The 57,671-nt window shown below is 49.3% G+C and carries 56 protein-coding genes and 2 pseudogenes (1 of these 58 only partly in view); 34 read left to right on the plus strand and 24 right to left on the minus strand.

Annotation, left to right across the window (positions count from 1 at the left end; translation table 11 throughout):
* From QNJ26_13085 to priA, 4 genes and pseudogenes are all read right to left on the minus strand, one after another.
* Positions 1–583, minus strand: partial view of an HAD-IA family hydrolase gene (locus QNJ26_13085; GenBank protein MDJ0986470.1) — the 5' portion only. Its footprint begins 35 nt before the window's first position; 583 of the gene's 618 nt are visible here — the first part of the coding sequence; it begins with the start codon at positions 581–583; its stop codon lies off the left edge, out of view.
* 6 nt (positions 584–589) lie between these two features.
* Positions 590–1,270, minus strand: a pseudogene (locus QNJ26_13090) (DUF1573 domain-containing protein).
* A gap of 30 nt (positions 1,271–1,300) precedes the next feature.
* Positions 1,301–1,546, minus strand: a pseudogene (locus QNJ26_13095) (OmpA family protein).
* A 648-nt stretch (positions 1,547–2,194) separates the two neighbouring features.
* Positions 2,195–4,636, minus strand: a complete 2,442-nt coding sequence (gene priA / locus QNJ26_13100) for a primosomal protein N' (protein MDJ0986471.1) — start codon at positions 4,634–4,636, stop codon at positions 2,195–2,197.
* A gap of 455 nt (positions 4,637–5,091) precedes the next feature.
* Between priA and QNJ26_13105 the strand changes: the two genes are divergently transcribed.
* From QNJ26_13105 to QNJ26_13160, 12 genes are all read left to right on the plus strand, one after another.
* Positions 5,092–5,391, plus strand: a complete 300-nt coding sequence (locus tag QNJ26_13105) for a hypothetical protein (GenBank protein ID MDJ0986472.1) — start codon at positions 5,092–5,094, stop codon at positions 5,389–5,391.
* 144 nt (positions 5,392–5,535) lie between these two features.
* Positions 5,536–6,162: a uracil phosphoribosyltransferase gene (gene upp, locus QNJ26_13110; protein ID MDJ0986473.1), complete on the plus strand. Its 627-nt coding sequence runs from the start codon at positions 5,536–5,538 to the stop codon at positions 6,160–6,162.
* Between the two features lie 61 nt (positions 6,163–6,223).
* On the plus strand, positions 6,224–7,480 hold the full coding sequence (locus QNJ26_13115) for a solute carrier family 23 protein (protein ID MDJ0986474.1): 1,257 nt from the start codon (positions 6,224–6,226) through the stop codon (positions 7,478–7,480).
* Between the two features lie 271 nt (positions 7,481–7,751).
* On the plus strand, positions 7,752–8,750 hold the full coding sequence (locus tag QNJ26_13120) for a hypothetical protein (protein MDJ0986475.1): 999 nt from the start codon (positions 7,752–7,754) through the stop codon (positions 8,748–8,750).
* The gene (locus QNJ26_13125; GenBank protein MDJ0986476.1) at positions 8,747–9,028 is read left to right on the plus strand and encodes a hypothetical protein; all 282 of its coding nucleotides are present in this window, start codon (positions 8,747–8,749) and stop codon (positions 9,026–9,028) included. Before QNJ26_13120 ends, QNJ26_13125 begins: the two co-directional genes overlap by 4 nt.
* Before the next feature lie 348 nt (positions 9,029–9,376).
* Positions 9,377–9,847 carry a hypothetical protein gene (locus tag QNJ26_13130; protein ID MDJ0986477.1) on the plus strand — a complete coding sequence of 157 codons (471 nt, stop codon included), beginning with the start codon at positions 9,377–9,379 and terminating at the stop codon, positions 9,845–9,847.
* 197 nt (positions 9,848–10,044) lie between these two features.
* Entirely contained in the window at positions 10,045–10,566 is a 522-nt protein-coding gene (locus QNJ26_13135) for a glutaredoxin domain-containing protein (GenBank protein ID MDJ0986478.1), read from the plus strand.
* Positions 10,567–10,882: 316 nt separating this feature from the next.
* Complete coding sequence (locus QNJ26_13140) at positions 10,883–11,446, plus strand: hypothetical protein (GenBank protein ID MDJ0986479.1); 564 nt, start codon at positions 10,883–10,885, stop codon at positions 11,444–11,446.
* A gap of 108 nt (positions 11,447–11,554) precedes the next feature.
* On the plus strand, positions 11,555–11,908 hold the full coding sequence (locus QNJ26_13145) for a Dabb family protein (protein MDJ0986480.1): 354 nt from the start codon (positions 11,555–11,557) through the stop codon (positions 11,906–11,908).
* 236 nt (positions 11,909–12,144) lie between these two features.
* A complete protein-coding gene (locus QNJ26_13150; protein MDJ0986481.1) occupies positions 12,145–12,672 on the plus strand; it encodes a hypothetical protein in 528 nt (175 codons plus the stop codon).
* 12 nt (positions 12,673–12,684) lie between these two features.
* Positions 12,685–13,701, plus strand: a complete 1,017-nt coding sequence (gene ansA, locus QNJ26_13155; GenBank protein ID MDJ0986482.1) for an asparaginase — start codon at positions 12,685–12,687, stop codon at positions 13,699–13,701.
* Positions 13,702–13,904: 203 nt separating this feature from the next.
* The gene (locus QNJ26_13160; GenBank protein ID MDJ0986483.1) at positions 13,905–14,198 is read left to right on the plus strand and encodes a hypothetical protein; all 294 of its coding nucleotides are present in this window, start codon (positions 13,905–13,907) and stop codon (positions 14,196–14,198) included.
* A gap of 224 nt (positions 14,199–14,422) precedes the next feature.
* On the opposite strand, the gene QNJ26_13165 is transcribed toward QNJ26_13160, so the two are convergent.
* Positions 14,423–16,423, minus strand: a complete 2,001-nt coding sequence (locus QNJ26_13165; protein ID MDJ0986484.1) for an FAD-dependent oxidoreductase — start codon at positions 16,421–16,423, stop codon at positions 14,423–14,425.
* Positions 16,424–16,687: 264 nt separating this feature from the next.
* Here QNJ26_13165 and fliN point away from each other — a divergent pair, with 264 nt between their 5' ends.
* Positions 16,688–17,197 carry a flagellar motor switch protein FliN gene (gene fliN / locus QNJ26_13170; GenBank protein ID MDJ0986485.1) on the plus strand — a complete coding sequence of 170 codons (510 nt, stop codon included), beginning with the start codon at positions 16,688–16,690 and terminating at the stop codon, positions 17,195–17,197.
* A gap of 221 nt (positions 17,198–17,418) precedes the next feature.
* Here the strand turns inward: fliN and QNJ26_13175 are convergent, their stop codons facing one another.
* Positions 17,419–17,913 carry a prolyl-tRNA synthetase associated domain-containing protein gene (locus QNJ26_13175; GenBank protein ID MDJ0986486.1) on the minus strand — a complete coding sequence of 165 codons (495 nt, stop codon included), beginning with the start codon at positions 17,911–17,913 and terminating at the stop codon, positions 17,419–17,421.
* 190 nt (positions 17,914–18,103) lie between these two features.
* On the opposite strand from QNJ26_13175, the gene QNJ26_13180 reads away from it, so the two are divergent.
* The 7 genes from QNJ26_13180 to QNJ26_13210 all read left to right on the plus strand — a co-directional run bounded on the left by QNJ26_13180 (position 18,104) and on the right by QNJ26_13210 (position 26,475).
* Positions 18,104–19,081: an ornithine cyclodeaminase family protein gene (locus QNJ26_13180; GenBank protein ID MDJ0986487.1), complete on the plus strand. Its 978-nt coding sequence runs from the start codon at positions 18,104–18,106 to the stop codon at positions 19,079–19,081.
* A 143-nt stretch (positions 19,082–19,224) separates the two neighbouring features.
* Positions 19,225–20,394, plus strand: coding sequence for an FAD-binding oxidoreductase (locus QNJ26_13185; GenBank protein MDJ0986488.1), 1,170 nt, complete (start codon positions 19,225–19,227; stop codon positions 20,392–20,394).
* Positions 20,395–20,697: 303 nt separating this feature from the next.
* Positions 20,698–21,912 carry a branched-chain amino acid ABC transporter substrate-binding protein gene (locus tag QNJ26_13190; GenBank protein ID MDJ0986489.1) on the plus strand — a complete coding sequence of 405 codons (1,215 nt, stop codon included), beginning with the start codon at positions 20,698–20,700 and terminating at the stop codon, positions 21,910–21,912.
* 212 nt (positions 21,913–22,124) lie between these two features.
* On the plus strand, positions 22,125–23,186 hold the full coding sequence (locus QNJ26_13195; GenBank protein MDJ0986490.1) for a branched-chain amino acid ABC transporter permease: 1,062 nt from the start codon (positions 22,125–22,127) through the stop codon (positions 23,184–23,186).
* Between the two features lie 54 nt (positions 23,187–23,240).
* A complete protein-coding gene (locus QNJ26_13200; GenBank protein MDJ0986491.1) occupies positions 23,241–24,944 on the plus strand; it encodes a hypothetical protein in 1,704 nt (567 codons plus the stop codon).
* A 9-nt stretch (positions 24,945–24,953) separates the two neighbouring features.
* The gene (locus QNJ26_13205) at positions 24,954–25,739 is read left to right on the plus strand and encodes an ABC transporter ATP-binding protein (protein ID MDJ0986492.1); all 786 of its coding nucleotides are present in this window, start codon (positions 24,954–24,956) and stop codon (positions 25,737–25,739) included.
* Positions 25,740–25,770: 31 nt separating this feature from the next.
* Positions 25,771–26,475: an ABC transporter ATP-binding protein gene (locus tag QNJ26_13210; protein ID MDJ0986493.1), complete on the plus strand. Its 705-nt coding sequence runs from the start codon at positions 25,771–25,773 to the stop codon at positions 26,473–26,475.
* A gap of 72 nt (positions 26,476–26,547) precedes the next feature.
* Here the strand turns inward: QNJ26_13210 and QNJ26_13215 are convergent, their stop codons facing one another.
* The 4 genes from QNJ26_13215 to QNJ26_13230 form a co-directional block, all read right to left on the minus strand.
* On the minus strand, positions 26,548–27,267 hold the full coding sequence (locus QNJ26_13215) for an ABC transporter ATP-binding protein (GenBank protein ID MDJ0986494.1): 720 nt from the start codon (positions 27,265–27,267) through the stop codon (positions 26,548–26,550).
* 23 nt (positions 27,268–27,290) lie between these two features.
* Positions 27,291–28,064, minus strand: coding sequence for an ABC transporter ATP-binding protein (locus tag QNJ26_13220; GenBank protein ID MDJ0986495.1), 774 nt, complete (start codon positions 28,062–28,064; stop codon positions 27,291–27,293).
* A 61-nt stretch (positions 28,065–28,125) separates the two neighbouring features.
* On the minus strand, positions 28,126–29,967 hold the full coding sequence (locus QNJ26_13225; GenBank protein MDJ0986496.1) for an ABC transporter permease: 1,842 nt from the start codon (positions 29,965–29,967) through the stop codon (positions 28,126–28,128).
* A 238-nt stretch (positions 29,968–30,205) separates the two neighbouring features.
* Entirely contained in the window at positions 30,206–31,438 is a 1,233-nt protein-coding gene (locus tag QNJ26_13230) for an ABC transporter substrate-binding protein (protein ID MDJ0986497.1), read from the minus strand.
* 193 nt (positions 31,439–31,631) lie between these two features.
* Between QNJ26_13230 and QNJ26_13235 the strand changes: the two genes are divergently transcribed.
* Entirely contained in the window at positions 31,632–32,486 is an 855-nt protein-coding gene (locus tag QNJ26_13235; protein MDJ0986498.1) for an NAD(+)/NADH kinase, read from the plus strand.
* 384 nt (positions 32,487–32,870) lie between these two features.
* Here QNJ26_13235 and ahcY read toward each other — a convergent pair whose 3' ends face one another.
* On the minus strand, positions 32,871–34,127 hold the full coding sequence (ahcY, locus tag QNJ26_13240) for an adenosylhomocysteinase (protein ID MDJ0986499.1): 1,257 nt from the start codon (positions 34,125–34,127) through the stop codon (positions 32,871–32,873).
* A gap of 122 nt (positions 34,128–34,249) precedes the next feature.
* A complete protein-coding gene (gene metK, locus QNJ26_13245) occupies positions 34,250–35,413 on the minus strand; it encodes a methionine adenosyltransferase (protein ID MDJ0986500.1) in 1,164 nt (387 codons plus the stop codon).
* A gap of 646 nt (positions 35,414–36,059) precedes the next feature.
* On the opposite strand from metK, the gene fdnG reads away from it, so the two are divergent.
* The 4 genes from fdnG (at position 36,060) to QNJ26_13265 (ending at position 43,105) form a co-directional block, all read left to right on the plus strand.
* Positions 36,060–39,125 (plus strand): formate dehydrogenase-N subunit alpha, encoded by a 3,066-nt coding sequence (fdnG, locus tag QNJ26_13250; GenBank protein MDJ0986501.1) that lies wholly within the window; start codon positions 36,060–36,062, stop codon positions 39,123–39,125.
* A gap of 14 nt (positions 39,126–39,139) precedes the next feature.
* Positions 39,140–39,859, plus strand: coding sequence for a formate dehydrogenase (locus QNJ26_13255; GenBank protein ID MDJ0986502.1), 720 nt, complete (start codon positions 39,140–39,142; stop codon positions 39,857–39,859).
* A gap of 237 nt (positions 39,860–40,096) precedes the next feature.
* Positions 40,097–40,978, plus strand: a complete 882-nt coding sequence (locus tag QNJ26_13260; protein ID MDJ0986503.1) for a formate dehydrogenase accessory protein FdhE — start codon at positions 40,097–40,099, stop codon at positions 40,976–40,978.
* 237 nt (positions 40,979–41,215) lie between these two features.
* A complete protein-coding gene (locus QNJ26_13265) occupies positions 41,216–43,105 on the plus strand; it encodes a cytochrome c biogenesis protein CcdA (GenBank protein MDJ0986504.1) in 1,890 nt (629 codons plus the stop codon).
* A 134-nt stretch (positions 43,106–43,239) separates the two neighbouring features.
* Here the strand turns inward: QNJ26_13265 and QNJ26_13270 are convergent, their stop codons facing one another.
* From QNJ26_13270 to QNJ26_13290, 5 genes are all read right to left on the minus strand, one after another.
* The gene (locus QNJ26_13270) at positions 43,240–43,722 is read right to left on the minus strand and encodes a TlpA disulfide reductase family protein (GenBank protein MDJ0986505.1); all 483 of its coding nucleotides are present in this window, start codon (positions 43,720–43,722) and stop codon (positions 43,240–43,242) included.
* A 23-nt stretch (positions 43,723–43,745) separates the two neighbouring features.
* Positions 43,746–44,345: a peroxiredoxin gene (locus tag QNJ26_13275; protein MDJ0986506.1), complete on the minus strand. Its 600-nt coding sequence runs from the start codon at positions 44,343–44,345 to the stop codon at positions 43,746–43,748.
* Positions 44,346–44,364: 19 nt separating this feature from the next.
* Positions 44,365–44,667, minus strand: a complete 303-nt coding sequence (locus QNJ26_13280) for a hypothetical protein (protein MDJ0986507.1) — start codon at positions 44,665–44,667, stop codon at positions 44,365–44,367.
* Between the two features lie 36 nt (positions 44,668–44,703).
* Positions 44,704–44,940, minus strand: a complete 237-nt coding sequence (locus QNJ26_13285; protein MDJ0986508.1) for a hypothetical protein — start codon at positions 44,938–44,940, stop codon at positions 44,704–44,706.
* Between the two features lie 130 nt (positions 44,941–45,070).
* Positions 45,071–45,679: a cytidylate kinase-like family protein gene (locus QNJ26_13290; GenBank protein ID MDJ0986509.1), complete on the minus strand. Its 609-nt coding sequence runs from the start codon at positions 45,677–45,679 to the stop codon at positions 45,071–45,073.
* Positions 45,680–45,912: 233 nt separating this feature from the next.
* On the opposite strand from QNJ26_13290, the gene QNJ26_13295 reads away from it, so the two are divergent.
* The 8 genes from QNJ26_13295 to QNJ26_13330 all read left to right on the plus strand — a co-directional run bounded on the left by QNJ26_13295 (position 45,913) and on the right by QNJ26_13330 (position 50,351).
* Complete coding sequence (locus QNJ26_13295) at positions 45,913–46,125, plus strand: AtpZ/AtpI family protein (GenBank protein ID MDJ0986510.1); 213 nt, start codon at positions 45,913–45,915, stop codon at positions 46,123–46,125.
* Positions 46,112–46,498, plus strand: coding sequence for an ATP synthase subunit I (locus QNJ26_13300; GenBank protein ID MDJ0986511.1), 387 nt, complete (start codon positions 46,112–46,114; stop codon positions 46,496–46,498). The genes QNJ26_13295 and QNJ26_13300 overlap by 14 nt, the downstream gene beginning before the upstream one ends.
* 11 nt (positions 46,499–46,509) lie before the next feature.
* A complete protein-coding gene (gene atpB, locus QNJ26_13305) occupies positions 46,510–47,184 on the plus strand; it encodes a F0F1 ATP synthase subunit A (GenBank protein MDJ0986512.1) in 675 nt (224 codons plus the stop codon).
* A gap of 3 nt (positions 47,185–47,187) precedes the next feature.
* Positions 47,188–48,162, plus strand: a complete 975-nt coding sequence (gene atpE, locus QNJ26_13310) for an ATP synthase F0 subunit C (protein ID MDJ0986513.1) — start codon at positions 47,188–47,190, stop codon at positions 48,160–48,162.
* Between the two features lie 127 nt (positions 48,163–48,289).
* Entirely contained in the window at positions 48,290–48,541 is a 252-nt protein-coding gene (gene atpE / locus QNJ26_13315) for an ATP synthase F0 subunit C (GenBank protein MDJ0986514.1), read from the plus strand.
* A 45-nt stretch (positions 48,542–48,586) separates the two neighbouring features.
* On the plus strand, positions 48,587–49,042 hold the full coding sequence (locus QNJ26_13320; GenBank protein ID MDJ0986515.1) for an ATP synthase F0 subunit B: 456 nt from the start codon (positions 48,587–48,589) through the stop codon (positions 49,040–49,042).
* Positions 49,039–49,626: an ATP synthase F0 subunit B gene (locus QNJ26_13325; protein MDJ0986516.1), complete on the plus strand. Its 588-nt coding sequence runs from the start codon at positions 49,039–49,041 to the stop codon at positions 49,624–49,626. Before QNJ26_13320 ends, QNJ26_13325 begins: the two co-directional genes overlap by 4 nt.
* Before the next feature lie 47 nt (positions 49,627–49,673).
* A complete protein-coding gene (locus QNJ26_13330; protein ID MDJ0986517.1) occupies positions 49,674–50,351 on the plus strand; it encodes a cytidylate kinase-like family protein in 678 nt (225 codons plus the stop codon).
* A gap of 20 nt (positions 50,352–50,371) precedes the next feature.
* Here the strand turns inward: QNJ26_13330 and mnhG are convergent, their stop codons facing one another.
* From mnhG to QNJ26_13365, 7 genes are all read right to left on the minus strand, one after another.
* A complete protein-coding gene (mnhG, locus tag QNJ26_13335) occupies positions 50,372–50,788 on the minus strand; it encodes a monovalent cation/H(+) antiporter subunit G (GenBank protein MDJ0986518.1) in 417 nt (138 codons plus the stop codon).
* Positions 50,785–51,060, minus strand: a complete 276-nt coding sequence (locus QNJ26_13340; protein MDJ0986519.1) for a monovalent cation/H+ antiporter complex subunit F — start codon at positions 51,058–51,060, stop codon at positions 50,785–50,787. Before QNJ26_13340 ends, mnhG begins: the two co-directional genes overlap by 4 nt.
* A complete protein-coding gene (locus QNJ26_13345; GenBank protein MDJ0986520.1) occupies positions 51,057–51,545 on the minus strand; it encodes a Na+/H+ antiporter subunit E in 489 nt (162 codons plus the stop codon). Before QNJ26_13345 ends, QNJ26_13340 begins: the two co-directional genes overlap by 4 nt.
* 1 nt (position 51,546) lies before the next feature.
* The gene (locus QNJ26_13350) at positions 51,547–53,058 is read right to left on the minus strand and encodes a Na+/H+ antiporter subunit D (protein ID MDJ0986521.1); all 1,512 of its coding nucleotides are present in this window, start codon (positions 53,056–53,058) and stop codon (positions 51,547–51,549) included.
* The gene (locus QNJ26_13355; protein ID MDJ0986522.1) at positions 53,055–53,402 is read right to left on the minus strand and encodes an NADH-quinone oxidoreductase subunit K; all 348 of its coding nucleotides are present in this window, start codon (positions 53,400–53,402) and stop codon (positions 53,055–53,057) included. Before QNJ26_13355 ends, QNJ26_13350 begins: the two co-directional genes overlap by 4 nt.
* Position 53,403: 1 nt before the next feature.
* Positions 53,404–53,820, minus strand: a complete 417-nt coding sequence (locus tag QNJ26_13360) for a Na+/H+ antiporter subunit B (protein ID MDJ0986523.1) — start codon at positions 53,818–53,820, stop codon at positions 53,404–53,406.
* Positions 53,821–53,998: 178 nt separating this feature from the next.
* Entirely contained in the window at positions 53,999–56,323 is a 2,325-nt protein-coding gene (locus QNJ26_13365; GenBank protein ID MDJ0986524.1) for a putative monovalent cation/H+ antiporter subunit A, read from the minus strand.
* A 404-nt stretch (positions 56,324–56,727) separates the two neighbouring features.
* On the opposite strand from QNJ26_13365, the gene QNJ26_13370 reads away from it, so the two are divergent.
* The gene (locus tag QNJ26_13370) at positions 56,728–57,405 is read left to right on the plus strand and encodes a GNAT family acetyltransferase (GenBank protein ID MDJ0986525.1); all 678 of its coding nucleotides are present in this window, start codon (positions 56,728–56,730) and stop codon (positions 57,403–57,405) included.
* The last annotated feature ends 266 nt before the right edge of the window (positions 57,406–57,671 follow it).

Raw genomic sequence — 57,671 nt, forward strand, 5'->3', positions numbered from 1 at the left:
TTTCTATATGATAAGGCGTCGTTAACGCTTCATTACGAAAAGCAACAAAAGGCACTTCTGCCGCACTGGCAGCTTCGGCATCCACCTGCGAATCACCAACGTATATGGCCTGATTCGAAGCAATGCCAAAATGGGATAATACTTTAAGCAGCATGTCCGGATGTGGCTTCGGACGCGGGATATCCACAGACGTGACCACTAGATCGAAGTATTCCACTAGTTTAAATTCAGCGAGCAGCCGGTCCATTGTATCGGTACGGTTGGTTGCAATGGCTGTTTTTATCTGAGGTCTTATCCTATTGAGCAGCGGGGTCAGGTGAGGCTCAATTTTCAGGTATTTAAGAAACTCGCCGTAATCCAACTGCTCACGATAGGCGTGTACCGCAGCGATGGCCTCCTGGCTGCCAAACAAGTGCACAATGGATTCATTTATCGTATGCTGGTGGACATAGGCAAACTGATCCGCTGTCAGTGTCGGTCTGCCAAAATGCTCCAAAAGATGATTGTAATAGGCCCAGTTGGCCGCTTCAGTATCGAAAAGAACACCGTCACAGTCAAATGCAACCACACGAATATTTTTCATTTGGATTTACTGGGTTTGCTCTTTTTTGTCGTCAGCCCGTTGCCGTAGATCACCATACACCCTGATGCTGAGTTTGGGTTGGATATTGCTGTCGGTTTCCAGAGTGATCATGTCGAAATAGCGCCCTTTTTGCGACCGTTTGTTTTCGATCAACAGCGCATAAACCGGCCCCTTTTCACCTTTTTCTTCAGACAGTTCGAATCGGATGTCTTTGCCGTCTTTGGCGCTGACCTTCACAATTTTGAACGGATATTTCTTTCTGGGGGTAATTGTCACTTTGCTTTTGATCTCATCTCCGGCAATGCCCCGCAATTTTACCCGCTTGGGCCGAATGGTGACAAATTTATCGACGTTTCCAGAAATGGTCAGCTTCAAGCGTGGATTTTGTTCATCATTTGTAAATAAGGTGGCGTGTTTTCGGATCGTATGGCCGCCCTTACTATGTGTATTTACCTTTAGTGTAACCTTGCCCTCACCGCCGGGAGGGATTTGCCTCGTATAAGAGGCCGCTGTGCACCCTCAGTCGGTTTTGACGCGCTTAATTTCAAGCGGTGCAGAGCCCTTGTTCTGAACGATAAATGCATGGGCAACTTCCTGGCCTTCAGCCACCGGTTCGAATTGGTGGGCAGGCGCCGGGACAACCGCCAGCGGCTGCTTCAAGGAAATCTGCAAAATCTCAACACGCTCTCGGGGTGCCGCATCTTCGGTTTTCAATTTTTGCACCGGCGGTTTTCTGTCGATAAAGGTTTTGGCTTTCAGGCGGTTTTTGGCAATGCCTTGCATTGAAAACCATTGCTGAACAGCCTGAATCCGTTTTTGGATAACCTCACGATTTTTGCGGAGGTCGCCTGGTTGGTGGGCGTAGCCTACAATACGCAGCCCCATGTCTGGAGCGGCCTCAAGCGCTGCCTGAATTTTCTTTAGATCCTTTTTGAATTTCGGATCGATCTCGGCGGAATCCATTTTAAAATAGAGGGTCGCCAAAACGACCGGTGTATCAACTGCTTTGGCGCTATACGCGAGTGTTCCAAAGCAAATGATCATTAGGATCAATATTAAGATTGCACCTGTCACTTTTTGCATCAGGCTAACTCCTTCCGTAACCTCAAAATTGACTGACTATAGAAATTTTATGTTGCCTGCTGATAGATGTCAAGAAGTCGGCAATTAAGCATCTGAAACGCTTTGTTTTTCTGCATCCATTAGAATCAATTTCCCGCTAAAAAGTCGACATTCAATTTCATCCGTCAGAACCCATAGCGGTTATATTTGATTTGCCACTCATACGTTACCCTTTAATTGTCATATACAGGTTAGCCGGTTGCCGCTTGACCTGTTGAATAGGCTAGATTCCATTTTTAACCGGCAAACGGGCTCAACGGGCCCAACGGGCGAACCAAATCGTTTTAAGGTTAAACCGGTCAAATAGCGCTTATGTTTCGTCCGAGTGTATTTTTTTAAATTGTTAAACCGTTTTAGAAGTGATTAGATTTTGTCTGATAGCAAGGCGCGAGTCGTCGAAATGACGGAGCGTACATTATAGTACGCGAGTAAATTTCGACGATGAGTAACACCGCTATCGGGCAAAATATGATTGCTTATAAAACGGTTTTAGAGGAGGGAGACCGGATCGACGTCCACGACCACCCTTACCCTACGATTGTTAAACATCCCCGGATGGTCAGCCATGAGCTGACCGATATATTGATGCAACGCTTTGGCGCGCGTAGCTTTTAAAAGAATTTGCCATCGATATCGGCGGGCAATTCTAGCCAACGAAGATTCAATCGGCCCCAAAATCTCAACGGTTTCATAAACAGAGGCCTTTGAGGTTTTCAGCAACAGGCAAACCTTTCCGAGGGCAGCGGCATGGTCACGGGTCAATTGATGGTCTTTACCAGAAATTTTAAGTTGGATTATTCTTGAAAACGGCGGATATTTCAATGTTTGGCGGAAATTGATTTCCTGTTTGTAAAAGGCCTTAAAATCCTGATTTTTAGCCGCCGATATACTGAAATGTTCTGGATTATAGGTTTGTAAAATAACCCGGCCCGGTGATGCGCCCCTGCCCGCTCGGCCGGCCACCTGTGCAATCAGCTGAAATGTTCGCTCACCGGCTCTAAAATCAGGAAAACTTAAGGATAAATCCGCACAGATAATTCCCACCAAAGTGATATTCGGAAAATCGTGACCCTTGGCCACCATTTGGGTGCCCACCAAGATATCGATGGACTGGTCGTTCAGACCTTTGAGCATTTTAAAAATGCTGCCTTTGCGGGTGGTCGTATCCCGATCCATACGCGCGATGCGGGCCTTTGGAAAAAGTGCTTGCACCGTCGTCTCAATTTTTTCCGTACCCAGTCCAATTTTTTTAATCTCCGATGATCTGCAACTGTCACAGCTGTTGGTTGCCGCACGAGAGTACCCACAGTAATGGCATCGAAGAGCGTTGGCCTTTTGGTGATAGGTCAGGGAAATATCACAATGTTTGCAGCGCAGCGCCTGACCGCAAGATTGGCAGAGCGCAAAACTGGCAAACCCGCGACGATTGATAAACAGCAAGACTTGTTCACCGCGATCAAGTGTTTCTTTCATTGAGCGCTGCAATTCAGATGTAATAAAACGGCGAATACCCCGAAATCCCATGCTTTCACGGAGATCCACAATTTTTATGGCCGGCAACGAACGCTGCTCGATCCGCTGTTTTAGATTGACTTCAATAAATTTTTTGGCCCGGGCATTGTGGTAAGATTGGATCGACGGTGTTGCCGACCCTAGCAATGCAATACAATCATTCTGCTTGGCTCTGACCACTGCAAGATCTCTGGCATTATAGCGCAGGTTACTTTCCTGTTTGTAGGAGGCATCATGCTCTTCATCTACAATAATCAGACCGACAGCCGGAAAAGGCGCAAAAATAGCCGATCGCGCGCCGATAGCAATCTGCGCTTTTCCCTGCTGGATCAGACTCCATTGATCTAAGCGTTCACCGGCAGATAGACCACTGTGAAGGACGGCGATGCGTTCTCCAAATCGGGCACGAAAACGACGCTCCATTTGGGTGATCAGAGCAATCTCAGGAACCAAGACCAAAACGGATTTCTGCTGTTTAAGGACGCTATTGGCAATTTGCATATAAACTTCTGTTTTGCCGCTGCCGGTGACACCTTGCAAAAGAAAGGTGGCAAAGCCGCTGCGCATGCTTTTGTTGACCTGTGCCACAACACTTTGCTGTTCGGAATTCAAGTCATGCGCTGTATCTGCACGTATGGGCTCCCCAAAAGGATCGCGATAGACACGTTTGTGTCGAATGATCAGATACCCATCTTTTTCAAGCAGCCTGACCAGGCGAGCTGCAGTGGGCACCTGTTTTTTGAGCTCCGGCATTGACAGCTCCCCTTGCTGATCGATGATCTCGATGACCTTTCGGCGGGCCTTTGAAAGCCGATCCGTAGATGCAATCGGCTTTCCAAGCGCGATATAGCGCTCGGTACGGGTGCGGGTCGGCGCCGGTCTCAATTCACGGGTTTTTGATACCCATCCGCAATGCAGTAGGGCCTGAATAAGCGCTCCGGGCACCCTTTCATCTAACTTATCGTTGAGGTGCTTGAGGCGGAAGGGTCCCGATAAAAGCAGCTTTAATACCGACCCTTTAAGGGCAGTGGCGGTGTTATTTTTTAACGCATCCTGACCCTGTGGCGTGATCGAAAGGGTCGCATAATCATAAAGGTTAAGACCACCGGGAAGCGCATTTTTGACAACATCACCGATGGGATGTTTGTAATAATCAGATATCCATTGAAAAAATGGAATCATCGCATCCGGAAAGAGTGGCTCCTGATCGAGCACATCCAATATGTCTTTGATATCGCTGGGCTTGCTTTCGGTTGCAGCGTCCAGAATGTAGCCGGTTACACGGCGTTGCCCGAATGGAACCAGAACGCGTTTACCAACAGCGATAAAAGCACTTAAAAAAGGCGGCACGCTGTATGTGAAGGTCTGGTAAACCGGTAAAGCAACCGCGACTTCGATGTTTGAATTATCGGCTGTCATGGTGTTATTATCAGCAACAGATTTTTCCCATATGGGCAACAATGGCCCGGCGGTCGGTGATTCGGCTGGCAGAATGCCACTCGATCATTAAAGCGACGCTAAAATTATCGGTAACGTCTCCCGGTTAATCAAATCTAAGGTTCAACCCTCCTATCAAACCGGAAAGATGGTCTAAAAATCATTTTGGGTGACAGCGCGTTACCACCGGCCCCAAAACGTATATCTTTATAATCTTTAATTTTTTTTAACAAATGCGTATACATATTAAAAAATTAATGTTAATATAGCCTTAAGTGAAATGGGATTCAACCCATTGCTTTTCCGAGTGCTGACCGCAATAAAATAGATCTTGACGGTCGGATACGCGACGTATATTTCTTAGATCGCACTGCATCGGCTCGGAAATTACTAATGAAATTCAAGTTCTGGACGATAGATAGGTTAAGGAGGCAGTTATGAACTTAACAAAGAAATGGGCAGTTATCGGTGTGATCGCGGCTTTGATCTGCTTGCCCTTTGCGACTTCAGCCCAGGCTCAGGATTATTTCGAAGCCAAAGAACCCGGCGGCGGCGCCATGATGTATGACACCATTGTTGTACGGCCCATCGGTATAGTAGCCACAGCGGTTGGATCGGTTTTTTGGCTGGTCTCGTTGCCGTTTTCGGCTGGCGGTGACAACACCGATATGGCGACTAAAAAGCTGATTAAAGAACCTGCCGCATATACCTTTAAGCGACCTTTAGGCGAATTTTAGCCCCCATTTAAATCTTCTTCTGTCTTGACACAGGGGTATTAATTGCATATACGAAGCTGCAATTAATGACTCACGATACAGCTGTATCTGTATTTCTCCTACCTGTCTTACCATGCTCTTAACCTATCGCAAAAGGAGGTCCCCGTGCCGGTACATGTCGTAGATCACCCTTTGGTCAAGCACAAATTAGCGTTCATGCGGGAAAATGATATTACCACCAAAGATTTCCGTGACCTTGCTTCAGAACTGGCCAATCTCTTGACTTATGAAGCCACTAAACATCTGGAAACAGAAAGCGTCACCATCCAGGGTTGGGCCGGTGAAGTTGAAGTTGAAAAAATTAAAGGCAAAAAAATCACCGTCGTACCGATTCTAAGGGCTGGCCTGGGTATGATGGACGGCGTCCTTAATCTGATACCCACGGCCAAAGTCAGCGTTGTCGGCCTTTACCGCAATGAAGAAACCCTTGAACCGATCCGGTATTATGTCAAGATGACAAGCCAGATGGAGGAGCGGATTGCATTGATTTTGGACCCCATGCTGGCAACCGGCGGTACGGTGATCGCCACGATTGATCTGATAAAAGAATCCGGCTGCAAAGATATCAAAGGGATTTTTATGGTCGCTGCGCCGGAAGGCATCGAACGGTTGCAAACGGCTCATCCCGATGTTGAAATTTGGGTTGCCGCCATAGATGAAAAACTAAACGATGTCGGATATATATTGCCCGGATTAGGCGATGCGGGCGATAAAATATTTGGTACCAAATAAACCCAGCTGACATCATTAATTCTGTCACCTTATCTTCAGCCATCAGAGGACCAGCGTAGGCATGGCCGTCAAGGATTGGATAACAGATTATAAATTAAGTTTTCCAGACAGTTTATTCAGTGTACAAATCCTGCTGGTCGCATTTGCTGGGTTGATCACCGTGCCCATCCTCACCGGTTTGGACCCTAGCGTCGCTTTGTTTACCGCTGGTGCTGCGACCCTCATATTTCATGGCTTCACCAAAAGGCAAATACCGGTTTTCTTGGCATCGTCCTTTACTTTCACAGCTCCCATTATGGTGGCGACCCAAAAATGGGGCCTGCCGGCGGCCCTCGGCGGACTGGTAGCAGCCGGCCTGGTTTATACGGGCATCGGTGGTTTGATTTACTGGAAAGGCCGCAGTGTCTTTCAGCGCCTATTTCCACCGATTGTGGTCGGACCCATTATAATGGTCATCGGGCTGATGCTGGCACCCGTAGCTGTTTCCATGGCACTGGGAAAGTCAAATCCTGCGCATCCGATACCGGACAAAATCGGCTTATTGATTGCTGCCATAACACTGGTGGTGACCATTATCATTTTTTTATTGGGCCGGGGCATACTGAAGCTTTTACCGATTGCAGGCGGACTTCTCGCCGGATATTTAGTCGCTATCCCGTTTGGAATTGTTGATTTTTCCGGGGTTAGCGGAGCGCCATGGCTTGCCGTTCCCTCTTTTGTTTTGCCTGAATTCAATCTTAGCGCTATTGGTTTCCTGATACCGGCAGTCATTGCGCCGATCTTGATCCATTTTAGCGATATCTGCACTATTGGTGAGGTGACAGACAAAGATTACCTCAAAGAACCTGGTATTCATTGTACCTTGCTGGGCAATGGCGTAGCCAGCACAATTGCGTCTTTTATCGGCGGACCACCGGTACGCATTTACCCCGAAATTACCGGTCTTGTGACTGTTTTCCAAAAAGGGCGACCCGCCATAATGATCTGGGCCGCTGTTCTGGCCATGCTTTTGGCTTTTTGCGGGAAATTGAGCGCCATTCTCCAAACCATACCAGATGCGGTTATTGGTGGCATTCTTATTTTATGTTTTGGCGCACTAATTGTAATGGGTATAAATTGCCTGCAGAAGGAACCATCACACTTAATGGAATTTAGAAATATACTGATGGTGCTGGTTATTGTCGTGTCTGGAATCGGTGGCATTACTTTTTCAGCCGGGGCATTTTCCCTTAAAGGTGTCGCCTTGGCAATTCTGATAGGGGTCATATTAAATCAGATCCTATCGTCTAAACAGGCAGATGAAAGCGACGATGCTTGATTTGTTTCGCTGATGGTTTTATAGCCGTCTGGTTTTTCTGCCGTACACCTCCGCAATTCTGCGCTGAACCACCTATCGTCTGTTTTCTGAATGATTTTAAAACCCTATATCGTAGTCCACGATGATCCCAAAGGGTGTTGATATATAGTTATATTGACATTGTTGTTTTTTAGCCTATACTTCTCTTCAGACTAAACTTCAAAGTGCTCAGGGAGAATTCAGCCCATCCGTCATAGACATATTCACGCATTTTTGCTGAAAGGAGGACATTATGGCAGATGAGATGTATCGAATCCGGAGCATTTTAAGTACCCACCGCCGACCGCTTTTGGAACGGTTAAATGTTGTGGCCACCGGTATCGGTTATAAAGTCAGTGGCGGCATCAAAACAGATCAGCTGTGTATTGTCTGCTCGGTAAAAGAAAAATTGCCCGCTGCCCGACTTTCCGCCCAAGAGATGGTTCCCGCAACCGTTGACGGTACCCCCACCGATGTCGTACAAAGCGGTGTGATCCGTGCACTGCAAGCACCAACCGATCGATTTCGTCCAGCACCCGGCGGTGTCAGTGTCGGGCACGTTGGAATCACCGCCGGGACGCTGGGCTGCTGGGTGAAAAAAAACGGCCAACCCGTTATGTTATCCAACAATCATGTGCTGGCCAACAGCAATGCAGCTGAAATCGGCGACGCCATCTTGCAACCCGGCCCGTTTGATGGCGGTAATTTCCCACAAGATCACATTGCAAATCTGACGCAGTTTGTTCCCATCACATTTCAAGGTGAACCCAGTGAGTGCCAATTTGCCAATGCAGTCATCTCTGTTTTTAATCTGGGTTGCCGAGTGATTAGCAGCAATACCCGCTATGAGGTGGTCAAAATACAAACGGAAGACAACCTGGTGGATGCTGCGATTGCTGCACCGCTGAATGTAGCAGATGTGAAAGATGACATCTTGAATACCGGACCTGTTGAAGGAACCGTCACCGGGGAACTGGGTATGGCCATCAAAAAGAGCGGACGCACCACAGGATTTACAACCGGCGAAATTCAACAGGTCGATGTCACCGCCAATGTTCAATACGGTGCCGGGCAAGTGGCCGTCTTCACTGATCAACTACTGGCCGGTGCAATGAGTCAGGGGGGCGATAGTGGTTCAGCGGTTCTGGACGACAACAACCGTTTGACCGGACTTTTATTCGCCGGCAGCGACACGACGACCATCATCAATCGCATTGAAAATGTATTTAACGCCTTGGGGGTGTCACTATGAGAACGGTTGCTTTGGCCATCCTGATCTTTCCCCTGTTGGCGATGGGAGATGATATGGGTATGTCACCATCCATTCAAGAGGTTAAAGAACAACATGAAGCACGATGGTTGAAATTACCGGGAGTGGTTTCAATCGGAATTGGGCTGGACCCAGGCGGCAATCAGGCTATCATCGTAGGGGTGGACGGATTACATCCGGACACCCCGGCTAAAATACCGGCTACCCTGGAGGGGTATCCCGTGGTGGTTCAAACCATCGGGTCGATCAAAGCACAGTGAACGCAAGTTGCATGACAAATTTAGGGATCAGGCATCATTTTCACGAATCGAAAAACTTGACAACTATCTTAAATTTTTATATTTTTTTATATATAAAAGTGAAAGATGCGATATCGGCGCCAATTGTCGCAGCAGAAAAATATCTGCTCACTGTTGGCCGGAAGCTGCAGTGCTAGCAGATAGGATCCATTACCCATCACTCCAGCACGCCAATCCAGCCTTTGTAGCTGCAGACTACTTCGGCTGGATCGGCGCCATCACTTCATGGCAGCCCGCATCGCTTAGATGGTAAAGAAGATTAAATTAGCGTATCTTGGTGTAAGCATTGACCAGGTATAGGAGCATATTTTGCCAAAATTGATTCGCCTGAGTCCGTCCCTAACTGATGCGATTCTGACGGTATTTAAATATGTTCACGTAACAACCGGAGTCGAGCCCTCTCAAACCGAAGTGTCCAGTGCCATTAAAAGCTATTTTATGCTGAATGAGATCGGCAACCAGATAAAATTTCAGCGTAAAAAACCGGTGTCCCAGCCGTCTGCAGATGCAGCGTCTAAGGATCCATTTTGGAAAATTAATCTGAAAACCGGCCCCGCAAAAAACAGTTTGATCAGGGTGGGTCTGTTCCACGAAAATATCAAAGAAGCCCTAATTGCGGTTCAACGCTTTGTAACCGATGCCGGTGCCGCGAAACCCAGCGAGACGGAAATTGCATTGAGCCTCAAAAGCTCTTTTATTCTCAGTGAAATAAAAAACCAAATCGATTGGCAGCGAAATGAACGCCGGAAGCCAAAAAATGTCGCATCTAAAGCAAAATAAAGCAGTTAAGTCGCAAGTGGCCTCTTTCCCGCCAGGTTTTACTCAACTCTTCCATCTATTTTGCCGATAAACCATTCAATATACCGGTATGGGCCAAATGCGGACTGTCATGTGGCTCAACGGCCCTTTTAAATCATAAATGGGCGCCGCTATCATGCGCCGAATGGGCCCACGCAACTTTTATTCGGGGTAAAAAAATGAAGATTCCAGGTATTTTGATAGTCTTTTTGCTGCTGATGTTGACCCTTGGTGTATCCTCAGCTGAAATTTACAAATGGGTTGATGAAAACGGTATTACCCATTATTCGGATTCCCCGACCCGTGATAATTCAGATGCGTTCGAGGTTAAAGATGATACCGTTCCATCTTCCAACCCGGCGCCTGCTGATCGCGGCCCGGCTCCAGTTAAAGCCACCAAGGACACTCTGGATCCCAGCATTTTTGATATATTGAAAAATTCTCCGGAAGAGGAAATCGCTGCCAAAGCGCCGACCGTTGAGATCTATGAAACCGATTGGTGCGGGTATTGTAATAAGGCCAAGCAATTTTTCCGCTCACGGGGAATCAAGTATAAAACTTATGACATCGACAGAAACCCGCGGGCCGCTCGTCGAATGATGACCATGACCAACCGGCGGGCAGTGCCTTTTGTTGTCATAAACGGCAAAGGAATTCAGGGTTATTCTGAACAAGCCTACCTGGCAGCACTCAAGAACTGAGATCCATCTCTAAAATTGGGCCACTGTGCTGTAGCCGTAATTAAGCACCATCCCCAAAACCTTAGCCGCATGGGTAACCCTAGCCAGTTCACCAGCCTCAAATAGATCACCCTCGGGAAGAAACCCTTTGGGTTCATTTTCTTTTCTGACGCTTATTTTTGTCTGAAATCAGCACGAAGAATTCGATTGCATCCCATAAAAATGAGCGATAGATTATCTCAAGTTGAAGCTGCGGTCTGTTAACAGATCTCCTGATTAAAGAAGTGTTATTCCTAAGCCACTCAGCAAGATCCGATCTTTTTGCGCCGGAACACAAATGCGTTGGCCAACACCATTTGAACGATATTCAGATCCCGCTCGGAAAAAAGCCCTGGTTGCGGCCTTGATTATAAGCGCCTTCCTTTTGATGGCAATGCGCATGCTAGATGGGCCTTTGAGGACACCAGTAGCCCCCCGAGGGATCGTATCCTTTGAACTGGCAAAAAATGTAGACGCATCTCGCCAGATACTGAACTCCTGGAATGGGCAGGCAAAAAAACATGCCGCCGGCAGCCTGGGGCTGGACTACCTTTTTTTAATCGTTTATGCCGCTTTTCTGTCATTGGCCTGCACCCAGGTGAGCAAAGCACTTGTGAAGCGTAGACTGCTGTTGGCCAATGCAGGCGCCATTTTGGCCTGGACGCAGTTTTTGGCTGCCATATGCGATGCCGTTGAAAATTCAGTATTGTTTGCCCTGTTGCTCAATTCAAAACAGCTATGGCTTCCCGCTGTAGCGCGCACATGCGCCATCATCAAATTTACGATCGTCGGCGCCGGGTTGATATATATCGCAAGCGGCATAATCATGATCGGAATCGATAAAATAGCCAGAAAAAAATAAACTCCGATGATATACAAATTTCTCTTTTGGATTTATCTGTTAGATGCGATATTGTGAATCATCCATGAAATCGATTCCGCTTAGGGAAAACCATAAGGAGAGGTCGATATGATTAATCATGTCGTTTTGATCAAGTTTAAAGCGGGGATCAAAGATGCTGACATTGATGCACTTGAAAAAATTTTAGATCAACTTCCTAACAAGATTGTTGAAATTCAAACATATGAATTTGGGCGCGATCTGCTGCAGACTGCAAGATCATATGACTTTGCGCTTGTGGCATTGTTCGCCAATCTGGAGGCTGTTCAACGCTACCAGGAGCACCCCGCCCATCTGAAAGCGTTGCAACAGATCACCCGCTTAAGCGAGAATATTTTAACAGTTGACTTTGAAGGCACGGATGCCGGTAAGATTAAAAAGGACGAGGAAGGTGCTATACTCAGCCGCCTCGGCCGGATTTAATCCGGCTTCAACCTCATTGTATTTTACGGCCAAGCAAGATGTCCTTAAGAAATTAAATATCTAAATTTTGCAGGTTGAGCCCGTAACCCGTTTGCCCGTTTGCCCGAAAAATAAAATCAGACATTTGTACAATTTCAGCGGGCTCAACCGGCGCAACGGGCACAACTGGCTTAACCAGATATACCGGACAGCTTGAAAAAACGAATGTTTATTTTGCAACCGTTTTCGGAAAAATGATGACGACCATACTGTCCAAACTCCGAGGCGGCGACCGCCGTTCCATTGGAAACGTCAATGCGGTGGTCGCGGCTGTCAAAGAAAAACCGGATCTGTTTAAAGATCTGGTCAACGGTCTGTTTAACTCAGATCCGATCGTACGGATGCGCGCGGCCGATTCAATGGAAAAGATATCTGCAGATGAGCCTCAAATATTACGGCCATTTAAAACAGAACTCATTGGACTTGCCCGTAAAACCCGTCAGCAGGAGCTGCGCTGGCATCTGGCTCAGATGATTAGCCGTTTAAATTTGTCATCAAAAGAAACACAGACTGTAACGGATATTTTATTTGATTATTTAACGGATGACAGTAAAATTGTCGTCACTTTTGCGATGCAGGCCCTAACAGATCTGGCCATAAACAAGGCGGCCGTTTCAAACCGCGTGCTGAACGCTATCGAAAAACTCACCCAAACCGGTAGCCCAGCCATTAAGGCCCGCGGGAGAAAATTATTGCCCAAATTGAAGAATCTTTTGTCTGTTTAAAACGAGGTGTATATGCGCAAAAAAGTCTATATTGCCTATACCGGCGGCACCATCGGCATGAAACGCACAGTGGACGGTTATGTGCCGACTTCCGGATACCTCGAGCGACTTATGCACAACCTGCCGGAACTCAAAAGTGATTTGCTGCCGGAATATGACATTGGCGAGTATGAACCGTTGCTGGATTCCTCCAATATGACACCTGAAGATTGGCTAAGGATCGCCAATGACATATCCAAGCGCCATAATGCGTATGATGGGTTTGTGGTTCTACACGGTACCGACACCATGGCTTATACCGCCTCCGCCTTACCCTTTATGTTGCAAGGGCTGCAAAAACCGGTGGTGATTACCGGCGCCCAAATCCCGCTGTGTAAAGTCCGCAATGATGCCCGGGAGAATCTGATTACGGCACTGCTGATCGCAGCCAATTTTAAAATCCCTGAAGTCTGCCTGTGTTTCGGCAACAAGCTGCTGCGCGGCAATCGGGCGGTAAAAATCGATTCGGATAGCCTGGATGCATTTGAATCACCGAATTTCCCGCCGCTAGGAACTGTCGGTATTGAAATCAAAATACGCTGGGACCTGGTCCTGCCGCCCCCGAAAACCCGTAAAACAATAAAAGTTGCCGCATTAAGTGAATCGCGCGTGGCCGGGCTGCGGTTGTTTCCGGGCATCTCCGTGGACATTGTTAAAAATTTCCTGCAGCCACCCATTCGAGGTTTAATCCTGGAAACCTACGGAAGCGGCAATGCACCTGAAAACAGGGAATTGATCGCGGCATTGAAATCGGCCAATGACCATGGCGTTATCATCGTCAACTGCACCCAGTGTATGAAAGGTACGGTCAATATGGAAGGCTATGCCACCGGTATTTCGCTGGCAAAAGCTGGTGTCATCAGTGGTTTTGACATGACCCCTGAGGCGGCATTGGCAAAACTGTCATTTTTGCTCAATCAGAAATTGTCGGTTGCAAAAATAAAAAAAATGATGCAAACCGATTTGTGTGGTGAATTAACGCGGCCCTAATGGGTGACTTGATTTTCTGGACCTGGATCTGGGCTAGGGAACTTTTTCAACATAAGTAATTCTATAGTCGGGTTTGCCGGTTGAGTCCGCCTCCGGCGGATTGAGCCCGTTAAAATTGGAATCGGTTCTATCCGGCTAACGGGCTAATCCGCCATAGGCGGACAAGCGGGTAACGGGCTCAACCCCTTCTTTTAGGAGTGGACATGCAGCAGATGAAAAATGAGGATCAATGGGTATGGGTGGTCGTTCAGGATCCAGGCGGCAATGAGCAGTTTTTGGGCCAGCACGACCCAGAAACAGACATTTCGTATATACCGGCTTTTCCCGAAAAAGAGGCTGCTCAACAGGGTTTGTTGAATCTTACGCGCGAGCCGAAATTAAAGTACGAAGTGCAGGCCATTATGCGTGAAGAATTATTAAAGGATGCTGTAGCCGGCGGTTTTATGGTCTTTTTACTGGGTGAAAACGGTGAGGTATTGGAAAAACTTGAACCCTAAACCAGCTTAGGTAAGTTAATACCAACAGATTTTATGAGCACGAAAAACACCATCAAATAATGCTGAGAAAAAGATAAAACTGAAAGCTATTTTCAAAATTGTAGATCACGCTCAAGGGCAAGGCGAAAACCGATTCAAAAGTGGAGTATACACGCTAGTATTCGAGCATTTTGAATCGGTTTTTAACACAGCCATTGAGCGTTAGATGCATTTTTAAAATAGCTTTAGATGTTGAGGGCTGCCAGAAATCCCCCATGAATCGCATCGTTTAGTTTTCCCAGCCGCAGACCATCACCCACCGCGGCAAAAGGGATCCCCAGTTTTTTGATATCAGCTGACAAGCCAGGAACAGATTGCACCCCTGACGCCAGAATGACATTGTCAAATTGACGCTCTTGCACTTGATCCCTTTTGACGAATTTCACAATTCCATGGCGGATGGATGTCACCTGAGCGCTAGTCTTAACCGCAATCCCATAACGCTTCAGATTATCAAACACAATCCAACGTGTTGATTTACCAATGTCCTGCCCGATCCTGGGCAACATTTCAAAAACAGTGACCTTTGAAGATCCCTGAAACATGAGTTCACGCAATCGTTTCGGGTCGATGGCATCATAGGTAAACAAAAAATGAAGCGTCTCCGGTGTCAGTGTGCCCTTGGCGGCGATGAACAGAGCTGTTTCCAGACCGACCGAACCACCACCAATAATGGCAACCGAATTTCCGAGTGACGGATTTTCTTTTAAAACCTGCCAGGCAGGATAAACACAGGGATCATCACATCCATCAATTTGTGGCCAAGTGGGTTCGGCACCTTCTGCCAGGATGATGTAATCCGGATTTTGCGCCTGAACAAAATTCGCATCCACCGCGGTGTTCAGATGCAAGGGAATCTGGTGCTTTTTGATCTGGGCCCGATAGTAGCGGATAAATTCCAAAATTTCCTGTTTATGCGGTGGTGCCCCGGCAATCCACAGCTGGCCGCCGATGTCTGAATCTCTTTCATAAATTTCGACCTGATGACCACGGCTGGCTGCGGTCACGGCCGCCTCCAAACCACTGGCACCCGCCCCCACGACCATGACTTTCTTGGAGCTATCACTGATGAAGATCTGACGTTCTCCCTCGAATCCGGCCCGCGCATTGCCGACGCAAAATACCGGTCGCCCGCTAAAGACTTCATCGGTGCAACCCTGAGAGCAACCCACACAGGGGCGGATTTCCTCCACTCTGCCTTCAGATGCTTTCTGGGGCCACTGCGGATCGGCTATCAACACCCGGCCCAAATTGACCATGTCGGCATAACCATCTCTGATGATCTGTTCAGCGCTGGCGGGATCCGAGATTCGATTGGAAGCGATGATTGGCACTGAAACTGCTTTTTTAATATTCAGGGATAAAAAGGCAAATGCCGCACGGGGCAGATGCATCGGCAGTTGCGGAATGCGCGATTCATGCCAACCCCCGGTTACATTGATGGCATCCACGCCCGCAGTTTCATACACCTTGGCAAACTCCGGCGTTTCTGTATCGGTGTTGCTGTCTTTCACGAAATCGTTTCCCGCCATGCGAATCGTCAACGGATATTCGGGTCCAAGACGTTTGCGTAGCAGCTCGATGAGCTCTCTGGGAAACCGCACCCGATTTTCAAAACTGCCGCCATAGTTATCGGTTCTCTGATTGGTTTTCTCAGAGAGAAATTGTGAAATCAGGTAACCGGCGGACGCCAGGATCTCGATACCGTCAAAACCGGCCTTCTTGGCCCTCAGCGCCGCCTGCGCAAAATTCTCATGGGTCTGAAGGATGTCTTCAATGGTCATTTCGCGCGGCGTCGTCTGGGAATAGCGTGAATACACCGCCGACGGCGCCATCGGTTGCTGGCCATCGATAAACATCGGATGGGAATAAGCACCGGCATGAAATAGCTGTACCCACGCGCAGGCACCGCCATCTTTTATAATGCGGGTTAGTTTTTTAAAATCCGCGATGGCATCATCATGGCTCAGCGATAAGGCAATCGCACCCGATCCGATAAAATCAATCCCAACCGGTCCAACGGTCACCATTCCGGCACCGCCACCAGCCCTTTCAGCAAAATAGTTGTAGTACCGGTCGTTGAGTTTGCCGTCTGTGGAATACAGCAACCCCAGCGATGGATAGGCGATTCGGTTTTTAATTTGCAAACTGTTAATTTGAATGGGGCTGAATAAAAATGTATACATGGATTTTTCCTCAATACTTACATTCGATATACTAAATACACTGCCAGGCGAAACTATTTTCTGATGGTATCTTTGCTTCATACCATTGCAACCCCGGAATTACAAACGGTTGCACGTGTTTCTGCTACCAGCGGTTGTGCCGGTGTACGGGAAAATATATTGAGGTTTTAGCCTGATTATACTAAAATAATTAGATAAAGCGTTTTTCGCATTCATAGATTGTCTGACGCACATCACATCAATACGAATCGAGGTCAAACCAGGATGACTGAAGATAAGATCAAAGAGGATGGCCAGCCTGCAGAGGAAAATGCAGCCGAACCCGCGAGTGGAGGAAATTTAGAAAATGATGGGTCCACTGAAACCGAAACGCCCCCCATCGAAGCAGAAGAAGATAGCACCGCCATCAGCACGTCTGAAGAATCTGCTGCTTTAGGAAATATGCAGCTAGATGATTTGTCTGACGCTGCAAATGCCGATCCGGCTGATGATGAAGAAACACAGGCGATTGAAGATTTTGATCTGAATTTGCTGTTGGACATCCCCTTGGAAATAACCGTAGAATTAGGCCGCAACCGCGTCCGAATTCAAAAGCTGCTCGAACTGGAACCGGGCTCAACCGTCACACTTTCCAAACTGGAGGGTGAACCGGTGGACATATTGGCCAACGACAAGTTGATCGCCAGAGGAGAAGTCGTTTTACAGAACAAAAAATACGGTATCCGTATCACCGAGATAACCAGCCGCATGAACCGCATCAAAAGCCTGCACTAAAATCCTTTTAAGCCTCCATTATCAAGTACAAAGAAGCGCAGCCTTATGGGTGCGTGGATGGCGATTTTACAGATTAAAAACCACGAAGAACACGAAGAGCACAAAGAGAAAATTTTTAGTTTCCCTTCGTGCCCTTCGTGGTGTAATAATTCAAAAGATTAGTCGTCTTTTATACACTTTTTCGTCGTCGTCCCCGTGAGCTAAAAATGCTATGATTCCACTTATTGTTTTTGCGAAGGCACACCCAGGGTCCGTACATCATGGCCGGTCGACGCTAAAAATCGCTTGAGGTTGTCGTTCGATATCACCAGGGTGGCGGTATTGATCAGGGGATGAAACTGGAATGCCTGCTGCTCCCACAAACTTTCATCGATGATCAATTCGACGCTGTGCTCGGGATCATTGACCAGAGCGAAAATCGTCACAGAGCCGGGATCGACGCCCAGAAATTTTTTGAGGCGGTCGGCGGAACCGAAGCTTAAACGGCTGGCGCCAATCAGGGCGTTCAGCGCCTTGATGTCCACCCGTTTATCAGCCGGTACAATCACCAGAAAATGACGTCGGCCTTTATGATCCCGCAAAAAAAGGTTTTTGGTCTTGGCCGCCGGCAGCGGTGGCACAAGTCTTTTAACATCGTCGACGGTATACACAGGCGGATGATCGTAACGTTCGTATTCAATTTGATGCTCATCCAGATATTGATAAAAGTCCACCATTGGTTTTGCCTCCATTTGAATTTTGAAATCATGCCCCCTGCAGAAAGTCAAGTCCTGAACCAAGAATTCGGAAGTGAATTCTGAGCTACACCCTATGCCCTGTGCCGAACGGGCTATAATTCCTTGACAGCCAAATCGTTCAGTCGATATACCAGAAGTCGATAGAAACCTTATTCCGATTGGGGGTAGCATGCCGAAAAACCAGTTGCTTTATCTATCAAAAGCAGATGTGGAAGCCGTCGGCGTAAGCATGGCCGAAATTATTGAATCATTAAAAACCACTTTTCGCGCCAAAGGTGAGGGTCGTACCGAAATGCCCCCCAAACCGGGCATTCATCCTGGTGGTGGCGATAATTTCATTCATGCCATGCCGGCCTACATTGCCGATTTAAAGTCGGCTGGAATCAAGTGGGTCGCCGGATTTCCGGAAAATCACTACAAGGGATTGCCCTACGTCACGGGTTTGCTGATTTTCAATGATGTTGAAACCGGTTTACCTTTGGCCGTAATGGACTGTATCTGGATTACGGCGATGCGCACCGGCGCAGCCACCGCCCTGGCTGCCAGCTATCTGGCACGCAGCGATTCGTCGGTGGTGGGCGTGCTGGGCTGCGGCGTGCAAGGCCGCAGCAATGTAGAGGCCTTAAACGTATTGTTTCCGATCAAAACCGTTCGGGCTTATGATGTCAATGATGACACGGTTCAATCATACGCCGAGGAGATTCAAGCGCGTTTTAATCTGGAGGTCGTGCCGGCTGCAACCCCCCAGGAGGCGGTCAGCGGCTGTGATATTGTGGTGACAGCCGGTCCGATTTTAAGAACACCCCATGCCACAATCCAGGCAGACTGGTTGGATGAGGGCGCTTTTGCCTCCCTCGTGGATTATGATTCCTACTGGGATCCGGCAGCCATAAATCAGGTCACTAAATTCTGTACCGACGACACCGCTCAATTGCGGCTGTATCAACAAATGGGCTATTTCAAAAATATTCCCGATATTTATGCAGACCTTGGTGAGCTGGCCAGCGGTCAAAAACCCGGGCGCCAAACCTCTGAGGAGCGCACCATGACCGCCAATCTGGGGCTGGCGCTCGATGACATGGCTGTTGCGCCGCTGCTCTATCAACGGGCAAAAAAGAAAAAAATTGGGACCTGGCTGCCGTTATGAGGTTCAAAGGTTCAGGGTTCTGCGTTCAGGGGTTTGACATATGCCGTCTGTCTTAAGTTATTCAACCTCTGAACCCTTGAACGTTGAACCTCAGAACCTGACGACAAAACACAACAACTTGCCTTAGATGAGGTTTAAAGCAAATGAAAAAAACACATGACGTTGTGATTATCGGAGGCGGCATCATCGGCAGCGCCACAGCCTATTACCTGATTAAAGCTGATCCATCACTTAAGATTGCGGTAGTAGAGCGCGATCCGACCTACGAACAAGCGTCAACCACCCTATCCATGGCCAATGTGCGCGTTCAGTTTACGCTAAAGGAAAACGTTCAGATCTCTCAGTATGCCATCGAGATGCTAAGTTCCTTTGAAGAGGATATGGCGGTGGACGGCGAGAAGCCGAAAATCTATTTTCGGCAGGAAGGCAATCTTTTTCTGGTAGCGGTCGATGGCGAAAAAGCTGCCCGGCGGGCCTTCGATATGCAAAAACAGCTTGGTTGCCGGGTAGAGTGGTGGGCACCGCAGCAAATCAGGGAACAGTATCCCCTTTATGACCCCCAGGCATTTGTTGGCGGGACCTTCGGTCCGGATGATGGCTATTTTGATTCCTACGGGGTGTTGATAGCGTATAAGGCCAAAGCACGATCATTGGGTGTCAACTATTTGCAGGATGAAGCCGTCCGTATCCTTATATCCCCAAATCAGGTTGAAGGGGTGCAGCTGGCAAATAAGGGCACGCTGCCTGCTGAAATCGTGATCAACTGTTCCGGCGCATGGGCCTCAGAAGTGGTTAAAACCGCCGGTATCGACCTGCCGGTCGTTCCGGTCAAGCGCCAGGTGTTTGTGCTTGACACCGCCTATAAATTTGAAAGACCGCTGCCGTTGACCATCTTGCCGTCAGGTCTTTATTTCCGTACGGAAACAGGCGGCCTGGTGCTGTTGGGGAAATCAATGGAAGATGATCCCATCGGTGTGGCGTTTACCTGGGACGAGAAGCGATTCATAGACCATCTTTGGCCGGAATTGGCTGAGTTTGTCCCGAAATTTGATCGCCTTAAGGTGGTGCGCGGCTGGGCCGGTCTGTATGCGGTCAATACCCTGGACGGCAATGCCATTCTCGGGCAATGGCCGGAGCTGAACGGATTTTACCTGGCCAACGGATTTTCCGGTCATGGTCTTCAGCAGGGACCCGCGGTGGGACGTTATTTGAGCGAACTCATTCTGAAAAAGCCTTTAACACTGGATCTTTCCATTTTTACCCCACAACGTATACTGGAAAACCGGGCATTGAGCGAAATTGGGCTGGTTTAACATTTTCTGAACATTAGCTCTTGACTAATGCCCAAATGTTGTTTAAATAAGCGCCAAACCTTTTGAGGCAAAATCACCAACTAAATCTTATTTAGTATTGATTTCAGAACCTTGGAAAATAGGCCAAAAAAAATCATAAACGACCATTTGACATTTTAAGCCATTGAGATTATAGCATAATGGTTATTTATTCCCGCCACAATGCTGAAAGGAGGTGATCCAGTCTAGTTATATCGTATTTAGTCGAACAGAATTCTCAACGTATCAAGCGTTATTTATATTAATAATGAAAGGAGAACCAAAATGAATCGCAATCTAATTATGGTGTTAACATGTGTATTTGTGATCACATTTGCCTTTGGTATTCAAGCCAAAGCCATGGACAAAGATGTCACACTGCGCCCCGGTGAACCGGTCCACATTGCCTATTGGGTCGTCATTTCAGGTCCAAACACTTCCTTAGGCACGGATGTGGTGCGCGGTATTGAAATTGCGATGGACGATTTCGGCGGACAAGTCAAAGGCTTTCCAATCAAGCTTTCAGGCCAGGATGCCGGCTGCAGCGCTGAAGGCGGCCAGGCTGCCGCAACTAAACTGGCAGCCGACCCGACCATTGTGGCGGCCATCGGCTCCACCTGCTCAAGTGCCGCCAAACCCGGCGTGCCGATTCTCTGGAAGGCCGGTATTCCGAGCGTGTCGCCCTCCAACACCGCTCCGTTTCTGACCGATCCCAACCGCGGCGAAGGCTACGGTGGATATGCACGCACCTGCCATAACGACAAGATCCAGGGGGCGATCGCGGCTGAATTTGCCTTTAAACAAAAAGGTCTCAAAAAAGCGGCCACCATTCATGACGGCAGCGTCTATGCCGAGCAGCTGGCGCAGGTTTTTGCCGCCACCTTCAAGAAATTGGGCGGCACCGTCACCTCCATGGAAGCCATTTCTCCCAACGACACCGACATGCGCCCGGTTTTGACCAAAATCGCCACCGGCAAACCGGATATTATCTATTATCCGATCTTCATTGCCGAAGGTGGTTTTATTACGCGCCAGTCCAAGGAAATCTCCGGATTGGAAAAGACTGTCCTGTTTGGCGCCGACGGCATGTTCTCACCGGACTTCTATAAAGCCGCTGGCATGTCAGCTGTGGGGATGTATCACTCCAGCCCGGATTTTGCGGCCTTTGCTGGTGGATATCAGACCTTTTTAAAGACACACATGAAAAAATATGGTGAAAAACCCATCGCACCGTTCCATGGCCATGCCTATGACGCCACCATGATGATTCTGAAGGCCATCGATAAAGCGGCCGTCAAAAAAGGTGGCAATCTGGTTATCAACCGCAAAGCGGTCCGCGATGCACTGTTGGCCACTTCAAATATGCAGGGGCTGACAGGTATGATTAACTGTGACCAGTACGGTGACTGCGCAGATCCGAAAATCGCGATTTATCAAACCGCGAAAGAGAACGTGAAAGAATTGAAAATGCCGGAAAAACCTTACTGGAAACCATATTAATGTAACAGATCAAAGCAGGCTTCTCCGGAAGCCGGCTTTGATACAAATTATATGAGAGCCGGGTATTCAGAGAATACCCGGCCTACCCTGCAAGATTCGGTTTCCCCAACCGTTTGCCGCAACTTCAAAACACGCTCTGTCTCCTACTGTGGGCTACCACTCGATGTCACAAGGCAAACACCAGGTCGTAAGAAGGAAGAAGGACAATAATTATGCTGCAACGAATTCGTGAACGAATAACACCCACCGATGTGGTCATGTACCTGATCGGCGGTGGACTGTTGTTTTTGGTGATCTGGGGGTCGATCGCCACTCTGATCAAAGGAACCTATACCGTTCGTCATTGGATCGATTTTGTCATCTTCGGTCTGGCCCAGGGCAGCGTCTATGCGCTAATCGCCACCGGATATACCATGGTCTACGGCGTGTTGCGCATGATCAACTTTGCCCACGGCGAGGTCTTTATGAGCGGACCGTATACGGCTTATTTTGTGGCCGCCTATTTTTACCGCAATGACTTTTTGGAGGCCCAGCCCATACTTTGTCTGGGGGTTATTTTCCTGGTGTCCATGGCCATATCCGTTACGATTGCCTTTTTTCTGGAACGGATTGCCTACCGGCCCCTCAGAGGCGCCCCGCGGCTGATTCCACTAATTACCGCGATCGGGGCCTCTTTTTTCCTGCAGTACCTGTTTCGCGGGCTCTATGGTTCCAGCTTCCAGGCCTATCCGGACATTGCGATGCTCGAAGGCCATTGGATGATCGGCGGTATCCGTATTCTCAAATTCCAGGCGATTGTCATCGTCGCCGCCATCGTGCTGATGTTTGCCCTGTACTCCTTTGTCATGAAAAGCCGCATCGGCAAGGCTATCCGGTCCGTATCCGAGGACAAGGAAGCCTCGGCCCTGATGGGCATCGACGTGGACAAAATGATTTCCATGACCTTTGTGGTCGGCGGTGCCGCTGCCGGTGCAGCCGGAGTACTGTACGCCATCATGTTCAAACAAGTGCATTTTTTCATGGGTTTCATCCCCGGTATCAAGGCCTTTACGGCCGCGGTTCTGGGCGGGATCGGCAACATCCCGGGCGCAATGCTGGGCGGTATTTTCCTTGGCCTGATCGAATCTGTCGGCCCCAGCCTGTTTCTCGACGGCCTGGGTATCGTGGCGCCCTATCAGCTAAAGGATGCCATCGCCTTCACCATGCTGGTGATGGTGCTGATTTTCCGGCCCACCGGAATTCTCGGCGAACGACTGGCGGTTAAAAAAGCCTAGTAACAGTTAATGGTAATCTAATTAGATTGCAGTCGGAAAGGACGTTTTTGCAAAATGAATCAGGATCAATCTCCCTGGCGCTATGCGGTCAATATCGGGTTGATCGGTGCTCTGACAGTGGTGATGCTATCGCTGATCGGCATGGTCGAGGCCTTTAACAAACGCGATATTATTTACAAGGTCGTCACCATGGGCAACGCTCTGCTGCTGGTCACAGCGGTTTTTCTCAGCTACCTGGCAGCTCAAAAAGCCGGACGTGAAAAGATTTCCGTTGTCTTTGGCACGGCCATCCTCACCGCTGTAATAACGGCTGCCGGCATTGCCCTTCTGGTGGTTATCGGCAAAGCCATCAACCTGCGGATGATGTTTATCAATGCCTCACCGGTGCTCTTTCAAATATTGACCTTTTACATGGGACCCAAGCTGGGCATTCCCCTGCTGCTGTTAAGCGGAGTTTTGAGCGGTCTGTTTTCCAGTCTGCTCTATCTGGCGCCGACAACAATTCGCAAAATGGTCGTCACGGCCCTTAGCTGCGTAATCATTGCCGGTATGCTGCAGGATATGCTGCGGCCGGTCATCTCTCTGTGGGGGCCGCTGGCCAAGATCAACCTGTTCTTATTTGCACCCAATGGTCTGGCCCTCAAAGGCGCCATTGGATTGTGCGTTTTGGTTGCGATCGTTGTTTTATTGTACCACCGCAAAGGGGGCAGCGTAAAAACCAAGGTGGAAGGACTGCCTGCCAGTCAACAGCGCACCATGAAACTGGTCGGCGGCCTGGTTATCGTGTTTGTGCTTCTGATTTTGCCCAAAATACTGGGATTGTTCCTCAGTGAGGTGTTGACCATCGTCGGACTCTACGTGCTTTTAGGACTGGGCCTCAACATCGTGGTGGGCTTTGCCGGATTGCTGGATCTAGGTTATGTGGCCTTTTTCGCCGTGGGCTCATATGTGGTCGCCATTTTAACATCCCCGGAGCTGGGCTTCTTTAGTTTTGGATTCTGGAGTGCCCTGCCCATTGTGGTCATCGCCGGTATTTTATCCGGTGTACTGCTGGGGGTGCCGGTTCTCAAAATGCGCGGTGATTACCTGGCAATTGCTACCCTGGGGTTTGGTGAAATCATTCGAATTCTGGTTCTATCCGACTGGCTGCGACCGTGGATCGGCGGCGCCCAGGGTATCGGCCAGATTCCCAATATCAGCCTGTTCGGATACACCTTTACAACACCACAACAGGTCTATTATTTTATCCTGGCCGGCTGTCTGCTGGTTGGTTTTATCTCCTGGCGCCTGCGGGACTCGCGTCTGGGAAGAGCCTGGATGGCCGTGCGCGAGGATGAGGATGTGGCCCAGGCCATGGGTATCAATCTGGTGGCCACCAAACTGATGGCTTTTGCCACCGGGGCCGGTTTCTCGGCCCTCAGCGGCGCCATCTTTGCCACCAAGATCGGCTCGGTCTACCCCCATAGCTTTAACGTCATCGTTTCCATCAACATCATTTGCTTGATCATTGTCGGCGGCATGGGCAGTATTCCCGGCGTTATTGTGGGCGCCTTCGCCCTGGTCGGATTGCCCGAGCTTTTGAGAGAATTCGCCGAGTACCGGCTGCTGGTATACGGTGCCGCACTGGTTGCCATGATGCTGTTGAAGCCGGAAGGGTTGTGGCCGGATGTCAAGCGGCGGCGTGAGCTGCATATCGAAGAAGATGACGAAGAAGACACTGAGGCGGAGGCGGCCGGAACCGCCGCGGCAAGCAGTTAGGAGGAAACAATGGCCATTCTGAAAACGAAAAATCTCACCAAACAGTTTGGCGGCCTGGTTGCCATTGACAGTCTGGATCTGGAGGTCAAAGAAAACAGCATCCACAGCGTCATCGGGCCCAACGGCGCCGGCAAAACGACCCTGTTCAATTGTATCACGGGTTTTTACAAACCCGAGTTCGGCGAAATCGATCTGATGGGCCACTCTCTGGTGGGGTTGCTGCCCGACCAAATTGTGCGCCTGGGGGTTGCACGGACCTATCAAAATATTCGGCTGTTTCCCGCCCTGACAGCCATGGAAAACATTCTGGTGGGTCTGCATACCCATCTTAAAGCGCGGTTTTTGGGAATAGTCATGGGCAGCCCGGGCACTCGCAAAGAGGAAAAAGAAGCCGATGAAGAAAGCAGCCGCTTGCTGCGTTTTGTTAATCTGGGCGGCAAAGGTGAGCTGCTGGCCAAAAATTTGCCCTACGGCGAGCAACGCCGGTTGGAAATCGCCCGGGCCCTGGCCACCAAACCGCAGATTCTGTTGCTGGATGAGCCAGCCGCCGGTATGAATCCGAAGGAAACCCAGGAGATGATGGACTTTATTCAGCACCTGCGCGATGAGCTGGGCATCACCATTATTTTAATCGAGCATCAGATGAAAGTCGTTATGGGGATTTCCGAAACAGTCACCGTGCTGGATTACGGTGAAAAAATTGCCGAGGGAACCCCGGCTGAAATCCAAAAAGACCCCAAAGTGATCGAGGCTTATTTAGGAACAGGCGCCAGCGCTGCGGATGCAGCCGCTTAGATGAAACATCAGGAGGAATTTTACCATGGCAATGCTTGAAGTTGAAGGAATCCACACCTATTACGGACATATTCACGCTCTCAGGGATGTGTCGGTAAACGTCGAAGAGGGCGAGATTGTAACCATCATCGGCGCCAACGGTGCGGGTAAAAGCACCATGCTCAAAACCACCAGTGGCCTGTTAAGACCCCGTAAAGGTTCGATTCGCTTGAACGGTGAGGACCTCACCCAGCTTAGGCCCCACAAAATCGTCGCAAAAGGCGTGGTCCAGGTGCCTGAGGGCCGCCGTATTTTTGGAACCCTGACGGTTATGGAAAATCTGGAAATGGGCGCCTTTATCAGCAAAGACAGCCAAAAGAACAAAGACAACCTGGAGCACGTGCTGGAGCTTTTCCCGCGGCTTAAGGAGCGCAGCAAACAGGTGGCCGGCACTCTCTCCGGCGGTGAGCAGCAAATGCTGGCCATGGGCCGTGCCCTGATGGCAAACCCCAAGGTGCTTTTGCTGGATGAGCCTTCCATGGGGCTTGCACCGGTGCTGGTTGATGACATTTTTGAAACCATTAAGCAGTTACACGCTGCCGGAACCACCATTTTGCTGGTGGAGCAAAACGCGCGCATCGCCTTACAGGTGGCCAGCCGCGGCTATGTGCTGCAATCGGGCTCGGTGGTGCTGAGCGATAGCGCCGAAAACCTGGAGAAAAATGAAATGGTCCGCGAGGCCTATTTAGGTGAGTAACAGAGATTAGTGCAAGTTCCTTCCTCAGATTCACAACCGCTTTTTAAAACCTACTATTTCTGACTTCTGTCGCTATAGCGCGCAGTATTTTTCGTATGCTTCCTGAGAGAGATGGTCGATGTCGCTTTCATGGTAGATACTGCCCTGATAGACAATATAAGCGCGATCGCACACACTGCGGGCAAAACTCAGGTTCTGTTCAGCCAGTAAAATGGACACGCCCTCGGACTTGAGTCGTTGAATGGTGCGGACCAGTTGTTCGACAATCACCGGCGCCAGCCCCTCGGAGGGTTCATCTAAAATAATCATTTCGGGATTGCCCATCAGTGTGCGGGCAATGGTTAACATCTGCTGCTCGCCACCGCTAAGGTTGCCGCCGGGCTGATTGCGTCGTTCGCCTAAATTCGGAAACAACTCAAACAGGCGCTCGGCTGTCCAGGGCTCAAGACCTTCACGCGGCGGCTGTCTGCCGACTTCAAGATTCTCCAGAATGGTCAGCCTGGAAAAGATGCGCCGGTCTTCGGGTACGTAACCCAATCCCAGGGCACAAATATTAAATGGCGGCAGCCCCTGGATCGCTTGATCTTTGAAAGTAATGGTACCACTTTTAGGCGAGACGATACCCATTATGGACTTTAAGGTGGTTGTTTTGCCGGCACCATTGCGGCCAAGTAAAACATTGACTTCACCACGATGGACCTCAAGGGCCATATCGAATAATATCTGGGCCTTGCCATAAAAGGTGTCAAGGGATTCTATCTTTAGCATGATCTCTTTCGCGTCTGTTGGCATGACGACATCTCATAAATTGACATTTACGGTACATCCTTTGGTGCACCGGTGGTTTGGCCACTTCCCAGATAGATCTCTTTGACTTTTTCGTTGACCTGCACTTCAGCCGGAGAGCCCTCGGCCAACAGCTCTCCTCGGCTTAAGACAATGATGTGATCGGCATGATTAAAGACCACATCCATGTCATGTTCAGTGAATAAAGCACCCATATCTTGCGAGCGCACAATATCTGTTGTCAATTCCATCAGGTTTTGGGCCTCAGCCCGACCCATACCCGCTGTGGGTTCATCCATGAGCAGTAATTTAGGTTTATTGGCCAGTGCAACAGCCAACTCCACTCGTTTCAGGTCTCCGTAGGCCATGACACCGCAGGCCCGGTCGGCTTGATCGGCGATGCCCAGCATGTTGAGCAATGCCATGGATTCATCCACATAAAGTTGCCTGACCGGTTTTGAAAGGGATTTGGTGCGCTTGTGATAGGAAAGAAGAGCCATCTGAACGTTTTCAAGCACCGACATGGAAGCAAACGTAGAGGTCACCTGAAAGGTACGTCCGACCCCAAGATTCCAGACATCTCTGGGTTTGCTGCCATTGATCTTATTGCCCATGATGACAATCTCGCCGTGGTCCGGTCGCAGTTGCCCGTTGATGAGATTAAAACAGGTGGATTTCCCGGCCCCGTTAGGCCCGATCATGGCAAGCATTTGTCCGCTTTCCAGACTAAAACTGACATCGACAACGGCTTTGACGCCGCCAAAAGCTTTATACAGATTTTGAACTGTTAAAATCTCTGCCATGATATAATTTTCTGATTTTCGTGCTTTTGTGGTTGAACGATCCTTCTTGTCTTCGAACCCGTTAATCCTCAAAATACTTGCCGAAGCGATTATGAATGGAGCCGGCAATTCCCTGTGGGAAGGCCACCACAAGCAAAATAAAGATCCCGCCAAGAACCAGCTGCCAAAAATCAAAGCGTGCGATTTTATCTCGCAGCCACGTAAAGGCGGCCGAACCAGCCACCGGTCCAAAAAGGGTCTCGATACCGCCCAGCAGAATCATAAACAAAAAATCAAAAGATCGTGGAATGGCCATTACATCCGGAAATACACTGCCCTTTGAAAAGACATAGAGCCCCCCGGCAAGTCCGGCAAACACACCGGCCAAAGTAAACGCCAGCCACTGGTACCGTCGCATGTTGATCCCAATAGAATCCACCCTGAGCGCAGAATCCCGGCAGGCACGCAGGGTATATCCAAATGGCGTAAATATAAAATAACGCAATAGCAGAATGCCGCCGATACACAGCACCATGGTCAGATAGTAAAAAACGACCTTTTCGCTGGCCCAGGCTGATGGCCAGATGCCCAGGATCCCGTCATCCCCGCCGCTAAACGCACCCCATTGAAACACAATCGACCAGCAAATTTGAGCAAATGCCAGCGTGAGCATTGCCAGATAAACACCCGACAACCGAACGCAAAACCACCCGATAATCAGGGCCAGCAGCCCTGCGAATAATGGTGCCAGCAACAAGGCCAACTCCATGGGCGTTTGCGCATAGTGCACCATCAAAGCAGCAGCATAGGCACCGCCTCCGAAAAAGGCCGCATGCCCGAAGGACACCATCCCACCGGGGCCCATCATAAAATACAGGCTCATACAGGCTAGCGCCAAAACAGCAATTTCAGTAAGCAGCACCAATCCAAAGGAGCCTATAAATATGGGCAGGAACACTAAGGCAACCAGGAGCGCCAGACCCAGTAACTTTATTTTTTTGGATGCGGGTTTTAGCATCGCAGCAGAAGTTTTTGATTCGTCATGCCCCCTGATTTCAGCACTGCCCAACAAACCGTGGGGCCGCACGATGAGCACTACGGCCATGACCAGAAATGTCAAAACTAAGGTACTTTCCGGAAAAACCAGCACACCAAAAGCACTGAGCACACCAATAATGACTGCTGCCAGGTAGGAACCGGGTATGCTGCCCATTCCGCCGACCACCACAACGACAAAAGCCGCCGCAATGATGTTTAAATCCATCAGCAGATTTGCTCCTCCTTTAGGAAGCTGTACGGCGCCGCCCAGTCCCGCCAGACATGAGCCCAGAAAAAACACACCGGTGAAAAGACGGCTTTGATTTACCCCCAGAGCGTCCGACATTTCGCGATCTTCTGTGGCCGCCCGAACCAAAATGCCCCAGCGTGTTCGATATAACAACAACCAGAGCCCAACTAAAACTAACGGCGCCATCATAATCAGGACAAGATCATATTGCGGGAATAAAACGCCCATTATATCAATACTGCCGGCAACTCCCGGTGCCTGTTGCCCAAGAATATCCTCAGCACCAAAGAGCCAACGAGACAGATCCTGAATGATTAAAACCACGCCAAAGGTTGCAAAAAGAATGAAGAGCTCCGGTGCGCGGTACAAGCGCCTTAACAGGAACATTTCCAAAACAACGCCGACCAATCCCACAATCAGGGCTGCCAACAAAATCCCGGCCCAAAAGAAAATCGCCCCCTGAGGTAAGGTAGCGATCAAAAAATAGGCGATATATGCGCCCAGCATGTAGAACGAACCGTGGGCCAGATTAACAATCCGTAAAACACCAAAAATCAAAGAGAGGCCGCAGGCAACCAAAAAAAGAGCAGATGCATCTGATAGTCCGGTCAGAAACTGTACAAGGTAGAAACCCAAATTGTCATCCTATAAGATGATGTTGATTATTTGAGAGATGCGGTTTCTAAGTGCTCAGGAAACAATATTATTCATGTCCTTTGTCAGTGGCCAGTTGTCCGTTGCAATGCCCGGAGTTTCAACTAAGCCCCAACGGACCACGGACAACGAACAACTAACGTACCGGGGTTATTTTTAAGTTTCAGTTTAACCTAATAGCCCGAATCAAACGGCATGCGGTAGAAATTTAGTGACCCAATTATTGCGGCCTCAGTTTCATGACTTCGGCGTCGCTGGGTAAATAATTTTTGCCGTCTGCATAGCGCCAATCAGTCATAATGCCTTTGCCGTCTCTGAGAGCAGTGTGCCCCACATAGGCACCCATGGTCGACTGATGGTCAATTTTACGGTAGGTAATCGGGCCGATGACGGATTCAAAGGACAATCCTTCCATGGCATCGACCAACTTTTCGGTATCTGTTGAACCGGCCTTCTTAAGCACATGGTAAACGGAATACATGGCATTGTAGCCCACGATCGATCCGGTGCGTGGGTAGTCATTGAATTTTTTTTGATAGGCCTCAACAAACTTGCTGTGGACCGGCGTCCGGATATCATACCAGGGATAACCGGTTACCAGCCAGCCTTCAGGCGCCTCGTCTTTTAAGGGATCTAAATATTCGGGCTCACCGGTCAACAGACTCACCACAGAGACGTCTTTAAAGAAGCCTCTTAGCTTGCCTTCGCGCACAAATTTCGCCAAATCACTTGCAAACGTCACATTATAGACGGCCTCGGGCTTGGCATCTGCCAGGGCCTGAATTTCAACACCTGCGTTGATTTTGAACAGCGCTGGCCACTGCTCTGCTACGAATTCCACATCCGGCCGTTTGGCTTTCAATATCTTTTTGAAAGAGGCAACCGCATCTTTACCATAGGCATAGTTTGGCGCAATTGTGGCCCAGCGTTTGGCCGGCATTTTGGCAGCTCCGTCGGCCAGCATGGCCGCTTGCATATATGTTGAAGGACGCAGACGAAAAGTATAGCGATTGCCTTTTGCCCACACCACCGCATCTGACAAAGGTTCGGCAGCAACATAGAGGATCTTATTTCGTTTGGCAAAATCCGTTAACGCCAGTCCTACGTTGGACAGAAAGGAGCCCATCAGCATAACAACGTTATCCTTAAGAATCAGTTCTTCTGCTATGGTCACCGCGGTTCCCGGTTCACCCGCATCATCACGAGAAATAACCTCAAGCTGTTTGCCCAAAACGCCCCCGGCAGAATTGATCTCTTCTAAAGCCAGCTGCCAGCCATTTCGATAAGGAAAAGTGAAACTGGTGAGTTTGCTGTAGGTTTGGATCTCACCGATTTTAATTGTGTTGTCCGTGGAGACATCAGGTTTAGAAGATAGCCAGAATATTAAGGTGCCTGCGATGAGCAAAATCAGCAATGCCAACATCGCAGATTGAAGAATCTTAGCTTTTTTCACCCGCGAATCTTCCTTTCTCATATTAGGTCAATAATGTGCTAACTAACTATGCGATCGCTTTTTGATCTGTCAAGAAAAATGAAAAAGCTGCAAAACCGGGCTTTTGTGAGCATTGAAAAACATCTTGCTGTTTTTGTATCAAGTTTGTAAGAATAACCAGAAGAATCCGTTTCAAAGGAGTTGATTGAACGCTTTGAAAAAAATAGGACTGGTCGTTAAATCAGATGCCAAAGCCCAAAAAAAGGCCGATGAGCTTGAAGCCTGGCTGCAGTCCAAAAAAATTGAAACTATCCGTAAAAAGACTGTAGAATCCGGGCAAAAAAACGACAACACCAGCATATCATCCCCCCCTTCAGATGTGGGCTGTATTTTTGTGCTGGGCGGAGATGGCACTTTCTTGAGTGCGGTCCGCTGGATCGGGGATGAGGATATTCCCATTCTGGGGATAAAATTCGGCCAGGTGGGTTTTCTGGCGGAAATAGCAGAAGAGGATCTTTACGCTGCCGCCGAAAAGGTGCTGCGAGGTGATTTTATATTGCGATCCCGCATGCGTCTGTCAGTCAAGGTAAAACGTAACGAAAAAACCAGGGCACGGGAGACTGTGCTCAATGATGTGGTCATCAACAGAGGGGCCCTGGCGCGGTTGGCCCATATTGAAACCCACATCGACGACCATTATCTGACCGCATACAGCGCTGACGGTTTGATAGTGGCAACGCCGACAGGCTCGACCGCCTATTCATTGGCTGCCGGCGGTCCGGTCATCCATCCGGCGGTTCCCGGGATCATCTTAACACCCATCTGCCCCTTTACCCTCACAAACCGGCCCTTAATAGTTCCGCAATCCGCAAACATCAAGATAAAACTGGCCAAAGGATCTTCGGATATCGTCCTGACCTTCGATGGACAAAAGGGATTGGAATTGAATGACCAGGATGAGATTCACATTAAAAAAGGATCTCATCCGGTGAATTTGATCACTCTGCCGGAGCGGCAATATTTCGACATATTAAAAAATAAGTTAAAATGGTCGGGGGGCCGCGCTTAGTTTTTGATTATAAATGGATCTTTTTCCGATATGCTGCGTTCTCCGCAAATTTTTACCTTCGACGTACTTCAAGTACGCCTCAGATAAAAATTCTTGTGCGGCCTTGCCTATCAAAAAAACCTCTCATTTATAATTCAAAAACTACATATATCTATTTTTGATATTTTAGGAATATAAAAAAGGCTTTTTGTGAGGCTACAAAGGGTAGCCCACAAAAAGCCTTTTGTAATATATTTCTTTTGGTTTTTGATTCAGAAATGAGGGATTTTGCCCAAGATCAAGGAAAAATCAGATTTTATACCGGAGGCATACTTGTAGTATGTCGAGGATTAAAATCTGATTTTGACAAAGATATTGGGGAAAATAGCCATTTCTGGTCAAAAACTACGTTCCGATGTTCCATGATGCCAGATACTGCTTCTGCTCGGCGGTCAACCGATCGATTCGGGTCCCCATGGCTGCCAGTTTTTCCTTGGCGATTTGCTTGTCTATTTTTTCCGGCACCGGATACACCTGTTTGGCCAGGGGCTTTTTATTCTTGATCATAAACTCGATGCTCAGCGCCTGGTTGGCAAAACTCATGTCCATGACACTCGACGGATGGCCTTCGGCAGCCGCCAGGTTAATCAGACGGCCCTCACCCAGCACATTGATCCGACGCCCATCTTTGAGGGTAAATTCTTCGGTAAAGGGTCTGATCATGCGCCGGGATTTGGCCAGCTTCTCCAGACCGGCCAGGTCCAGCTCGACGTTAAAGTGACCGGAATTGGCGACGATGGCACCATCTTTCATAGTGGCAAAATGATCCTTGCGGATCACATTGATATTGCCGGTCAGGGTACAGAAAAAATCACCGATGCGGGCTGCCTTGCTGATCGGCATAACCGTAAATCCGTCCATGACCGCTTCCAGTGCCGGCAGCGGATCGACTTCGGTGACAATGACGTTGGCTCCCATGCCGCGGGCCCGCATGGCAACACCGCGCCCGCACCATCCATAGCCGCAGACCACAAATTGGGTCCCGGCCAGCAGGCGGTTGGTGGCCCGCACAATGCCGTCCACAGTGCTTTGACCGGTACCATAGCGGTTATCAAAAAAATGCTTTGTCTGCGCGTCATTGACCGCTATGATCGGATACTGCAAAACCCCGTCAGCAGCCATACTTCTGAGCCGGATGATACCGGTTGTGGTCTCTTCGGTCCCCCCTCGAACATGGGCTAAAAGTTCGGTGCGTTCGGAATGCAGGGTTGATACCAGATCGGCACCATCATCCATGGTAAACTGCGGTTTGATGTCCAGCACTGCATTGATGTGTTTGTAATAGGTCCGGTTGTTTTCGCCCTTGATGGCAAAAACCGGTATCTTGTTGTGTTTGACCAGGGATGCAGCCACGTCATCCTGGGTGCTCAGCGGATTTGAAGCACATAAGACCACGCGGGCACCACCGGACTTAAGCGTCTGCATCAGGGAAGCCGTTTCGGTTGTGACGTGCAAACATGCGGCCAGGCGCACCCCTTTGAGCGGTTTTTCTTTTTCAAATCGTTTTCGAATGCGGTTTAAAACCGGCATGTTCTGATTGGCCCACTCAATTCGCAGGGCACCGTCTTTGGCATACTTGATATCCTTAACATCATATTTCATCAGCAATCTTTCTCCTTCAGAAGTTTCCTGACCCGAGAGCCAGGCTTAGATTTTACACCGAGAGGCGGTAATCGTAGTCAGATAACGCATGGCATAGCCAAGTTTTGTGGGACAGCAGCGCTCTACAGACCCGCCTTTTCTTTTAAGATCTCGGCCATATCGGTTTTTTCCCATGAAAACTCAGGCTCGCTGCGGCCAAAGTGGCCATAGGCTGCTGTCTTGCGGTAAATAGGTCGTAATAAATCCAGATGCTCGATAATAGCTGCCGGTCTCAAATCAAACACCTCAGAGACGATTTCCTCCACCCTCGATTTGGGAATCACGCCGGTACCCATCAGATCAACCATTACGGATACGGGTTGGGCCACACCGATGGCATAGGCCACCTGAATTTCACATTTTTTCGCCAAACCTGCCGCAACAATATTTTTGGCAATATGGCGCCCCATATAGGAGGCGCTGCGATCCACCTTGGATGGGTCTTTGCCTGAAAAGCAGCCGCCGCCATGGCTGCCCTGGCCGCCATAGGTATCCACGATGATTTTGCGACCCGTCAAACCGCAGTCTCCCATCGGACCGCCGATCACAAATCGCCCGGTCGGATTAATGAAATAGCGGGTATCCCCGTCGGTCATTTCCTGCGGGATAACTTTTTTGATGACTTCCTCGATAATGGCATCTTTTAAATCGTCATAGGACACATCCGGTTTATGCTGCGCAGACACCACCACCGTATCCACCCGTTTGGGCGTCCCGTTTTCATATTCAATAGTGACCTGGGATTTACCGTCGGGTCTTAAAAAATCCAGGGCACCGTTTTTGCGGACTGTGGCCAGACGATTGCACAATTTATGTGCGTATGAAATCGGCATCGGCATCAGTTCCGGTGTTTCATCGCTGGCAAATCCGAACATCAAGCCCTGATCTCCGGCGCCCTGTTCTTTATGTAAACCCTCGCCGGTGTTGACGCCCTGAGCAATGTCCGGCGATTGGCGGTCGATGCTGGTAATCACCGAGCAGGTCTGGCAGTCAAACCCCATCTGGGATGAGCAATACCCGATATCACGAATGGTATCCCTTACGATCTGCGGCATATCGACATAACAGTCGGTGGTAATTTCACCGGAAATAAAAGCCAGCCCTGTGGTCACAAGGGTTTCGCAGGCGACCCGGCAGTTTTTATCTTGAGCCATAATTGCATCCAGAACAGAATCTGATATGGCATCGGCGACTTTATCTGGATGGCCTTCCGTCACGGATTCGGAGGTAAATAAATATTTTTCCATATAGCTCTCCTTAAAGGAATTTCAGAGGTTTGATCAAGACTATAAATTATTAGTTTAGCTGAAATCCAAAAAATAAGCAAAATAAAATTGGTTGAAAGTTTAGGTTCTTAAATCAACTTAGCTAATAAGTCAACCTGAGGGATTATGGTCTCATTTGGGCATTTTGGCTACAACTCATGGTGGATGCTCGTTGGTTTTTAACTGAACCATCATCGTTTGTTGGATTCCATCTTGACACGTTTTTCATAAAACGGTATTAGAATTTTGAATTGCCTAGTTTGCAATTTTCTCATCTCAAGCATAAATCTGTTCGGTATTCTGTTACAAGCAGGCGTAGCAGCAAAATACGCTTAATAGCTCCCGAACCGATATCTCGTTGCAACAGATACACTTACACCTCTACATGAACATATGATCTTTTCCAATAGCAGCTAACCTTTTGAAAAATTTTTTAAAATTGAACAAGCACCTACTTATCAGCGACTAAAGCAGGCGGTTTTCGACATTATGGGCTGTTACACCAAGAGAAGTAATAGCCGTTTTAAGGTTTCGTTGGCTTTTGATTACCGGCAACGCCGCTAGTAATTCACAGAGCGCATATTGATTATTAATCATTAACGGTTAACAAAAGAAAGGAGGAGCTCTTATGAAGATAAACCGACGGGAGTTCATCCAGATCTCAGGAGCGGCAGCCGCCGGTCTGGCCTTAAGCAGTTGCGCCGGCAAGGGGGGGATGATGGCGCCCGCCAAGGCCGAAGCCAGAGCGCTCCAGATCCAGGATGCCAAGGAGACCACCACCATCTGTCCCTACTGCGCGGTGGGCTGCGGTGCCATTGTGCATACCGCTACAACCGGTAAAAAGCGCGCCATCAATGTTGAAGGTGACCCGGGCCATGTGATCAATCGCGGAACGCTGTGCTCCAAGGGAGCGGCCCTGCGGCAGCTTGCTGAAAACGACCAGCGGATCACCCAGCCGATGTACCGGGCCCCCTATTCCAAAGAATGGAAAAAAGTTGACTGGGATTGGGCGCTGACAAAGATTGCCCAGAAGGTAAAAGCCACGCGTGATGCCACCTTTGAGGCCCGCAATGCCAAAGGCCAGGTCGTCAATCGAACCATGGGCATTGCCTCGGTAGGTTCAGCCGCTCTGGATAATGAAGAGTGCTGGACATATCAGGCGTTGATGCGCGCGATTGGGTTGGTCTATATCGAACATCAGGCCCGTATCTGACATAGCGCCACTGTTGCGGCTCTGGCAGAGTCGTTCGGACGCGGCGCGATGACCAATCACTGGATTGATATTAAAAACAGTGATTGCATTATGATCATGGGCAGCAATGCTGCCGAGAACCATCCCATATCCTTTAAATATGTCAACGAGGCCCAGAAAAACGGCGCTCAACTTATCAGCGTCGATCCACGTTTTACCCGCACCTCGGCACGGGCGGATATGTATGCACCCATGCGTGCGGGAACCGATATTGCCATCCTCGGCGGCATGATCAAGTACATTCTCGAAAACAAACTTTATAATAAGGAGTATGTCGCAGCTTACACCAATGCGCCGTTTATCGTCGGCAAAGACTACTCTTTTGATGACGGCATGTTTGCCGGTTACAACAAGCAGACCCGAACGTATGACAAGAAAAAGTGGGCTTTTGAGATGGATGCCAACGGGGTTCCCAAAAAGGATCGCACCTTACAGCATCCGCGCTGTGTGTTTCAGATTTTAAAAAGGCATTTCGATCGCTATAATATCGCACTGGTTTCTAAAATCAGCGGCACGCCCCAGGCCGATCTGAAGAAAATTTATGAAACCTACGGCGCCACCGGCGCCAGGGGCAGAGCCGGAACCATCATGTACGCCATGGGCTGGACCCAGCACACAGTGGGCACCCAGAATATCCGCACCATGGCCATCATACAGCTGCTGCTGGGCAACATGGGTGTCGCCGGCGGCGGGGTCAATGCTTTGCGCGGTGAGTCCAATGTTCAGGGCTCCACCGACCATTGCCTGCTGTGGCACATCTGGCCTGGCTATCTGAAAACCCCGCGGGCATCCAACTTTTCTCTGGCGGCCTATAACCAAAAATGGACGCCCAAGAGCCAGGACCCGCTGTCGGCCAACTGGTGGCAAAATTATCCCAAGTATTCCATCAGTCTGCTCAAATCGTTTTTCGGCGACAACGCTGTCCCAAAGAATGATTATGGCTATGACTGGCTGCCAAAAGTCGATGACGGCAAGCATTATTCATGGTTGGATTTGTTCGATGAAATGTACAAAGGCACTTTTAAGGGCTTTTTCGCCTGGGGCCAGAACCCGGCCTGCAGCGGTGCCCATGCCGGTAAAACCCGCGCAGCTTTGAAAAACCTGGACTGGATGGTCAATGTCAACATTTTTGACAACGAGACCGGTTCTTTCTGGCGCGGCCCGGGTGAGGATCCCACCAAAATCAAAACCGAGGTGTTTTTCCTGCCTGCGGCGGTCTCAATTGAAAAAGAGGGCAGCGTTACCAACAGCGGGCGCTGGAGTCAATGGCGCTATGAAGGCCCCGCGCCCCTCGGTCGCAGCCGACCCGACGGCCAAATCATCATGGATCTGGGCAATAAAATCAAAGCCCAGTACAAAGATGGCGGCACCTTTCCTGAGCCGATCCACAATTTGAAATGGGATTACCTGTCCAAAGGAAAATACGACCCCCATGCGGTGGCCAAGGAAATCAACGGCTATTTTCTAAAAGATGTGACGGTCAAGGGCAAAGCCTTTAAGAAGGGATCGCTGGTCCCCAGCTTTGCCTTTTTGCAGGCTGACGGTTCGACCTCATCGGGCAACTGGCTGTATTGCAACAGCTACACCGAAAAGGGCAACATGGCCGCGCGCCGCAGTACCAAAGATGCCTCCAACAATATTGGGCTGTATCCGGAGTTTTCCTGGTGCTGGCCGGTCAACCGGCGCATCATATACAACCGCGCCTCGGTGGATCTGAAAGGACAACCCTGGGACAAATCACACTGGGTCATTAAATGGGACGGCGCCAAATGGTCCGGCGGAGATGTCCCGGATGGCGGCTGGCCGCCATTGGGCAGCTTTGAAAACCCCAATCCCAAAGCCCGGCATGCCTTTATCATGCGCAAACACGGCCACGGCCAGATATTCGGACCCGGCCGCGCTGACGGCCCACTGCCGGAACACTACGAACCGATGGAGTGCCCGGTGGAGAAAAACTTTATGAGCTCCACTTATACCAACCCCACGGCAGCAGTTTATGGGACTGAAGCGGATGTGTATAAAACCTGTGACCCAAGGTTTCCGTTTGTGGGCACCACCTACCGGGTGGTGGAACACTGGCAAACCGGTGTCATGACCCGCAATCAGCCCTGGTTGCTGGAGATGCAGCCCCAGGTCTTTGTGGAAATTAGCGAAGAACTGGCTGCCCTCAAGGGCATTAAAAACGGCGAGCGGGTTCTGGCCACCTCGGCCCGGGGGCAATTGGAGTGCACAGCCATTGTTACCAAGCGGTTCAAACCGCTGAAGGTAGCCGGTCAACTGGGTGCTGAAGTCCATCAGGTGGGCTTCCCGTGGTGTTTCGGATGGCAAAAGCCGGACAGCGGCAAGGAAGAAAGCGCCAATCTGCTGACGCCTTCCACCGGTGATCCCAATACCCGCATACCCGAAACCAAGGCCTTTATGGTCAACATACAGAAGGTATAGAAGGAGGTGATCGCATGAGTAAGTCATTTTTTATCGATACCACACTATGTACGGCCTGCAGGGGCTGTCAGGTGGCCTGCAAGCAGTGGCACGATCTGCCTGCAGAAGAAACTGAAAATCGCGGGACTTACCAGAATCCGGCCGATCTCTCCTTTGACACTTACAAACTGGTAAGAATGAATGAGGCGGTCATCGGCGGGCAGCTGAGGTGGCTGTTTTTCCCGGACCAATGCCGCCACTGCCTTGAGGCACCCTGCCTGGAGACTGCCGGAGATCCGGCTGCCATCTATTATGATGAGCCATCCGGGGCGGTGATTTATACGGCAGCAACCAAAAACCTGGATGCAGCTGAAATCATCGAGTCCTGCCCCTATAACATCCCGCGCCAGGCCCCCGATGGCACTCTGGCCAAATGCGATATGTGTTTTGATCGGGTGGCCGCCGGAATGCTGCCGGCCTGCGTCAAGACTTGCCCGACGGGTACCATGAACTTTGGGGAACGCGCCGAGATGCTGGATCTGGCCAAAAGCCGGCTAGCGGTGCTCAAAAGAACCCACCGGGAGGCCATGCTGCTGGATCCGGACGACATTCGCGCCATTTTTATGGTCGCCTATGATCCAAACCTATATCATGAGAATGCGGTGGCGTCTCATTCGGGCGCCGGCATTTCACGACAGGTAGCGTTGAGGCGCATGTTGCGGCCATTGAAAAATTTGATGCCGCACATCGTTTAAATCAACTCGAACCAACCACACAACAAAGAGGGGAGACGGTTTTACCGCCTCCCCTTTTTAATTTCAATAAGGTATGATAGGCTCTTTTTAGGTTTTATTTTTATGGTTTCAGGTGTCAGGTTTCGGTTTCAGGATGACGAACCTGATGAAGTTGAGAATTATCAGAATCCGCATTGTGTCGACATTCTCTGACACCTGACACCTGACAACTGAAAACTGATACATATAGGAGAACACATGACAGTTGATTTGGCCATCACCTCCCAACAAGTACAGCAGGCAGTTGCCGCCCTCAAAAAACTGCGACCGACCTATTCAGATCTTTTGAATTTTTACGAAAAAATTTTTGTGGCCCAGGAGGATTCCAAAAGTCAAATCAATATAGATCCTCTCGAGATCAGCGAGGAAACCCTGGCCCTTAAAAAAAAGGAAAAATTTTCGCTGATTGGGATATCAGAGTTTGTCGTCGACCAGGATTCTGCAACTGCCTTATTAAGACAGCTCTGCCAGATTGCTGAAACGACCAACAACGAGATGGCAGCTGCCGCCCATGCCATCGTAGATGCCATAGATGACGGCAAATTGGATCCGCACCCCGTGTTCGCGGCCCTGCTCAATGCGGAAGATGCTTATTTTAAACAGATCGAAAAGGACATGGGCGTTGAAAAAAAAGTCCTGGCCTTTATGGCTTACAACAGCATCAAACCCTCTGTTGTTCAATGTGCCCAGCAGCTGGCATCTTATCTGGACTCAGACGACCCGTGGGATAAAGGATTTTGTCCTGTATGCGGCAGCTCCCCGGGGTTATCGCTGTTTGATGATGAAGGCCAACGCGCTCTATTTTGTGGCTTTTGCTGGCATCAATGGGCGGCACAGAGAATCTATTGCCCATTTTGTGAGAATAGAGACAACAAATCGTTGCATTATTATTTTAGTGAAAAAGATAAAAATTATCGCATCGATGTTTGCGACAACTGCAAAACATACCTGAAGGCCATTGACCAGCGACAAACAAGTCGCATAATTTATCCACCTTTGGAATTTGTAGCCAGCTTACATCTGGATATCAAGGCCCAGGAGATGGGATTTAAAAGCGGCATTCAGCTAAAGCTTCAGTAGGTCAGGTGTCAGGTTTCGGGTGTCAGTATTCAAAAGCCCCGCCTTTGGTGATCCGGTATCAGGATTATGGTGTCAGGGAACCTGCGACTGATATCAGGCAGCAAAGCAGACATGCAACCGTTATAACTAATAGGCTATAAAGGCTTATAACAGGCCACCGAAGGCCTGACACCCGACACCTGACACCTTTATTTTAATGGAACCTTTGTAACGATAATCAACCATATGAAACGAATAATGTTGACATTCAGTATAGGGCTGCTCCTGATGACCGTGGTGCCGCTGACTGCGGGTGCCACAGACCAGAAAGATGGCGGCAATTTGCTGCAGGATTCAGGTGCACCGGTCGCAGATGTGGTTCAGCTGCAAACCGCCTGGTCAGTGGACCAGGCGCGTCCTGGTGATACGGTGTCGCTGGCGATTATATTTGATATTAAAGATGGATTTCACATAAATGCTGACGCCAGTCAAATCCAGCCCTTTGAGGATTTCAAACCCTATCCCACCAAAGTTCAGGTTTTGACAGCAACCAACGGTGTGACCATTGCAAGCGCCCGATTCCCACAGGCCAAACCTTTCAAAGTGGACTACGCCAGCGGCGACCTGATGTCGTTTGACAGCCGCACGGTGGTGACCCTTTCGATCAATTTAGCTGAGCAGATCGCAATGGGAACAATCAATTTGGATATCCAGGTCGAATATCAAGCCTGTTCTGACCGCTATTGCCTATTTCCGGAAAAAAAGCGCTTGAACCCAACCCTGTCCGTGGTTGATTCTGGAACGCCTGTCACCCGTGTCAATAGCGAGCTTTTTTCCGATCTGGCGATCGACACTGGTGCTTCGGAGGCGGGTGGGGTCAGTTTTAGCTTGTTTGGTTGGAAATTTTCAGTCAACCCTAGGTCGGGGTTCGGGCTGATAATGCTGCTGATTGTAGCCGCTTTCGGCGGTATGCTGCTGAATTTGACGCCCTGTGTCCTGCCGTTGATCCCGATTAAAATTATCAGTCTGTCTCATGCTGCCGAGGACCGTCGCAGGTGTTTTTTGCTAGGAGTTATCATGTCGCTAGGCGTGTTGGCGTTTTGGGCCGGCCTGGGTATCCTGATCGCACTGGTCAGTGACTTTACCGCCACCAATCAATTGTTCCAATATCCGCTGTTTACCATCATTGTAGGTGCCGTCATCGCAATCATGGCAGTGGGGATGTTCGGCTATTTTTCAGTGCGCCTGCCGCAATCAATCTACATGATCAATCCCCAGCATGACAGCCTGAAGGGATCCTTCGCACTAGGCATCCTGGCCGCGATCTTATCGACACCCTGCACGGCGCCTTTTATGGGCGCAGCCGCGGCCTGGGCCGCTACGCAGGCACCGTTGATAACACTATCCACCTTTACAGCCATCGGTGCCGGGATGGCCCTGCCGTATTTGGTGCTCTCAGCGGTTCCCAATCTGGTCAATCGCATGCCCAAAACCGGGCCGGCCAGTGAGCTCATCAAGCAAGTTATGGGACTGTTTATGCTGGCTGCAGCCGCCTATTTTATCGGTGTCGGGATCAGCGCCCTGCTGAGTTCACCCCCCAATCCGCCGAGCAAAATGTTCTGGTGGCCGGTAATGGTTCTGATAGCGGCCGGAGGCGCCTGGCTGGCCATAAGGACGCTGCAACTGGCTTCTCAAAAAGCAATTAAAATAATTTTTGTCGGCCTGGGCCTCATTTTGATTGCCTTGCCGCTCTGGGGTGCGGTGCGACTCGCGGACAAGGGGCCCATTGATTGGATCCATTATACTCCCGAACGTTTTGAAGAAGCCCTCAAAAACAAAAAGGTGGTGGTGATGGATTTTACGGCCGAATGGTGCTTGAACTGCAAGGCCCTTGAGGAGAGCGTTCTTCACAATCGCCAGGTAATCAATGCCCTGTCAAAGGAAAGTGTCATCCCGATGAAAGTCGACATTACCGGCAACAACCCGGCCGGCAAAATCAAACTCAAAGTCGTTGGCAGCCTAACTGTCCCCTTGTTGGTGGTTTTCGCACCCGATGGCCAAACAGTATTTAAAAGCGATTTTTATACGGTTAATCAGGTAGTGGCGGCAATACGGCAGGCTCGTGGCGGTAAGGAACCGGTCAGGTGAAATATATCAATAGATTTTGAAGGGCAGTTGCAGGTTAGATAATAGAAATTTAGAATGAGTGTTTGCAGGTAGCTTTGCCAAAAAACGCGCAACTAGCAACTCGCAACACGTAACGCATAATGCATAATGCACGATTATCGCTTTAGAAATTGCCGGATCCTCTTGTCTAGCTCCTTTTCAGACCGTCTTCCCCCTAGTTTTTCGACGATCTTTCCATCCTGCACCCAAAATAGCATGGGGATGGCAAATACGGAATATTTTTGAATAGCGTTTTCTCCATACCAGTAAACCGGGAAATCCACCTTCAGCTTGTCTATGATCGGCTGCATTGCTTGCGGCCCCTCTAAATCAATACTGACACCAATGAGTGTTAATCCCCGCGCCTTATACTTTTGGTGTAGTTTGTTTAAGGTCGGCAACTCGTCGATACAGGGTCCGCACCAGGCCGCCATAAAGGTAATCACCTTTTTTTTCTGGCCAGAATAGATCAATTCATCCAGGGCGGCTTCGGAAATTTTTTCAACCGTAACAGCTGCGCTCGCATTGGTTTGGATCGATATTAACAATACCAAAAACAGGATTGCCTTAAGAATGTGCCTACGTTCAATTGGTTTCATCAATATCATCCTGATTGACGCCATTACCAAAGTTTATCCATTTTTTCCAAAGTCGCCGCACACTGTGCCAGATCGGGTCTGACATTGATATCTGAAACCTGGATATCACGAATGACCCCTTTTTTATCGATAAATATCAATGCCCGCTCTGAGACACCATTGGACCGCAACACACCATATTTTTCGGCTACTGCGCCATGGGGCCAAAAGTCAGAGAGAACCGGAAACCACAGGTCACCCATCTGCTTTGTCCAGGCATAAAGGGTGGGGATATTGTCCACCGTAATACCCAGCAAAACAGCATCATTTTCATCAAACATTTGCCGCACAATGTTGTATCCCGGCCACTGATCAGAGCACACCGGTGTCCAAGCTGCCGGCACAAAGGACATGACCACATGTTTTTTGCCGCGATATTGGCTCAAGGTAACGTCGTCGCCTGATACTGCCGGCAACGTAAAATCCGGCGCAATATCGCCAACTTTAACTTTTAATTTACTGTCAATGGGCTTTAATTCGCCCGGATTATAGATATTTTCTTTAAATGCCTCTGAGGCACTGTATGCGGTTGCCATGCTGAGGCACACGATCATGCATGTGAGAATCGATATTATTAGACGCATTTTCAATTCGATCACCTCCTCACTTCAAACCCGAATCCTTGAGCAATCTTTGCAAGAGTTGATCGGGATCTTTGCCGCCACCCACTTTGGAATAAAAGACTTTGTGGCTGCCGTCGTTGTTTATCCGGATGCAAATAAAAAATGGCGTTCGAACTTCACCGATTATTTTGTGAATTGCAAAATTGCCGTCCGGGAAAAGGGGAAATGGAATATTATAAGTCTTTTTAAAATAGCCGACCTCAAAGGAAGAGTTGCCAGCTCCGATACCCAGCAGTTTGACCCTGCCTTTCAAATATTCATCACTTTCGATTTTTTGAAACATTTCATTGATAGAGGGAGCCTCCCTCTGACAGAAAGGTCAGTACATACTAAAGATTTGGATGATAACAACATCAGCTTTTATTTCTGGAATGGAAAAGGCTTCTTTGCCGGTGATCCCCAGATATCTCTGGTGATCACTATTTTTGGGTACCGAAAGGGAAAAATTCGGTAGCACCCCGCCCACGGCAGGCGGTTGGGAATTTGCACTGGCGTAACCAGCGCCCAGAAGCATAAAGCCTAATATTACGGCAACGGTTTTTAAGCTCTTTCCCATGTTTGATGTCCTCCTGAGAGTTATGATGAAGAAAGTCGCGGCATACGCTAAAACAAATCAACAAATACGGAGCACGCAAGTAGGTGTCCTTTGAAAATTAAAAACGCTTTGCTATTCTTTTGATATCAAATCAGTTGTTAACGTTATTACAGATAATTTCAACTGCCTGTTCCACCGATTGCTTGCCCATATCGATGATCAGATCGTACAGACGCGCATCATTCCAGTCCTCATTGAAATAGTGTTTGACGTAGGCACTGGAATCTTTTTCTTCCCTTTCAATTAATTTTTTGGCAGCCAGACGATTGAGGTCATATTCCTGCATGATACTCTCAATTTTCAAGTCCATATCTTTGGTCAGGCGAACATGCAAGGTGTTGGGCTTGCCGCGCAAAATGCATTGCCCGCCCCATCCAAGAATTATGACGTTGCCGGCATCGTATAAGTTCTCAACCAGATTCTTGGTGCTTTCAAAATAGTTGGCATCATCCAGACAACCGTGTTCGCGATCAACCACTTTTTGAACCAGCGTGCAGGTATAGCGATCCATCAGCCGAATGATTCGGGATTGCGAAGTCTGTTTGAAGGTTTCAACCTCGGCTTCCGACAGGTTCAGGTCTTTGGCAATTTCGGCGGTCAGCTTTTTGCCGATATGGTCATATCCTAATTTTTGGGCGGCAACCGCGGCGATTTTTCCCGCATCGCACCCAAATTCCTTGCTGATGGTGATGACCGCCATTTTTATACTCCTTTCACGCCAAAGGTGTTGAAATGCAATTGATTTTCAATACAGATGACATACTGATTATAGGAACCCGCGTGCAACTGTCAAGTTCGGTTTTACGCAATCGGAACGAAGGGAAACTGCTTGCAAAGATTTTGTTGCTATGGTAATCGAAAACGTTTTAAAACTGCATAATGGTTTTCAACTATAAAAAAAATCGTGTCTGGGCCGAGAACCTTTCGGTCGTCATGCAAATCGGCCTGACGATGGCCGGCTGTATACTTTTCTGCTTTTTTATCGGGTTCTATCTCGACAAATGGTTGGGTACCAGAGGTATCTTTATCACCATCTTTATAATATTAGGTGTTATCGGGGGTGCGGTCACCGTTTATCGCCAGATTTTACAAACCCTTAACGACCAGCCGCAAAACAATAACGATTCAAACAATGGAAGCCGTTAAACAAATACAAAAAAAAATCATCCAACGGGCATTGTGGATATCCATCATAGTTGGGCTGGTTTTTATTTTGGCGGGCCATAAACCGGTGGGCAAAGGATTGATTCTCGGCACTCTTTTCAGCGTACTGAATTTCATCTTAATGGCCAAATCCATCGCCATGAAATTCGGCCGGTCAAAACGTCAGATTTTTTCGATTTCCTTGGGCTCGATCATATTCAGATATCTTTTGTTGGCGATCCCTCTGATCGCGGCCGTAAAATTCGAACAGTTCAATTTGGTGGCTGCTGTCGTGGGCGTATTTATGATACAGTTGGTCATTTTGGCGGATCACCTGCTAACCCAAATTCCTACCCTGCGTGGAAAACAAGTTTAGACGTTACCGTTATGGGCGAAATTGGCAGATTGTCACAATTGATCATTCCCTTTTTTGGTTATGACATCACTATAAATCTGAAGGTGATCGTCATGACCTGGCTCGTCTTTGGCTTATTGATTTTGCTCGGTCTTTTTGCCCGCCGTAAAAGAAGCATACTTCCCCGTCCCGTACAGGCGCTGGGGGAACTGATTGTATCTCTCTTATACGACCTCACCGAAGACGCACTTGGTAAAGAGTTGGCTCAAAAATACGCGCCCCTGGTTTGCGCTCTGTTCATGTTCCTGCTGCTTTCCAATTGGCTTGGCATCATTCCTTACTTGGATGAGCCGACCCGAGACCTAAACACAACCCTCGGGCTGGGACTGATCGGCTTTTTTATTGCCCATTACGCCGGTATCAAAACCAAAGGATTCAAGGCGTACAGCAAGGAATATTTCCAGCCGATTTTCTTTATGATGCCGTTGAATCTAATTGGTGAACTAGCCAAAATTGTATCAATTTCCTTCCGTTTGTTTGGCAACATCCTGGGGGGATCAATTATTATTCTGGTGGTTTCTTATCTGACGTTCAGTCTTGTGCTGCCGCCTTTTTTATATGCTTTTTTCGGTCTTTTTGTCGGCACAATCCAAGCGTTCGTATTTACCATGCTTACAGTGGTTTATATCTCGGTTCAGGTGAAATAACAGATGGGATTTGAAGTCGAAACGGTAGTTAAAATAGCGGCCTATGGTGGTGGTGGCATCGCCATGGGTCTTGGTGCAATTGGCGCGGCAGTTGGACAGGGTTATACGGCTGCCAAGGCCAATTTGGCTGCCTCACGCAATCCCAAGATATCCGGTGATATTTTCAAAAACATGCTGGTCGGTCAGGCCATCGCCGAGTCGGCCTCGATTTTTGCCCTTGTGATCACCATTTTACTGCTGTTCGTAAAACCGCCCAGCCCCGGCCTGTTAGATGCCGCTGCGTATCTGGGTGCTGGGCTTTGTATGGGTTTTGGTGCGATCGGATCGGGCATCGGAGCCGGCAATCCGGGCGGCGAGGCCTGTTTTGGATTATCACGGCAACCTGAAGCCGGCTCGCAATTGACGACCAATATGCTCATCGGCTCGGCGGTTTGCCAGACACCGGCGATTTTTGCCATGGTGGTGGCGCTGATGCTCATTTTCATCAAATTCGGCGGCGCGGCAGTGACGCCCACTTGGGCGGCCCTGGTGGGCGCCGGTTTGAGCACAGGTCTGGCGGCTATCGGTTCGGGTTACGGCGGCGGTCTGGCCGCCGGGGCCAGCTGTGAGGGCATCGCACGAACACCGCAGACAGTCACCAATGTTACCACCCTGATGTTGATTGGCCAAGCAGTTGCGCAAACACCATCGATTTTCGGCCTGCTCATCAGCTTTATATTGATGTTTAAAACGTTTCCCGAGTCCGGCCTACTGATGACCCCCATGGCACTTCTGGGGGCCGGGCTTTGCATGGGACTCGGTGGAATCGGGCCCGGCATCGGCAACGGTATGGCCGCCGAAGGCGCGGTGCGATGGGTGGCCCGTAATGTGGAGCACACCAACGATCTGATGCGAATCATGTTGGTCGGCCAGGCGGTTTCACAGTCAACGGCTATTTATTCAATGGTCATCAGCCTGGTATTGATATTTGTTGTTTAAAAGGAAAACCCTGCCTGCCTCGCCGAGGCCTGCGCGCAGGCGGGTTAATCCTGTCTAATTAGAAAAACTTAAAATAAGAATCCAATTCATTTTCATCTTGCGGGACATCTTACATAAGGAGGAAAAAATGGCAATCGAAGGAGCAGAAATTGTAAAAGCAGCAGCATTTATCGGTGCTGGTCTGGCCATGGGATTGGGTGCCATCGGACCGGGTGTCGGTCAGGGCATGGTTGCAGCCAAAGCGTGTGAGGCCATCGGAAAAAATCCCAAAGAAGCCGGCTTGCTGACAAGGACCATGCTGGTGGGGCAGGCAGTCTCCGAATCAACCGGCATTTATTCATTGGTTGTCGCGCTGTTACTTTTATTTGTGGTCTATTAAGACCAACATGTCACAAATCTAACCGCACCGAGTGGAAAACGAAACATGGAGATTGTCAGCAATATTGCGCTTATCAGTATCAACGAAACATTAATCGTTCAGGTGATCTCTTTTCTGATTTTTCTGTTTATTATCAACCGAATTATGTTTCGTCCGCTGCGCCAGGTCATGGATGAAAGAAAATCACACATTGACCAGATCCAGCTGGATATCGACAATGCGCACAGCGAATATGAAAAGCTGACCGATCAGATACAGGCGCACGAAAATGATGTCAGAAATGAGGCCTCCCAGCAAAGGCTGCAACTGACGGCCAAAGGCCAGCAGCAGGCGACGGATATCATCGCATCTACCCGGGAAGAGATAAACGCCATGAAGATCGAGACTGAAAAGGAAGTCGATCTCCAGATTGCAACCGCCCGGAAGCGGGTCCAGATGGAGGCCGAAGACCTGTCAAAACAGATTATAGCCACGGTTTTGCATCGGAGTCAGGAATCATGATGTCCAAAAGACAAATTGTTTCTTATAGCGGCTATGTGTTTGTCGTTATGACAGCACTGATGGTGTGCTGTCCCGATGCGCTGGCAGCCGAAAACACCGAGGACTGGCGCCCCTTATTTGATCTGGTCATGCGATGGCTAAATTTTGCGATCATCGCCATTGTTCTGTTTAAGTTTGGCCGCAAACCGATCAAAGACTTCTTGGCAAACCGCCGCGAAGAGATCGATTACCAGATTAAAAAATTTGAACAGCAAAAAGAAGCCGCGGCCGAAAAAGTTCAAGAAGCAACGAATATATTGAATGAAAGCACCGATCGATTCGAACAGATCAAAGAAAGAATCATTAAAGACGGTGAAAGGAAAAAACAGCAAATCATTGAAAAGGCCCAAGAGGAAAGCCGGATGCTGCTCGAAGGCGCCCAGCGTAAGATCCGAAATCAGATCGTGGAGGCCAGAACTCTAATTCGCTCCGAGCTTATCGATTCTGCCATCGCGCTGGCAGAAAAAAGACTACCCGATGAAATCACTTCAGCTGATGAACAGAAACTGATCGAACACTACATGAAATCGACGACCCGTAAATAACCCCAAAAACGATGTGGTCATGGAAAGAGACGAGGGAAGCTAAAATAATGGCCAAAAAAGAACAATCCGTTGAACAGTTTGTAAAACAACAAATCAGAAAATGGGAAATCCCTGCCCCCAAAGCGGACCAAAAACCGGAGGTGCGCATTTCGGTGATTACTTTGAGTATGGAACCGGGTAGCGGCGGCAGTCTCGTTGCCCAGAAAGCGGCCGAACGGTTGGGGTTTGATTATTTTCATCAGGATATTATTCGAGACATCGCTAAAAGTGCTAAAATACGGGCCAGCGTCATCGATACGATTGAAAAGGAGCGCCTTTCCGGAATAGATGATTTTATTGCCTCCCTTTATAAAAACCAATACCTCTATCCCGGTATCTATATGGAGCACCTCTTAAAGGTGATCAACACGATTGCACAACATGGCCGTGCGGTCATCATTGGCAGAGGTGCCAATTTTATTTTGCCGCCGGAGGAAAGATTCAGTGCTCGCGTGATCGCACCGCTGGAAATTCGCATACAGAATGTTGTGCGTACCTATGGTATCAAAGAGGAAGAGGCCAGACGGCGTGTGATCAGAAGAGAAGCAAAGCGGGGAGCGTTTGTCAGAAAATCCTACGACGCGGACATATCCGATCCTGAAAATTATGATCTAATCATTAATACCGGCAAAATGCCCATTGAATCGGCAGTGGAAGCGATCATAGCGGCTGTCAAAAGAATTTAAGACGGACAGGTTTTTCTTTTTTACTTCGGGCCTTCCTCGATATCCGTGCTAACTTCGGACGCGTCCATATTGGGAATCGTACACTCCTGGCCAAAAGGCACACAGGCGTCGGTCGGATACACCCCCTTAAGCTCATCTGTAATCGTCCCTTTCCAGAGCTGCACACCTACCAGATAGGCAATGCGGCCAATCCGATGCGCCCCCACCGGTGCTGTCAGAAATATAAAGCAAATGGTTGCCAGCGCACGGGTGGCCACCCCCAGATCCTCGAAATACAGCGCCAGGGCAAACATTAAGGTACCGACACCGATGGTGGCTGCTTTAGTGCTGCAGGACATTCGTAAAAACAGATCCGGCATGCGCAGCATACCCAGACCGGCGACCAGCATGAAGAAGGCGCCGATGACAAGCAATGCGGATATCAGAATCTCACTCATGGCCGGCCCCTCCATTTTTCAATATAATAAGAAAAGGCAATCACGCTTAAAAAAGATATAATGGCCCAGGCACTGGCCACATCCAGCAAAACCGCCTGGTTGGTGGTGATGGCTGACACCACGATGATACCGGCGGCGTTAATCGATATTAACTCAAAGGCAATGATACGATCCGGCAACGTCGGCCCCAGAAGCAGACGAATAAAGCCCAGCACAAGGGTTAAGCTCAACAGCGGGAAAACAATGAATTGAATGGTCGCCTGCAGAATCATTTAAACACCTCCATAACCCGCCGCTCCATGCGCAGCTTAATATCCTGCTTGAATTGCTCCACGTCGTGTACGTGCATGGCATGAATATAAAGTGTTTTACGATCCGGGGAAACATCCAGACTGAGGGTGCCCGGTGTCAATGTAATCAGGTTGGCCAGAACTGTAATTTCCAGATCGGATTTCGCATCCAGTGGTAACGCGATGATCGCCGCCCGCATCTGAAAGCCCGGGGTTAGAACTTCATAAGCCACCCGCAAATTGGCTACCAGCAGCTCCCAGACAAAGAAAAAGAAAAATCCAATAAAGCGAAAGAAACGGCTTATATAGACAATCAGGGTAATATCCGCCGGAGAGCTGATCAGCCACAAGGCCAGCGTGCTGATGGCAAAGCCGACGGCAAAATTGGCGAAGGTAAAGGCGCCGGTCAGCGCCATCCAGACCAGTGGCAGAAAAATATTTCCTAAAAAAACATTGATCTGTTTCAATTTATTTCCCCCCTAAAACGGCATCAATGTATCCGGTCGGATTCAGCAGCTGCTCGGCGGCTTGAGTGGCCAGCTCGAAAAAAGGCTGTGACATCAGTCCGATGGTTAACGTTAGCGCACCCAGCAGGATCATCGGCAGATACAGGGCAGTTTTTTGTGCAAGGCTGAAGGTTTTCCAGGATTGCTCTGCGCTGTTTGCAGCTGTATGGGGCGTATCGCCCCAGAAAGCCGCTGCCCAGATCTTGGCCATCGAAAACAGGGTTAAGAGCCCCACGCCCAGAGCAGTGGCAGCAATGATATAGCCCGTCATATCCAGACTGGCTTTCACCAGAATCAGCTTGGCCCAGAATCCTGACAGGGGCGGGATGCCGGCCAGCGAAAAGGCGGAAATCATAAAAATCGCCGTTAGCGCCGGAGCAGTCTGGAAAAGGCCGCCGAGTCGATCCAGTTGATATGACCCCTGTAGCCTGCGCGCCACGCCACTGACCAGAAACAAATTGGTTTTAACAATGATGTGATGCATAATGTAAAAAATCGATCCGGCCAACGCCAGGGGCGTAAACAGCCCCAAACCCAGAACCATGTAGCCGACCTGACTGATGATGTGAAAGGACAGGATCCGGCGAAACTCATTTTGGGTCATGGCGCCTAGCACACCCGTTACCATCGTCAGGCCGGAAATAACCAGGATAATATTGTGTGTGTAACCAATGTCCTGCGAGAACAATAGTGTAAACACGCGAATCAACGTATAAACACCAACCTTGGTCAGCAAACCGGCAAAAATGGCCGAAACTGCCACAGGTGGCGTATGATAAGACGCCGGCAGCCAGAAAAATAACGGAAATAGAGCGGATTTAATGCCAAAGGCCACCAGAAAAAGCATGGACAAGGTACTGACGACGCCGGCATGTTGACCATTGCCGATCTGGTGGGATAAATCCGCCATGTTGAGGGTGCCGAGCATCCCGTACAAAATGCCCAGGGCAGTTAAAAACAAGGCCGAAGAAATTAAGTTGAGCGTCACGTACTTAATGGCGCCTTCTAATTGGTGCCGTTCGCCTCCTAACGCCAGCAGAATGAAAGACGATATCAACATCACCTCAAACCAGACGTAGAGATTGAAAAGATCCCCGGTTAAGAACACACCGCTGACGCCCATCAGCAAAAAATGGAAAAAGGCATAGTAGCCAAATGACTCCCGCCCTCTGTCCATACTGGTCAGGGAATAGATAACAACGGCAAAGCCCATCAAGGCACCCAACACCGTCATGATGGCGCTCAACAAATCGGCCACCAGCGTAATACCAAATGGTGCCGGCCAGTTGCCCACCTGGGTGGCGAAGATGCCGTCCTGCCAGACCATCCATAGCAACAAAAGCGCCACGAACAGATGGGCGGCAGACCCCAGCGCACCCAGCAGACGCTGAGCCTTCCGGTGCCGCCACAGCAGCAGGCAAAAGGCTGCTGTGGTCAATGGAATCAGAATCGGTAATATCAATAACAGCTTCATGTATCCGTCGTCTTCATCTCATCGAGTGAAGTTGCGGCAGTTGACTTAAAGGTGCGGCTGAAAAGAACCAGTGCAAAAGCCAAAACGCCGAAAGAAATAACAATGGCCGTTAAAATTAAAGCCTGGGGCAGCGGGTCGGCAGTGGTTTCAATCCCGCGCAATGCATCCGCCGGTATCAGGGGCGCTTTGCCGCGAATCAAACCGGCAGCCACGAAAATCAGCAGGTTGATGGCATTGGAAAGCAGCACCAGCCCAATGATCAGGCGCACCGGGGATCTGGACATGAGCAAATAAATACCACATCCGAATACCCCTCCTACAACAATGGCTGCCAGAATTTCCACCTTAATCTCCTTCCGCCAGAGTTAAAATAATCGTCAAAACCGCCCCGATCACCACCAGGTAAACCCCCAGATCAAAAAAAATGGGGGTTCCCAGATGCCAGATTTCCTCTGCGCTGATATGAATTTCTCCCCACCGGCCGGTCATAAAGGGCTTTCCGGATATAAGGGAAACACAGCCACTTCCTAAGGCCAGCAGCAAGCCGACGCCAAGGAGCGTTCGCGGTGATATGCGCAGCAACGCCAGCGTGCTTTGAACGTCGTAGGTATAGCTATGAAGGATAAATGTGGTTGAAGCCACCAACCCGCCGATAAAACCGCCCCCCGGGAGGTTATGACCGCGAAACAGCATAAATGCTGAAAACAACAGCAGCATGGGCATTAAAATTCGCGTTGCCGTATTTAGAATCACCGATTGCATGTGTGTACCTGTAACCCGTTTACCTGGGGTAAAAGCTAACCCAGTTTAAAATGAAGATTCAAATCATATAACCATCATGTTAGCCGGTTGCCCGTTAGCCCGTTGGCCCGTTTCGAGTTTTATAACCTGCTCAACTGGGCTATCCCGGCTCACGAGGACCTTCGGCCAGCAAACCGGCTTAACTTTCCTCAGGCATTTTTACGGCCTCACTGTCTTCCGGCTTCAGCTTCAGCAGTGTGTAGACCCCCACACCGGCTAGGGCCAGCACCGTAATTTCGCCCAGGGTGTCCAACGCACGAAAATCGACGATAATGACATTGACGATGTTCCTGCCGTGCGCCAGGACATAACTGTTTTCCGCGAAAAATCCGGATAGGCGCGAGCCTTCGCGCACGCTGAGGGCCACCAGGACTAAGACCGACATCAGCAGTCCGCTGGCGATTGCCACCAGGGCATTGCGCAACCGGTGAACGTGCGCAAATTCCTCTGTCAATTTTGGCAATCGGTAAATTACCCAGACAAAAAGAATTACCGTCATGGTCTCAATCAGAAACTGGGTCATCGCCAGGTCCGGCGCCCCAAAGTCAACGAATATCAATGCAAGCCCATATCCGATCACACCCATGGCAACGATGGCGCCGATCCGCGAGGGCACCCAGACGGTTACAAAAGCAGCCGCCAGCATTAAAATTGCCACGATCAGCTCAAAGGATCGAATATCGCCAATTTCAAGCGAAAAATGAACCCCCCCCTTGTAGACAAGCGTGTATCCGACCAGTGCCAGGGTGGTTAGAATAATGGCCAGAACATAGTGATGCAGATAACCGCTTTGCAGCACGCGTGTTTGCCAGGCGGCCAGTTTCTTTAGACCTTCAAGCGAGCCGAAATACCATGCCGCCGGCCCCCGGGCGGTCAGCCAGACCACTCGTTGCGCCAATTGACGCACAGCGGTATGGATCAGATAAATCACGACACCGCAGGCAACCGTTAGGCCGCTCAGAGCCAGCATGGGTGTCAATCCGTGCCACAAGGCCAGATGCATGTCCACCGGTCGGGCGATGACCGCAGAAACCGCACGTGCCACCGCCGATTGAGTGACCAAATCGGGGAATAGTCCCAGAATCAGCCCCAGCACTGCGGGCAAAACAGGACCCAGCCAGAGATTCAGTGTCAGTTGATGCGCTTTGGTATGGGGCTTATCGGCAGCGCCAAAAAATGGGCGCAAAATGATAATACCGGCTGCGGCCAGTAAAATGGCATTGGCCAAAATTGCGGCCGCAACCCACAACCAGCGAAATCCGTTGATCGATAAGAGAGATTCATAAATCAACTCTTTGCCGACAAAACCCAGCAGTGGCGGCAGCCCAGCCATCGAAACCGCTGCCAGAACAACCGCAAAGGTTATTAGCGGCATCTGGCGGGATAAACCTTTAAGCCGGCTTAAATCACGACTGCCGGCTTCATGATCGATCACGCCGGCGGACAAGAACAACGATCCTTTGTAAAGTGCATGCACAACCAGAAAAACCATGGCAGCCTGGATCGACAGCGGTGTGCCGAGCCCTGTCAAGAATACCAGGGTGCCCAAACCATTGACCGTTGAATAAGCCAACAAAAGTTTGAAGTCGGTTTGAACCAATGCCATCAGGGCCCCAGTCACCACCGTAGCAGCACCGACAAAAGTGAGTGTCAGCTGCCAGATGTCGGTGCCCCCCAGTACCGGGCTCAAGCGCAGCAACAAATAGACACCGGCTTTGACCATTGTTGCCGAATGCAAAAATGCGCTGACCGGCGCCGGCCCCTCCATGGCCGATGGCAACCAGAAGTGAAACGGGACTTGGGCGGATTTGGTGAATGCACCCAGCAATACCAGAATCAATATCGGAATATACAGGACATTGCCCCGGATCATATCCCCACGAGTCAACAGCTCGCTGAGTTCCAGGCTTCCGGTCGCCCAACCCATTAAGAGCATTCCTGCCAGCAGCGCCAGACCACCGGTTCCGGTAACCAAAAGCGCCTGCAGGGCAGCCGTGCGGGCGGATTCCCGCTGGTGGTCAAAACCGATTAGAAAATATGAGCTGAGGCTGGTCAGCTCCCAGAAGACAAAAAGACTGATGAGATTGCCGGCTAAAACCACACCCAGCATCGAGGCCTTAAAGAACAGTAGGAAGGTGTAAAAACGGCCGAGGTTGACATGACCGGATAGATACCCGCCGGAGTAAATCACAATCAAGGTGCCAATGCCGCATATCAGCAGTGAAAAAACCAGGCTGAGACCGTCCAGATAAAATGACAGGTTTACCCCCAGGCTGGGAACCCAGTTATGGGACTCGATGATAATCTGACCGCCATTGATCTGTGCTATTTTAGTTGCAAAAAAAACCGTCAGTGCCAGCGGTAAAATGCTCAGCACCCAGCCGGCTCTGTTGGGCAGCAACCGCTGCACCCCAGGTGCTATCAGTGCCAGAATAAAGATCGAAACAACTGCCGCCAATATCATCTGAACCACTCCTGCCTGAAATACTTGTCAGCAATCCGAAATCGAATCTGCCGGTTTTAGAACTGGAAAAATAAGGAAAATTAACTGGATAATAGTTAGGGACCGCCCTGAAATCGTCACCTGAGTGTTGCGGTAACTATTTCATATTCTTAAAGCAAATAAAATAAAAATAATCAACTTCGTCTATAAGTCAAAGCGTGAGGCAGCTTCTATTTATCACCTTGACTTAAATTCTGTTTGTCTATATCTCCGTGGCAGGTTCAAGGTTCAGCGTTCAAGGGTTCTAGGTTCAGAGATCAGAGGACGGAGAACAAAAGTCAGGTACAATAGTATTTCTCTTATTTCTACCATCTGTCTTCTGACCTCTGAACTCTGTCATCTGATTAATACTAAGGAGAAGATAAATGCCCCACATAATTGTGAAACTTTATCCCGGAAGATCGGCGGAGCAGAAAAAACAGCTTGCTCGTGAAATCGTCAAGAAGGTCACAGAGATTGCCGTTTGTGAAGAAAAATCGGTATCTGTCGCATTTGAAGAAGTAACGCCGGAGGAATGGGCTGAGAGGGTTTACCGGCCCGAAATCATTCAGAACCAAAAGAATCTGGTGGTCAAGCCGGGCTACAACCCTTTTGAAGAAAAAGAGGCCACTGCAGGCAGCGATGAGAAAGCCGAATTGAAAATCAGATCCTATCGGGCAGCGGATCAATCAGCGGTCATCGATTTATGGCATCGCTGTAACCTGGTCGTCCCAAAAAATGATCCCCAAAAAGATATTGAAATGAAAGGTCAGGTCCAAGCCGATCTGTTTTTTGTGGGAAAAATCAACAGCCGCATCGTGGCAACAGTTATGGCCGGCTATGACGGGCATCGCGGTTGGATCTATTATCTGGCGGTGGATCCGGATTTTCAGCGCCAAGGACTTGGTCGTCGCATGATGGAGAAAGTCGAGCGTGAGCTTCAAAGACGTGGATGTCCCAAAATTAATTTACAGGTCCGCACGTCAAACCAGGCGGTGATCTCGTTTTATGGGCGCCTGGGGTATTCAGATGACGATGTCATCGGACTGGGCAAGAGATTATAACACCTGCTTACATCTAAATTTCTTCAAATGACATCCTGGAATAAAAAAGGGTAATACCTGGATTTTACGCAAGTTGGAGGCTTTCATATGCAAGGCACTTCAGGACGAATCTATCTGCCTAAGGCGGACGCTTCGCTCTGAATAATCCGCCTGCGGCGGACCGATGGAAGCCTGAGGCCTGTCCGCCTTTGGCGGGCTTGCCGCGCTGTTCCAAAGGTGAAAATAGATGAGAAATAAAAGGTAATTATCCGTTTTACACACTGAAG

It is taken from the genome of Desulfobacterales bacterium (assembly GCA_030066985.1).
In the GTDB taxonomy this organism is placed as follows: domain Bacteria; phylum Desulfobacterota; class Desulfobacteria; order Desulfobacterales; family JAHEIW01; genus JAHEIW01.

What these genes read in the sequence shown, in the direction of transcription:
- QNJ26_13300 (MDJ0986511.1), top strand. Translation starts at nt 46,112, where the DNA reads ATGGAAGCCGTTAAACAAATACAAAAAAAAATCATCCAACGGGCATTG.
- QNJ26_13325 (MDJ0986516.1), top strand. Translation starts at nt 49,039, where the DNA reads ATGATGTCCAAAAGACAAATTGTTTCTTATAGCGGCTATGTGTTTGTC.
- QNJ26_13365 (MDJ0986524.1), bottom strand. Translation starts at nt 56,323, where the DNA reads ATGATATTGGCGGCAGTTGTTTCGATCTTTATTCTGGCACTGATAGCA.
- QNJ26_13340 (MDJ0986519.1), bottom strand. Translation starts at nt 51,060, where the DNA reads ATGATTCTGCAGGCGACCATTCAATTCATTGTTTTCCCGCTGTTGAGC.
- QNJ26_13145 (MDJ0986480.1), top strand. Translation starts at nt 11,555, where the DNA reads ATGATTAATCATGTCGTTTTGATCAAGTTTAAAGCGGGGATCAAAGAT.
- QNJ26_13200 (MDJ0986491.1), top strand. Translation starts at nt 23,241, where the DNA reads ATGAATCAGGATCAATCTCCCTGGCGCTATGCGGTCAATATCGGGTTG.
- QNJ26_13175 (MDJ0986486.1), bottom strand. Translation starts at nt 17,913, where the DNA reads ATGGTGGACTTTTATCAATATCTGGATGAGCATCAAATTGAATACGAA.
- QNJ26_13165 (MDJ0986484.1), bottom strand. Translation starts at nt 16,423, where the DNA reads ATGTATACATTTTTATTCAGCCCCATTCAAATTAACAGTTTGCAAATT.
- QNJ26_13185 (MDJ0986488.1), top strand. Translation starts at nt 19,225, where the DNA reads ATGAAAAAAACACATGACGTTGTGATTATCGGAGGCGGCATCATCGGC.
- QNJ26_13290 (MDJ0986509.1), bottom strand. Translation starts at nt 45,679, where the DNA reads ATGGCGGTCATCACCATCAGCAAGGAATTTGGGTGCGATGCGGGAAAA.
- QNJ26_13220 (MDJ0986495.1), bottom strand. Translation starts at nt 28,064, where the DNA reads ATGGCAGAGATTTTAACAGTTCAAAATCTGTATAAAGCTTTTGGCGGC.
- QNJ26_13180 (MDJ0986487.1), top strand. Translation starts at nt 18,104, where the DNA reads ATGCCGAAAAACCAGTTGCTTTATCTATCAAAAGCAGATGTGGAAGCC.
- QNJ26_13160 (MDJ0986483.1), top strand. Translation starts at nt 13,905, where the DNA reads ATGCAGCAGATGAAAAATGAGGATCAATGGGTATGGGTGGTCGTTCAG.
- QNJ26_13115 (MDJ0986474.1), top strand. Translation starts at nt 6,224, where the DNA reads ATGGCCGTCAAGGATTGGATAACAGATTATAAATTAAGTTTTCCAGAC.
- QNJ26_13275 (MDJ0986506.1), bottom strand. Translation starts at nt 44,345, where the DNA reads ATGCGTCTAATAATATCGATTCTCACATGCATGATCGTGTGCCTCAGC.
- metK (MDJ0986500.1), bottom strand. Translation starts at nt 35,413, where the DNA reads ATGGAAAAATATTTATTTACCTCCGAATCCGTGACGGAAGGCCATCCA.
- QNJ26_13210 (MDJ0986493.1), top strand. Translation starts at nt 25,771, where the DNA reads ATGCTTGAAGTTGAAGGAATCCACACCTATTACGGACATATTCACGCT.
- QNJ26_13280 (MDJ0986507.1), bottom strand. Translation starts at nt 44,667, where the DNA reads ATGTTTCAAAAAATCGAAAGTGATGAATATTTGAAAGGCAGGGTCAAA.
- QNJ26_13370 (MDJ0986525.1), top strand. Translation starts at nt 56,728, where the DNA reads ATGCCCCACATAATTGTGAAACTTTATCCCGGAAGATCGGCGGAGCAG.
- QNJ26_13120 (MDJ0986475.1), top strand. Translation starts at nt 7,752, where the DNA reads ATGGCAGATGAGATGTATCGAATCCGGAGCATTTTAAGTACCCACCGC.
- QNJ26_13205 (MDJ0986492.1), top strand. Translation starts at nt 24,954, where the DNA reads ATGGCCATTCTGAAAACGAAAAATCTCACCAAACAGTTTGGCGGCCTG.
- QNJ26_13195 (MDJ0986490.1), top strand. Translation starts at nt 22,125, where the DNA reads ATGCTGCAACGAATTCGTGAACGAATAACACCCACCGATGTGGTCATG.
- QNJ26_13105 (MDJ0986472.1), top strand. Translation starts at nt 5,092, where the DNA reads ATGAACTTAACAAAGAAATGGGCAGTTATCGGTGTGATCGCGGCTTTG.
- QNJ26_13265 (MDJ0986504.1), top strand. Translation starts at nt 41,216, where the DNA reads ATGTTGACATTCAGTATAGGGCTGCTCCTGATGACCGTGGTGCCGCTG.
- ahcY (MDJ0986499.1), bottom strand. Translation starts at nt 34,127, where the DNA reads ATGAAATATGATGTTAAGGATATCAAGTATGCCAAAGACGGTGCCCTG.
- atpE (MDJ0986513.1), top strand. Translation starts at nt 47,188, where the DNA reads ATGGGATTTGAAGTCGAAACGGTAGTTAAAATAGCGGCCTATGGTGGT.
- QNJ26_13150 (MDJ0986481.1), top strand. Translation starts at nt 12,145, where the DNA reads ATGACGACCATACTGTCCAAACTCCGAGGCGGCGACCGCCGTTCCATT.
- QNJ26_13330 (MDJ0986517.1), top strand. Translation starts at nt 49,674, where the DNA reads ATGGCCAAAAAAGAACAATCCGTTGAACAGTTTGTAAAACAACAAATC.
- QNJ26_13270 (MDJ0986505.1), bottom strand. Translation starts at nt 43,722, where the DNA reads ATGAAACCAATTGAACGTAGGCACATTCTTAAGGCAATCCTGTTTTTG.
- QNJ26_13295 (MDJ0986510.1), top strand. Translation starts at nt 45,913, where the DNA reads ATGCAAATCGGCCTGACGATGGCCGGCTGTATACTTTTCTGCTTTTTT.
- QNJ26_13260 (MDJ0986503.1), top strand. Translation starts at nt 40,097, where the DNA reads ATGACAGTTGATTTGGCCATCACCTCCCAACAAGTACAGCAGGCAGTT.
- atpE (MDJ0986514.1), top strand. Translation starts at nt 48,290, where the DNA reads ATGGCAATCGAAGGAGCAGAAATTGTAAAAGCAGCAGCATTTATCGGT.
- QNJ26_13360 (MDJ0986523.1), bottom strand. Translation starts at nt 53,820, where the DNA reads ATGCAATCGGTGATTCTAAATACGGCAACGCGAATTTTAATGCCCATG.
- QNJ26_13190 (MDJ0986489.1), top strand. Translation starts at nt 20,698, where the DNA reads ATGAATCGCAATCTAATTATGGTGTTAACATGTGTATTTGTGATCACA.
- atpB (MDJ0986512.1), top strand. Translation starts at nt 46,510, where the DNA reads ATGGGCGAAATTGGCAGATTGTCACAATTGATCATTCCCTTTTTTGGT.
- ansA (MDJ0986482.1), top strand. Translation starts at nt 12,685, where the DNA reads ATGCGCAAAAAAGTCTATATTGCCTATACCGGCGGCACCATCGGCATG.
- QNJ26_13320 (MDJ0986515.1), top strand. Translation starts at nt 48,587, where the DNA reads ATGGAGATTGTCAGCAATATTGCGCTTATCAGTATCAACGAAACATTA.
- QNJ26_13135 (MDJ0986478.1), top strand. Translation starts at nt 10,045, where the DNA reads ATGAAGATTCCAGGTATTTTGATAGTCTTTTTGCTGCTGATGTTGACC.
- QNJ26_13215 (MDJ0986494.1), bottom strand. Translation starts at nt 27,267, where the DNA reads ATGCCAACAGACGCGAAAGAGATCATGCTAAAGATAGAATCCCTTGAC.
- QNJ26_13285 (MDJ0986508.1), bottom strand. Translation starts at nt 44,940, where the DNA reads ATGGGAAAGAGCTTAAAAACCGTTGCCGTAATATTAGGCTTTATGCTT.
- QNJ26_13125 (MDJ0986476.1), top strand. Translation starts at nt 8,747, where the DNA reads ATGAGAACGGTTGCTTTGGCCATCCTGATCTTTCCCCTGTTGGCGATG.
- priA (MDJ0986471.1), bottom strand. Translation starts at nt 4,636, where the DNA reads ATGACAGCCGATAATTCAAACATCGAAGTCGCGGTTGCTTTACCGGTT.
- mnhG (MDJ0986518.1), bottom strand. Translation starts at nt 50,788, where the DNA reads ATGAGTGAGATTCTGATATCCGCATTGCTTGTCATCGGCGCCTTCTTC.
- fliN (MDJ0986485.1), top strand. Translation starts at nt 16,688, where the DNA reads ATGACTGAAGATAAGATCAAAGAGGATGGCCAGCCTGCAGAGGAAAAT.
- QNJ26_13140 (MDJ0986479.1), top strand. Translation starts at nt 10,883, where the DNA reads ATGCGTTGGCCAACACCATTTGAACGATATTCAGATCCCGCTCGGAAA.
- QNJ26_13350 (MDJ0986521.1), bottom strand. Translation starts at nt 53,058, where the DNA reads ATGAAGCTGTTATTGATATTACCGATTCTGATTCCATTGACCACAGCA.
- QNJ26_13255 (MDJ0986502.1), top strand. Translation starts at nt 39,140, where the DNA reads ATGAGTAAGTCATTTTTTATCGATACCACACTATGTACGGCCTGCAGG.